Annotated in this window: 50 protein-coding genes (2 of these 50 running past the window's edge); 13 read left to right on the top strand and 37 right to left on the bottom strand. The window is 71.7% G+C overall.

Annotated elements, in window-relative coordinates:
* From trpS to CFN78_RS01975, 6 genes are all read right to left on the bottom strand, one after another.
* A protein-coding gene (gene trpS, locus CFN78_RS02000) for a tryptophan--tRNA ligase (RefSeq protein WP_205660415.1) crosses the window boundary here: on the bottom strand, positions 1-240 show its beginning. It extends 750 nt beyond the left edge of the window; the window shows 240 of its 990 coding nt (coding positions 1-240); it begins with the start codon at positions 238-240; its stop codon lies beyond the left edge, outside the window.
* Positions 241-377: 137 nt separating this feature from the next.
* Positions 378-791 carry a VOC family protein gene (locus CFN78_RS01995; RefSeq protein WP_094860768.1) on the bottom strand — a complete coding sequence of 138 codons (414 nt, stop codon included), beginning with the start codon at positions 789-791 and terminating at the stop codon, positions 378-380.
* Between the two features lie 119 nt (positions 792-910).
* Positions 911-1,675 carry an arginase family protein gene (locus CFN78_RS01990; RefSeq protein ID WP_094860767.1) on the bottom strand — a complete coding sequence of 255 codons (765 nt, stop codon included), beginning with the start codon at positions 1,673-1,675 and terminating at the stop codon, positions 911-913.
* A 62-nt stretch (positions 1,676-1,737) separates the two neighbouring features.
* Entirely contained in the window at positions 1,738-4,272 is a 2,535-nt protein-coding gene (locus CFN78_RS01985; protein ID WP_094860766.1) for a bifunctional FO biosynthesis protein CofGH, read from the bottom strand.
* A 135-nt stretch (positions 4,273-4,407) separates the two neighbouring features.
* A complete protein-coding gene (locus CFN78_RS01980) occupies positions 4,408-4,728 on the bottom strand; it encodes a hypothetical protein (RefSeq protein WP_094860765.1) in 321 nt (106 codons plus the stop codon).
* Positions 4,729-4,934: 206 nt separating this feature from the next.
* Complete coding sequence (locus tag CFN78_RS01975; protein WP_094860764.1) at positions 4,935-5,522, bottom strand: TetR/AcrR family transcriptional regulator; 588 nt, start codon at positions 5,520-5,522, stop codon at positions 4,935-4,937.
* A gap of 135 nt (positions 5,523-5,657) precedes the next feature.
* Here CFN78_RS01975 and CFN78_RS01970 point away from each other — a divergent pair, with 135 nt between their 5' ends.
* Positions 5,658-6,242 (top strand): dihydrofolate reductase family protein, encoded by a 585-nt coding sequence (locus tag CFN78_RS01970; protein WP_094860763.1) that lies wholly within the window; start codon positions 5,658-5,660, stop codon positions 6,240-6,242.
* Between the two features lie 42 nt (positions 6,243-6,284).
* On the opposite strand, the gene CFN78_RS01965 is transcribed toward CFN78_RS01970, so the two are convergent.
* The 4 genes from CFN78_RS01965 to CFN78_RS01950 all read right to left on the bottom strand — a co-directional run bounded on the left by CFN78_RS01965 (position 6,285) and on the right by CFN78_RS01950 (position 11,287).
* Positions 6,285-7,472, bottom strand: coding sequence for an NAD(P)/FAD-dependent oxidoreductase (locus CFN78_RS01965; protein WP_240519207.1), 1,188 nt, complete (start codon positions 7,470-7,472; stop codon positions 6,285-6,287).
* A gap of 71 nt (positions 7,473-7,543) precedes the next feature.
* Positions 7,544-8,890, bottom strand: a complete 1,347-nt coding sequence (locus CFN78_RS01960) for an NAD(P)/FAD-dependent oxidoreductase (RefSeq protein WP_205660396.1) — start codon at positions 8,888-8,890, stop codon at positions 7,544-7,546.
* Between the two features lie 97 nt (positions 8,891-8,987).
* Entirely contained in the window at positions 8,988-10,019 is a 1,032-nt protein-coding gene (locus tag CFN78_RS01955; RefSeq protein WP_094860761.1) for a PDR/VanB family oxidoreductase, read from the bottom strand.
* The gene (locus CFN78_RS01950) at positions 10,016-11,287 is read right to left on the bottom strand and encodes an aromatic ring-hydroxylating oxygenase subunit alpha (RefSeq protein ID WP_094860760.1); all 1,272 of its coding nucleotides are present in this window, start codon (positions 11,285-11,287) and stop codon (positions 10,016-10,018) included. Before CFN78_RS01950 ends, CFN78_RS01955 begins: the two co-directional genes overlap by 4 nt.
* Positions 11,288-11,506: 219 nt before the next feature.
* On the opposite strand from CFN78_RS01950, the gene CFN78_RS01945 reads away from it, so the two are divergent.
* Positions 11,507-12,403 (top strand): LysR substrate-binding domain-containing protein, encoded by an 897-nt coding sequence (locus CFN78_RS01945; protein ID WP_094860759.1) that lies wholly within the window; start codon positions 11,507-11,509, stop codon positions 12,401-12,403.
* Between the two features lie 31 nt (positions 12,404-12,434).
* Here the strand turns inward: CFN78_RS01945 and CFN78_RS01940 are convergent, their stop codons facing one another.
* The 5 genes from CFN78_RS01940 to CFN78_RS01920 form a co-directional block, all read right to left on the bottom strand.
* Entirely contained in the window at positions 12,435-13,244 is an 810-nt protein-coding gene (locus tag CFN78_RS01940) for an exodeoxyribonuclease III (protein ID WP_165777410.1), read from the bottom strand.
* A gap of 54 nt (positions 13,245-13,298) precedes the next feature.
* The gene (locus tag CFN78_RS01935) at positions 13,299-13,616 is read right to left on the bottom strand and encodes an SH3 domain-containing protein (RefSeq protein WP_240519206.1); all 318 of its coding nucleotides are present in this window, start codon (positions 13,614-13,616) and stop codon (positions 13,299-13,301) included.
* 185 nt (positions 13,617-13,801) lie between these two features.
* Positions 13,802-14,575: a hypothetical protein gene (locus CFN78_RS01930; RefSeq protein ID WP_094860758.1), complete on the bottom strand. Its 774-nt coding sequence runs from the start codon at positions 14,573-14,575 to the stop codon at positions 13,802-13,804.
* Positions 14,576-14,622: 47 nt separating this feature from the next.
* Positions 14,623-15,129: a hypothetical protein gene (locus tag CFN78_RS01925; protein ID WP_133116268.1), complete on the bottom strand. Its 507-nt coding sequence runs from the start codon at positions 15,127-15,129 to the stop codon at positions 14,623-14,625.
* A 76-nt stretch (positions 15,130-15,205) separates the two neighbouring features.
* Positions 15,206-16,429, bottom strand: coding sequence for an NADP-dependent isocitrate dehydrogenase (locus CFN78_RS01920; protein ID WP_094860756.1), 1,224 nt, complete (start codon positions 16,427-16,429; stop codon positions 15,206-15,208).
* Between the two features lie 280 nt (positions 16,430-16,709).
* On the opposite strand from CFN78_RS01920, the gene CFN78_RS01915 reads away from it, so the two are divergent.
* The gene (locus CFN78_RS01915; protein ID WP_094860755.1) at positions 16,710-17,291 is read left to right on the top strand and encodes an HhH-GPD-type base excision DNA repair protein; all 582 of its coding nucleotides are present in this window, start codon (positions 16,710-16,712) and stop codon (positions 17,289-17,291) included.
* A gap of 4 nt (positions 17,292-17,295) precedes the next feature.
* Here CFN78_RS01915 and CFN78_RS01910 read toward each other — a convergent pair whose 3' ends face one another.
* The 3 genes from CFN78_RS01910 to CFN78_RS01900 all read right to left on the bottom strand — a co-directional run bounded on the left by CFN78_RS01910 (position 17,296) and on the right by CFN78_RS01900 (position 21,701).
* Positions 17,296-18,765, bottom strand: coding sequence for a DHA2 family efflux MFS transporter permease subunit (locus tag CFN78_RS01910; protein ID WP_094860754.1), 1,470 nt, complete (start codon positions 18,763-18,765; stop codon positions 17,296-17,298).
* 125 nt (positions 18,766-18,890) lie between these two features.
* Positions 18,891-20,399: an asparagine synthase (glutamine-hydrolyzing) gene (gene asnB / locus CFN78_RS01905; RefSeq protein WP_094860753.1), complete on the bottom strand. Its 1,509-nt coding sequence runs from the start codon at positions 20,397-20,399 to the stop codon at positions 18,891-18,893.
* 78 nt (positions 20,400-20,477) lie between these two features.
* Complete coding sequence (locus tag CFN78_RS01900; RefSeq protein WP_094860752.1) at positions 20,478-21,701, bottom strand: MFS transporter; 1,224 nt, start codon at positions 21,699-21,701, stop codon at positions 20,478-20,480.
* Between the two features lie 128 nt (positions 21,702-21,829).
* On the opposite strand from CFN78_RS01900, the gene CFN78_RS01895 reads away from it, so the two are divergent.
* Positions 21,830-22,189, top strand: a complete 360-nt coding sequence (locus CFN78_RS01895; protein ID WP_094860751.1) for an ArsR/SmtB family transcription factor — start codon at positions 21,830-21,832, stop codon at positions 22,187-22,189.
* 228 nt (positions 22,190-22,417) lie between these two features.
* Positions 22,418-23,629 carry an MFS transporter gene (locus CFN78_RS01890; protein WP_094860750.1) on the top strand — a complete coding sequence of 404 codons (1,212 nt, stop codon included), beginning with the start codon at positions 22,418-22,420 and terminating at the stop codon, positions 23,627-23,629.
* 27 nt (positions 23,630-23,656) lie between these two features.
* Here CFN78_RS01890 and CFN78_RS01885 read toward each other — a convergent pair whose 3' ends face one another.
* From CFN78_RS01885 to CFN78_RS01875, 3 genes are all read right to left on the bottom strand, one after another.
* Positions 23,657-23,890, bottom strand: a complete 234-nt coding sequence (locus tag CFN78_RS01885) for a DUF3017 domain-containing protein (RefSeq protein ID WP_094861071.1) — start codon at positions 23,888-23,890, stop codon at positions 23,657-23,659.
* A gap of 64 nt (positions 23,891-23,954) precedes the next feature.
* Positions 23,955-24,803, bottom strand: coding sequence for a bifunctional methylenetetrahydrofolate dehydrogenase/methenyltetrahydrofolate cyclohydrolase (locus CFN78_RS01880; RefSeq protein ID WP_094861070.1), 849 nt, complete (start codon positions 24,801-24,803; stop codon positions 23,955-23,957).
* Complete coding sequence (locus tag CFN78_RS01875; RefSeq protein WP_094860749.1) at positions 24,800-25,822, bottom strand: DMT family transporter; 1,023 nt, start codon at positions 25,820-25,822, stop codon at positions 24,800-24,802. Before CFN78_RS01875 ends, CFN78_RS01880 begins: the two co-directional genes overlap by 4 nt.
* Before the next feature lie 157 nt (positions 25,823-25,979).
* Here CFN78_RS01875 and CFN78_RS01870 point away from each other — a divergent pair, with 157 nt between their 5' ends.
* On the top strand, positions 25,980-28,253 hold the full coding sequence (locus CFN78_RS01870) for a TNT domain-containing protein (RefSeq protein WP_094860748.1): 2,274 nt from the start codon (positions 25,980-25,982) through the stop codon (positions 28,251-28,253).
* Between the two features lie 46 nt (positions 28,254-28,299).
* Here the strand turns inward: CFN78_RS01870 and CFN78_RS01865 are convergent, their stop codons facing one another.
* The 7 genes from CFN78_RS01865 to CFN78_RS01840 form a co-directional block, all read right to left on the bottom strand.
* Positions 28,300-28,932 (bottom strand): pentapeptide repeat-containing protein, encoded by a 633-nt coding sequence (locus CFN78_RS01865; RefSeq protein WP_094860747.1) that lies wholly within the window; start codon positions 28,930-28,932, stop codon positions 28,300-28,302.
* Positions 28,925-30,787: a reverse transcriptase family protein gene (locus CFN78_RS01860; RefSeq protein WP_240519204.1), complete on the bottom strand. Its 1,863-nt coding sequence runs from the start codon at positions 30,785-30,787 to the stop codon at positions 28,925-28,927. The genes CFN78_RS01865 and CFN78_RS01860 overlap by 8 nt, the downstream gene beginning before the upstream one ends.
* Positions 30,788-31,071: 284 nt before the next feature.
* A complete protein-coding gene (locus tag CFN78_RS01855) occupies positions 31,072-34,419 on the bottom strand; it encodes an error-prone DNA polymerase (RefSeq protein ID WP_094860746.1) in 3,348 nt (1,115 codons plus the stop codon).
* Positions 34,420-34,422: 3 nt separating this feature from the next.
* Positions 34,423-34,599: an immunoglobulin domain-containing protein gene (locus tag CFN78_RS28980; protein WP_165777409.1), complete on the bottom strand. Its 177-nt coding sequence runs from the start codon at positions 34,597-34,599 to the stop codon at positions 34,423-34,425.
* 2 nt (positions 34,600-34,601) lie between these two features.
* A complete protein-coding gene (locus CFN78_RS01850; protein ID WP_476692348.1) occupies positions 34,602-36,254 on the bottom strand; it encodes a DNA polymerase Y family protein in 1,653 nt (550 codons plus the stop codon).
* A gap of 1 nt (position 36,255) precedes the next feature.
* Entirely contained in the window at positions 36,256-37,002 is a 747-nt protein-coding gene (locus tag CFN78_RS01845) for a hypothetical protein (RefSeq protein WP_420807843.1), read from the bottom strand.
* Positions 37,003-37,307: 305 nt separating this feature from the next.
* Positions 37,308-38,096 carry an SDR family NAD(P)-dependent oxidoreductase gene (locus CFN78_RS01840; protein ID WP_094861067.1) on the bottom strand — a complete coding sequence of 263 codons (789 nt, stop codon included), beginning with the start codon at positions 38,094-38,096 and terminating at the stop codon, positions 37,308-37,310.
* Here CFN78_RS01840 and CFN78_RS01835 point away from each other — a divergent pair.
* Positions 38,095-38,847, top strand: a complete 753-nt coding sequence (locus tag CFN78_RS01835) for a VOC family protein (RefSeq protein ID WP_240519202.1) — start codon at positions 38,095-38,097, stop codon at positions 38,845-38,847. The two genes, CFN78_RS01840 and CFN78_RS01835, sit on opposite strands and share 2 nt — an antisense overlap.
* A 40-nt stretch (positions 38,848-38,887) precedes the next feature.
* On the opposite strand, the gene purH is transcribed toward CFN78_RS01835, so the two are convergent.
* The 8 genes from purH to CFN78_RS01795 form a co-directional block, all read right to left on the bottom strand.
* Complete coding sequence (gene purH / locus CFN78_RS01830; RefSeq protein WP_240519201.1) at positions 38,888-40,459, bottom strand: bifunctional phosphoribosylaminoimidazolecarboxamide formyltransferase/IMP cyclohydrolase; 1,572 nt, start codon at positions 40,457-40,459, stop codon at positions 38,888-38,890.
* Positions 40,456-41,085, bottom strand: a complete 630-nt coding sequence (gene purN, locus CFN78_RS01825; RefSeq protein ID WP_420807837.1) for a phosphoribosylglycinamide formyltransferase — start codon at positions 41,083-41,085, stop codon at positions 40,456-40,458. Before purN ends, purH begins: the two co-directional genes overlap by 4 nt.
* Positions 41,086-41,208: 123 nt before the next feature.
* Positions 41,209-42,825, bottom strand: a complete 1,617-nt coding sequence (locus CFN78_RS01820; protein WP_205660395.1) for a cell division protein PerM — start codon at positions 42,823-42,825, stop codon at positions 41,209-41,211.
* Positions 42,826-42,956: 131 nt separating this feature from the next.
* Positions 42,957-43,724: a DUF5336 domain-containing protein gene (locus CFN78_RS01815; RefSeq protein ID WP_094860744.1), complete on the bottom strand. Its 768-nt coding sequence runs from the start codon at positions 43,722-43,724 to the stop codon at positions 42,957-42,959.
* Between the two features lie 183 nt (positions 43,725-43,907).
* Positions 43,908-44,537 carry a DUF5336 domain-containing protein gene (locus CFN78_RS01810; RefSeq protein ID WP_094860743.1) on the bottom strand — a complete coding sequence of 210 codons (630 nt, stop codon included), beginning with the start codon at positions 44,535-44,537 and terminating at the stop codon, positions 43,908-43,910.
* 163 nt (positions 44,538-44,700) lie between these two features.
* Positions 44,701-45,591 (bottom strand): succinate--CoA ligase subunit alpha, encoded by an 891-nt coding sequence (gene sucD / locus CFN78_RS01805; RefSeq protein ID WP_094860742.1) that lies wholly within the window; start codon positions 45,589-45,591, stop codon positions 44,701-44,703.
* 2 nt (positions 45,592-45,593) lie between these two features.
* The gene (gene sucC / locus CFN78_RS01800) at positions 45,594-46,763 is read right to left on the bottom strand and encodes an ADP-forming succinate--CoA ligase subunit beta (protein WP_094860741.1); all 1,170 of its coding nucleotides are present in this window, start codon (positions 46,761-46,763) and stop codon (positions 45,594-45,596) included.
* A gap of 255 nt (positions 46,764-47,018) precedes the next feature.
* Positions 47,019-48,728, bottom strand: coding sequence for a hypothetical protein (locus tag CFN78_RS01795; protein WP_094860740.1), 1,710 nt, complete (start codon positions 48,726-48,728; stop codon positions 47,019-47,021).
* A 717-nt stretch (positions 48,729-49,445) separates the two neighbouring features.
* Here CFN78_RS01795 and CFN78_RS01790 point away from each other — a divergent pair.
* Complete coding sequence (locus CFN78_RS01790) at positions 49,446-50,162, top strand: M23 family metallopeptidase (RefSeq protein ID WP_165777408.1); 717 nt, start codon at positions 49,446-49,448, stop codon at positions 50,160-50,162.
* A gap of 406 nt (positions 50,163-50,568) precedes the next feature.
* Here the strand turns inward: CFN78_RS01790 and pcrA are convergent, their stop codons facing one another.
* Positions 50,569-52,986, bottom strand: coding sequence for a DNA helicase PcrA (gene pcrA / locus CFN78_RS01780; protein WP_094860737.1), 2,418 nt, complete (start codon positions 52,984-52,986; stop codon positions 50,569-50,571).
* A 260-nt stretch (positions 52,987-53,246) separates the two neighbouring features.
* Here pcrA and CFN78_RS01775 point away from each other — a divergent pair, with 260 nt between their 5' ends.
* From CFN78_RS01775 to CFN78_RS01755, 5 genes are all read left to right on the top strand, one after another.
* Positions 53,247-53,543: a chorismate mutase gene (locus CFN78_RS01775; RefSeq protein ID WP_094860736.1), complete on the top strand. Its 297-nt coding sequence runs from the start codon at positions 53,247-53,249 to the stop codon at positions 53,541-53,543.
* Positions 53,544-53,614: 71 nt separating this feature from the next.
* Positions 53,615-53,932, top strand: coding sequence for a hypothetical protein (locus tag CFN78_RS01770; RefSeq protein WP_094860735.1), 318 nt, complete (start codon positions 53,615-53,617; stop codon positions 53,930-53,932).
* A gap of 271 nt (positions 53,933-54,203) precedes the next feature.
* Positions 54,204-55,619: a hypothetical protein gene (locus CFN78_RS28975; protein ID WP_165777407.1), complete on the top strand. Its 1,416-nt coding sequence runs from the start codon at positions 54,204-54,206 to the stop codon at positions 55,617-55,619.
* 266 nt (positions 55,620-55,885) lie between these two features.
* Positions 55,886-56,791, top strand: coding sequence for a hypothetical protein (locus CFN78_RS01760; RefSeq protein ID WP_094860733.1), 906 nt, complete (start codon positions 55,886-55,888; stop codon positions 56,789-56,791).
* A 199-nt stretch (positions 56,792-56,990) separates the two neighbouring features.
* A protein-coding gene (locus CFN78_RS01755) for a serine/threonine-protein kinase (protein ID WP_094860732.1) crosses the window boundary here: on the top strand, positions 56,991-57,671 show its start. Its footprint extends 882 nt past the window's final position; 681 of the gene's 1,563 nt are visible here — the first part of the coding sequence; it begins with the start codon at positions 56,991-56,993; its stop codon lies beyond the right edge, outside the window.

Here is a 57,671-nt window from a genome sequence, read left to right as displayed (position 1 = left end):
GTGGCTCTGCACGAACAGGGCGCTGTGCGCCGGGTCGACGCCGATGGCGAGCAACTGGGCGGCCGAGCGGCGGGTGCGCTCACGCAGCACCTTCGGGTCCTGCTCCACGGTGATCGCGTGCAGGTCGACGACGCAGTAGAACGTCTCGTGGGTTTCCTGCAGCCGCACCCACTGGCGGAGCGCGCCGAGGTAGTTGCCGAGATGGAAAGAGTCGGCGGTCGGCTGGATCCCGGACAGCACCCGCAGACGGGCGCCGGGGGCGGTTTCCGTACCGGCGGTTTCCTGGCTGGGCGCGGGGCTGGCTTCGGGGCTCTCGGACACGGGCGGATTGTTCCATGCCCGTGGCCGGGGCCCGCCGCAGGCGAGTCGGTAGCCGCTCAGTAACCGTTCTGCCGCATCCACTCCGGGTCCGGTTCGATCGTCTGCAGGATCTCGCAGACGATCCCGTCCGGGGCGCGGACGTGGAACCGCCGCTGCCCCCACGGCTCGTCCACCAGTGCCCCGACGATCTCCACCCCGGCCGCCCGCAGTTCCGCCTCGGCCGCCACCGCGTCGGCGACGAGCAGCCCGAGCATCAGCCCGGCGGGCGACTGCGTGCGCAGGCTCTCCGGCATCGCCTCATGGCCGCGCCGGACGAAGTCGACGATGTAGCCGGGGTGCTCGTCGTGGTGCAGGCTGACGTACCAGTCCAGGTCGATGGCGACCCGGAAGCCCAGGTGCTCGGTGAAGAACCGGGCGCTCGCGGCGGGATCCTCGCTCTGCAGGGCGATGCCCATCTTCTCGAATCGCATGTGACTCCGTTCCCGTTCCGGCCCGTTATTGCTACTGCCGGGCCGGGCGTCACGGCAAGCGGATTTCCGGGCACCCACCGGGCGAACGGAACGGGAGCCCGTTGCCGTGCGGGAGCGGGTCAGGCGCTGAGGGTGGTGAGGGTGGCCAGTAGCGCGGCGCGGCGGGCGGCGGCCTCCTCGCCCTCGGCCGGGTGCCAGGGGCAGGCGATGTCGAACGCGGCCACCCGGCCGGTGCCGAGCACCCGGCGCACGGCCGCCAGCACGGCCTCGCCGGAGGGGCCGCCGGTGACCGGGAACCGCAGCCCCGGCACCTCCGCCTCGTCGATGACGTCCACGTCGACGTGCAGCACCAGGGCGCCGTCCGGCACCGTGTCCGGGCCCAGCGCGGGCACTGAGCACCGCCGGATGCCGGCCGTGGCCAGGTAGGTCTCCTCAGCCGGGTCCAGATCGCGCGCGTCGACCAGCAGGACACGGTCCTCGGCGACGGGTGATGTGGCCAGTCGTGCGGCGACCGGGTCCGGCAGCGCGCCGAGCAGGAAACGCAGCGCCATTCCGCCCGGGTAGCCGGAGGTGGAGGAGTCGAGGGTGTGCACGTCGCCGTGCGCGTCGAGCCAGACGACGGCGGGGTCGGCGCCCGCGCGTCGCAGGCCGGTGACGGTGCCGAGCATGGTCAGGCAGTCGCCGGAGACGACGGTCGGCACGGCCCCGGTTCCGGCGATGCCGGCGACCGCGTCGGCGGTGGCGTCGTGCAGCTCCCCGAGACGTTCCCAGAGGTCTCCCTCCGGCAGTCCGGGATCCACGGTGACCCGCGGCGTGCCCGCGAGCGGGATGTCGCGCGGGGGCAGCCGCTCGTCCTGGTGATAGGGAACGTGAACGATCGGCACGCCGGCGATGGTACCCGGGGCCGGCGTGCCGGTCGGAGGTTTTCCCGGCGTCTCCCGATGGGTCAGCCCGCGGCGGCCAACGTCCGCCCGTAGGTGGTGCCGCGCTGCCGCGAGGGCCTGCCCGCGAGGGTGGCCAGGTGGTCGAGTTCGGCCGCGGTACGGGAGGAGCCGTGCTCGGAACCCGCCATCCGCGAGATCGTCTCCTCCATCAGCGTTCCGCCGATGTCGTTCGCGCCGCCGCGCAGCACTTGCGCGGTGCCCTCGTCGCCGAGCTTGACCCAGGAGCACTGGACGTTGTCGATCCGGCCGTTCAGCGCGAGCCGGGCGAACGCGTGCACGGCGCGGTTGTCCCGCATGGTCGGCCCCGGACGGGCCACCCCGGCCAGGTAGATCGGCGCGTTGTGGTGGACGAACGGCAGGCCGACGAACTCGGTGAACCCGCCGGTGTCGGCGGCGATCCTGGACAGCACCCGCAGATGGCCGACCCAGTGCGCGGGGTTGTCCACGTGGCCGTACATCATCGTGCTGCTCGACTGGATGCCGAGCTTGTGCGCGGTGGTGACCACGTCGATCCAGGTCTGTGCGGGCAGCTTGCCCTTGGTCAGTATCCAGCGGACGTCGTCGTCGAGGATCTCCGCGGCAGTGCCGGGGATCGAGCCGAGCCCGGCGTCGCGCAGTTCGGTCAGCCACTCGGCGACGCTCACGCCGGCCTTCGACGCCGCGGACACGATCTCCATCGGCGAGAACGCGTGGACGTGCATGCCCGGCACCGCGGCCTTGATCGCGCGGACGACGTCGGCGTAGTACGTCATCGGCAGCTTCGGGTCGATGCCGCCCTGCATGCAGACCTCGGTGGCACCGGCCTCGTGCGCCTCGACGGCACGGGCGGCGACCTCGTCCACCGACAGGCGGAAGGCGTCGGCGTCCCGCTCCCGCTGCGCGAACGCGCAGAACCGGCAGCCGACGTAGCAGACGTTGGAGAAGTTGATGTTGCGGTTGACGACGTAGGTGATGTCGTCGCCGACCACGTCGGCGCGCAGGTCGTCGGCCAGGCCGGCCATCGCCTCCAGCGCGGCGCCCTCCGAGGTGATCAGGGCCAGCGCGGCGGCGGCGTTCGCCTCGGCGAGCAGCGCGCCGGGATAGTTCTCGGCGAGGTGCAGGCCCTTGCGGACGTCACCGTCGAGACGTTCGGGCAGCGCGGCCGAGGGCACCTGCGTCTTCAGGATGTCCCAGTCGCCGTAGACGCTGTCGAAGTCGCCACGCCGGTCGGAGGTGCGGCCCTCGGTGTCGATGGAGGCGTTCAGGTCCGCGCGTCCGGTCGTCTCCAGCCCGCCGTCGGGTTCCTGCCACTGCCGTCCGGCGACCGTCGCGGACTCGTCCGCCAGTCCGTCCGATGTGGACAGAGCGTCGACGTGGGCGTGCAGGCGGATGTCGATCCACTTCTCCGCGGAGCGCACGTACTTCGGGTAGACGGTCAGCCGCTCGCGGAGTGCGAAACCGGCTTCGGCGGTCCAGCCGGCGAGCGCGTCGATCTCCGGCCACGGCAGCTCGGGATTGACATGGTCGGGGGTCACCGGGGAGACGCCGCCCCAGTCGTCGATCCCGGCCCGCAGCAGCAGCGCGTGCTCGGAGCCGACGAGGTTCGGCGGGGCCTGCACGCTGACGCCGGGCGGCATCAGCAGCCGGGCGACGGCGACGGTGGCGGCCAGGTCGGCCAGGTCGGCGTCCGGAGTGGAGCGCATCGCGGTGTCCGGCTTGGCCCGGAAGTTCTGGACGATGATCTCCTGGATGTTGCGGTACTGCCGGGCCCGGCGGCGGATCGCCAGCAGTGACTCGGCCCGTTCGGTCAGGTTCTCCCCGATGCCGACCAGGATTCCGGTGGTGAACGGGACGCCGACCCTGCCCGCGTCGTCGAGCACCCGCAGGCGCACGGCGGGTTCCTTGTCCGGGCTGCCGTAGTGCGGCCCGCCCTTCTCCGACCAGAGCCGCTCGGCGGTGGTCTCCAGCATCATGCCCATGCTCGGCGCGACCGGCTTGAGGCGCTGCAGTTCCTCCCAGCTCAGTACGCCCGGGTTGAGGTGCGGCAGCAGGCCGGTCTCCTCCAGCACGGCGATGGCGCAGGAACGTACGTAGTCGAGGGTGGAGTCGTAGCCGCGCTCGTCGAGCCAGCGTTTCGCTTCGGGCCAGCGGTCCTCCGGCCGGTCGCCGAGGGTGAAGAGGGCTTCCTTGCAGCCCGCGGCGGCACCTGCCCTGGCGATCTCCAGCACCTCCTCGCGTTCGAGGTAGAGGGAGTGCAGTTTGCCCGGCACCGTGACGAAGGTGCAGTAGTGGCAGCGGTCCCGGCAGAGACGGGTGAGCGGGATGAAGACCTTGCGGCTGTAGGTGACCACGCCGGTGCGGCCCTGGTCGGCGAGGTGGGCGTCGCGGACCCTGCCCGCGGCGGCGAGCAGCGTGTCGAGGTCGCTCTCGCGCGCCTGCAGCAGGATCGCGGCCTCGCCCGCGTCGAGGGCGACGCCGTCGGTCGCTCGGCGCAGGGCGCGGCGCATGGCGCTGTCGCTGGGTTTCGGGTCGGGCGGGGTGATCGACACGTCAACCATTCCGCCGAGCCTACGGGCGCCGGGAAGGCCGGGGGTAGCGCTGGGGATGTGAGGGATTACTCGGCGGTCTCGCGGGCCCCGTGGGAATAAACAGCGGGGTCCGCGGGAACAAGGCACCGGGTCCGCGGCCACGGATCAGGCGGCCGGGCTCCGGCGCACCGGGGTCAGTACCGGGCGGGTGGCGTCGTCCGGGTACTCGGCGCGGGGCTGCGCGGCGAGTCGCTCGGCGGCGGCCTGCGCGGCGAGGCGCTCGGCGGCGGCCTTCTTGCGGCTGCGGGCGACGCCGACGGCCATGCCGAGCACGCCGACGGCGACGGCGACCATGCCGACCGGTCCGAGGATGCCGAAGGGCACGCCGCTGGCGCGGACGTACTCGCCGTCCGCCGCGAGCGCGGGAGCGGATCCCGCGAGCATGCCGAGCAGCGCGACGCCGAACGTCGCGGCGGCTCGCGTCATGAGGACGCGAGCAGGTGATGCGGGGTTACGCACCGGGGTGCCTCCCATACGAATGTTCACCCTTTGGAGGGATGGATTTCGCACTGGCCGCTTGAAAGCTACCGAGTGTGTCAAGACCCGGCCTCTCAGCCCCAGTCGCCGGAAGACACTAGCGACCGGAGGGGTGCATGCTGCGACCGGGGCGTGACGCGCTGTCGCGTCACTGGTCAGCGGTGGTGCGGTCCGATGCCGAGCGCGCTGTCGACCAGGATGCCCACCAGGTCGTCGAGCTCGTGCTCGTCGAGCACGCCGGGAGCGGTGAGGTACTCGACGAGCAGCCCGGTGATCGAGAAGTACAGCCGCAGGACCGTGTCGCCGTCGTCCGGCAGGCCGGCCTCGCGATGGAAATCGACGTTCCGCTTCAGGTTCTCCCGCAGTGTTCGGGTGAGCGCCGCGCGCAGGGCGGGCCGCCGGGTGGCCTCCAGTCGCAGTTCCAGCAGCGCCAGATAGCCCGCACGGTCGCCGAGCATCCGGGCCACCAGATCCCGCATCAGCCGGTACACGAGTTCCCGCGAGCGGGGGGCGTCCATCAGCTCCGCGAGCGCCGACTCCTCGGGAGCCAGCCGTACGTGGATGTGCCTGCCCGCCTGGTTCAGCAGGTCGTCCCGGTCGGCGAAGTAGTTGGACGCGGTTCCGGCGGGCACCGCGGCTTGGGCATCGACGGCGCGGAAGGTGAGCCCCCGGGCGCCCTCGTGCGCCAGTACCTCGATGGCGGCGTCGACGAGCGCGGCGCGCCGCGCGGGGTTCCGGGCCACGAGTCGGCCACCTCCGGGAAGTACGTTGCCGGATATCGCTTGTAACCACTACGTTCATAGTACTACAAATGAAGTGGACGTCCGGACCCGTGCCGGTGACCCACCTTGCGAGCACCACACCGAGGAGACATCCGGATGCGAAAGCTCACCTACTTCGTCGCGTCGAGCATCGACGGCTTCATCGCGGGCCCCGACGGGACCGACCCGTCCGGGCCCGACGGACTGTTCGTGTTCGAGGGCGGCCACATCGCGAACATCATCGACGAATGGTCCGACATCCTCCCCGGGCCCGCCCGCGAGGCGCTCGGCATCGACCCGCCCAACCAGCGCTTCGACACCGTCCTGGAGGGCAGGGCCTCCTACGAGGTCGGCCTCGCCGCGGGGGTGGACGACGCGTATCCGCACCTGGAGCACTACGTCTTCTCCCGCACCCTCACCGAATGCCCCGGCCCGAAGGTCAGGCTGGTGTCCGGCGACCCCGTCGAGAAGGCACGCGAGCTGAAGCGGCAGGACGGCCTGGGCATCTGGCTCGTCGGCGGCGGCACCCTGGCGAACGCGCTGCGCCCGGAGATCGACGAACTCGTCGTCAAGCTCCACCCCGTAGTCCTGGGCGCCGGCATACCGCTGTTTCGGGGCGGCTTCGACCACCAGCGGTTCGACCTCACCGGCACCACGGTGTTCGACAGCGGCGTCACGCACCTGACGTACACGAAGCGCTGAGCCGGCCAGCGCACCCGGGAGGAACCCGTCGACGGGTCCCCGTCAGCGCATCTGGCCCGCGCCCGCGTAGGGGTTGCGGCTGACCAGCGGGGCCCCCTCGGCGAAGCGGGCCAGCCGGAAGTCCTCCGCCGGGATGGCCGGATCGCCGCTCACCCCGTCGACGATCAGATCGGTGACCAGCCTGCCCACCGCCGGGGCGAGCTTGAAACCGTGACCGCTGAAGCCCACCGCCAGGAACAGGCCCGGCACCTCGGCCGGGCCGATCACCGGGTTGTAGTCGGGGGTGACGTCGTAGCAACCGGCGTACGAGGTGATCATCCGCGGCTCCGCCCACGAGGGGAACCGGTGCGCGAGCTTCTCCCCCGCCATCTCGACGAAGGAGTCGTCGGCGCGGTTGCGGTAGGTGTCCGGATCGGCGTACTCGGGCGTGCTGTGGTCGCTGTTGCCGAACAGCAGCTCCCCCGAGGGCTCGGTCCGCACGTACTGCAGGCTGACCAGGTCGGAGAACACCGGCACCTCGCCCAGCGGCTCGCCCGGGTCCACCATGACGATCTGCGCCCGCTGCGCCCACACCGGCAGGTCGACGCCGAGCGGTTCGGCCAGCGCCACCGACCAGGGACCGTTCGCCAGCACGACGGTGCCCGCCGAGATCCGCTCACCGCCCGCCGTCTCGACGCCGCTGACCCTGCCGTCGTCGCCGGTGAGCAGCCGGGTCACCGGCGTCTGCTGCCGGACGCGGACGCCCAGTTCCCGCGCTCGGGAACCGAACGCCATGCCAAGCAGGTAGGCGTCCCCGCGCCCGCCGTCCGGCTCGTAGGCGAAGGTGGCGAAATCGTCGACGTACATTCCCTGCCACAGCTCCCGCATGTCCGCCGCGGACATCTCGCGCACGCCCACGCCGACGGACTGCTGGAGGGCGACGTTGGCGCGCAGGGCGTCCGCGTTCTCCGGGCCGACGCCGACGGCGTACCCGGTCCGGCGGTAACCGACATCGGACCCCAGGATCTCCTCGGCGTCGGCGAACAACTCGACCCCGCGCTGCGACATGGCCGCCAGCGAGGCGACCCCGTAGTGGCAGCGCACGATGCTGCTGGACTTGGCCGTACCGCCCGAGCACAGCCCCTCCCGCTCGAGTACCAGCACGTCGCGTACCCCGCGATCGGCCAGCGCCCACGCGATCGCCAGTCCCTCGAGTCCGCCACCCACGACGACGACTTCCGCATTGCTCACGATCGTTCCTTCCGTTCGTCACCGGAGTCCGGTACCGGGAGTCCGGCACCAGAGTCGCGCACCGGAGTGGTTCAGCTCCAGGGGAATGGCGAGTTGCTGACCGGATGGACCTCGCCGCGGGCGAACCGGGAGTGGCGGAACGGCTCCAGCAGTCGCTGCGGGCTGCCCGTCACCTCCTTGGCGACGAGGGCACCGACGCCGATCATCTTGTAGCCGTGGTTGGAGTCGGCGATCACGGTGACGTTCTCCCGGAACCGGTCGAACACCGGGAAACTGTCGGGCGTGAAGCAGCCGATCCCACCGGACGGCTCCCGCGACATCAGGTGCCGCAGACCGTCGAAGCGTTCCAGGCAGTGCGCCAGCGCCGAGGTCCACAGGCGCTCGAAATCCGCGCCCACGACGAAGTCCGGACTGTCCGGGCCGTAAGGATCGACGGCGACGTCCTCCGGCCGACGCCGCACGACCAGCGGCATCGCGCCACCCTGCACCCCGCCGAAGTTGGTGTCGGGCTTGAAGTAGATGCCCCAGACCTCGTCGGTCACCAGATCGCCGGCGGCGTCGTACAGCGGGGCGTCACTGTCCACATGCACCACCGGTGGCATCGCGCCCCCCGCGTCGGTGAGGAAGCCGGGGTCCACCGCGAGGGTGCCCTCCTGCAGCGCCCAGTACGTCCACATCGGACGGTCGACGGTGCCGCCGTCCGAACCGCGCACCGCCACGGTCTCCGGCAGGTCCAGCATCCGCCAGAAGTCCCGTACCCAGGGGCCCGCGGCCACCACGACCTGCTCGCACCGGATCGTCCCGTGGTCGGTCTCCACCGCGGTGACGGAACCGCCGTCCAGCACCAGATCCCGCACCGTCACCCCGCCGAGGATGCGCACGCCCTCGGCTCTGGCCTTGTCCGCCAGTCCACGCACCGAGGGCCCGTTGTGCGCGTACCCGCCGCGCTTCTCGTGCAGCACGCTGGTGATGCCGCGCGCCCGCCAGTCCGGGAAGATCGCCTCGAGGTAGCGGCGGGAGTCGCCCTCCCCCTCGACGAGGGTCGACTCGTAGCCGATCGCCTGCTGCTGGGCGTAGATGTCGCCGACGTCGGCGCGCATCCGCTCCGGTGAGATCTGCAGGTAGCCGACCGGGTGGTACGACAAGGCCTCCGCGTTCTCCTCCCACAGCCCGACCGAATGCGCCATGAGTTCCCGCATCGCGGGCTGGAAGTAGTTGTTGCGCACCACGCCGCAGGCGATTCCCGAGGCACCGGCGCCGACCCCGGTCTTGTCGAGCACGACGACGTCGGCACCGTCACCGTCGCCGCTTCTCCTGAGTTCGGCCGCGAGGTGCCAGGCCGTGGACAGGCCGTGCACCCCGGCGCCGATGATCACGAAACGGGCGGAGTCCGGTATGGCGGGCTCGGATACGGACACGGTTTCACTCCGATGCTCGGAACTGCGGGAAAACGGGAAGCGGGAACGGGAATCGTGGGCTGCGCGGGGCGATGTCGGAGGTTCGGCAAAGGGCCCGTCAGAGGTCCAGGGACAGGTTCGGGGTACGGGCCCGGCTCACGCAGATCATCATGCAGTCGCCGGCGGCGCGTTCGTCCTCGGAGAGCACGGCGTCCCGGTGGTCGGGCACGCCGTCGAGCACGGTCGCCTCGCAGGTGCCGCAGTAACCCTCGGCGCAGGACCAGGGTGCCGCGGGGAGCACCTCGCGCACGGCCCGCAGGATGCTGGTGCCCGGTGGCACCGTCACCGTCGTGCCGGAGCGCCGCAACTCGACCTCCACCGCCCGATCGGTGTCCTCGTCCGCTGCCGGGGCGGCGTCCGGCGCGGCGGCGAACCGTTCCACGTGCGGGGCCGGTGCGGCGGCGCGGGCGGCGCAGCACCGCTCGACGGCCTCGATGAGACCGGACGGACCGCAGCAGTAGACGGCGTCGGCCGGGGTCGCCGGGGCGAGAAACGCGTCCAGGTCGGGGAATCCCCGTTCGTCCTGGGGTACGAGCACCACCTCGCCCCCGGGGATTCCGGCCAGCTCGCCGAGGAACGCCATCGAGTGCCGGGAGCGGCCGCCGTAGAGCAGCGACCACTGCGCGCCGGTGCGCGCCACCTCCGTGATCATCGGCAGGATCGGGGTGATCCCGATACCGCCCGCGACGAACAGGTAGCGCCGGGCGGGCACCAGTTCGAAGTGGTTACGCGGTTCCTCCACGGTGACGGTGACGCCCTCGGCCACGGTGCGGTGCACTTCCGCCGAACCGCCCCGCCCGTTCGGTTCGTCGAGTACCGCGATCCGGTAGGTGGACCGGTCGTCCGGGTCACCGCACAGCGAGTACTGCCGGACCAGTCCGGAGGTGAGGTGCAGGCTCAGGTGCGCGCCGGGCCGCCACGCGGGCAGCGTGCCACCGCCGGCCGCGCCGAGCCGCAGGGAGACCACCCCCTCCGCCTCCGTCCGTACACTGTGGACGGTCAGCTCCCTGGTCACGGAACGTCGCGCGGGGATCGCCTGTCCGGTCTCCACCGGGGCCGTCTCCCCGGTCCGGGTGAGGTAGCTCGTCATCGCGGTTCTCCCGTCCCGTTCGCGGCGGCGGCGCCGGCCCGGGGCCCGGCCGGGGTGCCGAGGTGGCGCAGCCACCACTCGTGAAAGCTGACGATGGAGGTCTCGGTGACCGGGGAGAGCGGACCGGGTTCGTAGCCGCGCGAACGGATCCCGGCATAGTTGCGCTCGCAGAGTTCCCAGTCCTGCTCGGAGGTCTCCTTCCACACCGTCGTCAGCTCCGCCAGGTCGTAGTCGGTGCCCGCCACCGCCCCCTCGCGGACGAGGAAGGTGAGGTCGATGTCGGTCAGGCCGACGTCCACCGGGGTCAGCCGGGTGGTCACGACGTAGTCGGCGTTCACGTGCGTCCACGAGTTCGGCAGGGTGACCACCCGGACGCTGCCGGCGTGCGGCCGGGTCAGGTCACCGAGCAGCGGGGCGAGCAGCTTGCCGGACATGCTCTCGGTCTCGAAGTCGTCGCGCAGCGGAAGCCTTGCCACGCGGTGGAAACCACCGTCGGGGAAACTCACCTGCCGGTCGGACAGGCCCTGTTCCAGCCAGCGCGGGCGTTGCGCGGCGAGCGCGTTCTCGTACTCGGCGTTGGTGCGGCTGTCCCCGTTGACGCCGAGCTCGAAGTTCGACAGGCAGAACTCGGGATGGTTGGGGCTGCAGTGGTAGCACTCCCGGTTGTTCTCCACCAGCGTCTTCCAGTTCGCCGCGACGCGGTAGTGGAAGCGGGCGGCGACGTCCGTGCGCTCGGGCTGGTGCGGGCGCAACTGGTCCTCGATCGCCTCGTGCGCGGCGTCGAACGGCGGCGCCTGCTCGGCGAAACAGACGAAGATCAGGCCGCCGGTCTCCCGCACGTGCACGGGGCGCAGGGACAGCTCGGTCCCGCAGCGCTGCGAGAAGGACTCGCCCATGTCACTCGCCGCGCGGAAGGACCCGTCGGTGCCGTAGGTCCAGGAGTGGTAGCCGCAGACGATCGTGCGACCGGTGCTCGCGCCGTCCGGCAGCAGGCGGGAACCACGGTGCCTGCACACGTTGTGGTGTGCGTGCAGCACGCCGTCCCTGGTGCGGGCCAGCACCACGGACTCGTCACCGATCGTCCAGGTGAGCCGTCCACCCGTCGGCACCTCACGGGACGCGGCGACGAACAACCAGTTGGCGTAGAACACTTTCTCCAGTTCGGCGCGGAACACCGAATCGGCGGTGTACGCGGCCTGCGGAAGGGAGTAACCAGACCGGTAGGTATAGTTCAGATGGTCGAGCGGATCCGCGGTCGAGATCGTCATGAGCCATTCCCTACGTCGTGGCGGCAGCGGGGCGGGACGCGCTCGGCATGCTCAGCAACGCCGGTGCGTGCGGCGCAGGCGCCGCCGGGCGCGGTCCCCGGCGGGGGATCCGGTCCGCCTCAGTTCGCGACGTGGCATGCGTTTCAGTGTGCCGGTTCCGGCGCCGTTCGTATCCATCGCGGGCTTGCGTAGATCTACACGTTCTAGAAGGTTGACCTTATGAGTGTGGAACTGCGGCAGTTGCGAGCGTTCCTGACCGTCGCCGCGGAACTGCACTTCAGCCGTGCGGCGCAACGACTGCACGTGAGCCAGTCCGCACTGAGCCAGCAGATCCGGTCACTGGAGAACAATCTGGGCGCCCCGCTGTTCTCCCGCACCAGCAGACTGGTCGAGCTGACCACGGCGGGCGAGGCACTGCTGGAGGCCGCGCCGCGGGTGCTGTTCGAGGCCGACCGCGCGGTACAGCGGGTGCGCCAGGCCGCCGAGGGCACGGCCGGGGTGCTGGTGATCGGCTCGGTCAGCACAGCACTGGCCAGCGTGGCCCCGCAGATCATGCGCTCGATGCGCGGCGAGTTCCCGGACCTGCGGCTGGAGCTGACCCAGATGGACACCTCGGCCCAGCTCGTCGCGCTGGCCGAGCACCGGCTCGACGTCGCACTGGTCCGGGAGGCCAGCCCCCGCGAGGCGCTGTGCGTGGAGCAGCTCGTCTCCGAGCCGCTGCTGACCGCGCTGCCCGCCGACCACCCGCTCGCCGAGCAGGAGAGCGTCCGCCCGGAGGACCTGGCCGAGGAGCCGTTCGTGCTGTGGCCGCGCGCGCTCGGCGCCGACTTCTTCGACGTCATCATCAGCTACTGCCGGGACCACGGTTTCAGCCCGCGGATCGTGGCCGAGGGCAACGATGTGGAGACCCAGCTCGGCCTGGTGGCCAGCGGCGTCGGCGTCTCGCTGCAGCCGCCGTTCTACTCGAACCTGCGCATGGTGGGCGTGGCGTTCCGCCCGCTCGTCGGTTCCGCGCCGCGGATCGCGTTGCAGGTCGCCTGGCGCCGCGACGACACCTCGGCCTCGGTACGGCATTTCGTCACGGCGGCCCGCACGGTCGCCGGCCCCCGCTCCTGACCTCCGGCCGGTTGCCCGGTGCCTGCCCGGCTCAGGCGGGGAAGTCCCAGTCGAAGGTCGCGGTGACCGGCGCGTGGTCCGACCAGCGCTCGTCGTGCGTGGCCGCCCGCTCCACCACCACCGAGGTCACCGTGGACGCCAGCCCGGGGGTGGCGTTGACGTAGTCGATCCGCCAGCCCGAGTCGTTGTCGAACGCCCTGCCCCGATAGGACCACCAGGTGTACGGGCCGGGTCCCTCCGGATCGAGGCGGCGCTGCGTGTCCACATAACCGGCCTCGTCGAACACCCGGCTCAGCCAGGCGCGCTCCTCCGGCAGGAAACCGGAGTTCTTCCGGTTGGTGCGCCAGTTCTTCAGGTCGATCTCGGCGTGCGCGATGTTCCAGTCGCCCACCACGACGACCTCGTCGCCGGAGGCGGCGGCCTTCTCCCGCAGTTCACCGAGATAGGGCAGGAACGCCGTCATGAAGCGTTCCTTCTCATCCTGCCTCGGCGTGCCGACATCACCGCTGGGCAGGTACAGGCTCGCCACCACCACGCCGGGCAGGTGCATCTCGGCGTACCGCCCGCTGTCCTCGAACTCCGCCTCGCCGAAGCCGATCCGCACCGACGCCGGCTCGTGCCTGCTGTACAGCGAGACGCCGCTGCGGCCCTTGGTCGCGCACGGCGCGTGCAGCACGTGCCAGCCCTCGGGACTGCGCACCTCGCCGGGAAGCTGGTCCGGTTCGGCCCGCACCTCCTGACAGGCCACGACGTCGGCCTCGGTGGCGGCCAGCCACTCGGTGAAGCCCTTCTTGGCGGCGGCACGCAGGCCGTTGACGTTCACGGTCGAGACGATCAGCACGTCCGGCAGGCTACCGGCGGCCTCCGACAACGGCGGTACGCACCGCCGGTCGGGTCAGCAGCGGGCCTGCGCCACCGGGACCAGGAACTCCTCGGCCGCCCACCGGTTCTCGGCGAGCTTGCGGAAGCCGTTCTCCACCAGCGGCTCGGCGTTGGTCTCGGCGTCCTGCTTCAGCTTGCCGACGATCTCCGCGCCGGCGTTCGAGGCACTGCGCACGTTGAGCACGTCGGCGTCGACGGTCATCCGGCAGGCGGACGGCGGGCCACCCTCGGCGGCACCGGACTCCTGCCTGCCACCCTGCAGATACATCCAGCCCGCGGCCACCACGATCGCCGCCACCACAAGCACCTTCTTGGGGACTCCGAGAATCACCGCTGCTCCTCGACGCCGGAAACGGGCACCCACCAGGGTATGCACACTCCACGCTCACAGGCCAGCACTCTGGGTCGCATCCATCCGGCTGTGCCAACGCCAGGGCCTTCCGTGCGATCCGGCGTCACCGACCGTGGCCGCCCGCGCCGCGCATCGCCCGCGTCCGGTCCCCGCGTGCGTGCGTGTCAGCCGCCGCGCTGACCGCGCAGGTGCGGTGCCTGCTCGGCGAGCACGGCCAGCTCGGCACGGATCCGGTCGAAGTCCGTCTCGGCGGAGAGGTCCACGGCGATCCGGCCCGCCCTGGCGACCGTCGCCTCGAAGGCCTGGTCGGCCTCGGCCAGCCGCTGCGCGATCTCCCGCGCGGTCGGCTCCGGGATCTCCGCACCCGAGGGGTCGGCGGGAGCGAGGACGTAACCGTAGCGGGCGAGGCGCAAAGCCTCCTCCAGTTCGGCGGACAGGTCGAGAGCGATGCCGTGCAACCAGTCCCGGCCCGCACCGGGGCCGGTGGCCTCGACGATCGCGTGGAACCGGCGTACCGAGGTACGGCAGCGCTGGTAGCAGCGGGCCCACTCGCCGTTGCCGAGGCCGGGCGGGTGGATCGGCGGCAACGGGGGCAGGCCGTCCCGCCGGGGCGCGGCGAACTGCGGCTGCGGCGCGGGTGCGTACGGCGGAAGCGGTTGCGGCCACGGCCCTGGATGGGGGTACGGCGGATACGGCGCGGGCAGTTCGGGGCCGCGGATACTGCGCGCGATCCCCTGCGCCGCCGCGCCCGCCACCAGGCCGATCACCAGGCCCACCGGCACCAGGACGATCGAGTAGGCGACGATGCCGACCAGCGGGCTGTTGTCGGTGGCGCCGAACACGAAGGCCAGGACCAGGAACAGCAGGATCCCGGACCCCATGCCGAGCATCAGGCCGGAACGGGCGATGACGCCGGAAGCCCGGCCGTTGTGCGCCACGGGGCGACCTCCTTCGCTGGTCCTGTTCCGACGCCGCGGAGTCCCGCTCAGTTCCGCCCGGCGATGGCGCTGCGCAGCACGGACGCCAGCCGTTCGGCGTCCGGGTCCCCCACCACGTATACACGTCCGCCGCGCATCCAGACCCGCACCGCGGGGCCGCGGTCGTAGAGGAAGCCGACCTCGCCGTTGCCGGCGAGCCGGTAGCCGAGACCGTGGTAGTCGCGCCACGGGTCGGCCGTCGCCACCGTCACCGAGTCGACGCCGTCGAGCGGGACCGTCTTGCGGAAGATCGGAAACGCGGTCAGGCGCATCGTCTCCGGCGTGACGGTGACGACGCCACGGCTGACGGCCAGCATCCCCGGCACCCCGATCAGCACCACGGTCGCCACCGCGCAGGCCACCGGCTGCTCCGGCCGGAACGTCCAGAGCAGCGCGCTGAGCACCACCCCGAGCGCCACGATCGACCGCGTCAGCAGCCGGAACCGGCGAGAGGTCACCAGTACCGCGCGATAGCCGCGCCCGTCCCCGTCCGACACCGCTTCCCCCTCCGTCAACGACAGCGCACCGCGGCCCGGAGACGGGTCCGCGGTGCGCCGGCGGCGATCACAGGTCAGTCCTGGTCAGTCCTGGTCAGCCCTGGGCGACCTTCTTGGCCAGGTTCTCGTCCAGCGTGGAGAGGAACTCCTCGGTGGTCTGGAACGCCTGCTCCTTGCTGATGAGCAGCGCCAGGTCCTTGGTCATCCGGCCGCTCTCGACCGTCTCGACGACGACCTGCTCCAGCTTGTTCGCGAAGCCGACCAGCTCCGGGTTCGAGTCCAGCTTGCCGCGGTGCTCGAGGCCCCGGGTCCAGGCGTAGATCGAGGCGATCGGGTTGGTCGAGGTCGGCTTGCCCTGCTGGTGCTGGCGGTAGTGCCGGGTGACGGTGCCGTGCGCGGCCTCGGCCTCGACGGTGCGGCCGTCCGGGGTGCGCAGCACCGAGGTCATCAGGCCGAGCGAGCCGAAGCCCTGGGCCACGGTGTCGGACTGCACGTCGCCGTCGTAGTTCTTGCAGGCCCAGACGTAGCCGCCCTCCCACTTCATCGCCGCGGCGACCATGTCGTCGATCAGGCGGTGCTCGTAGGTGATGCCCTTGGCGTCGAAGTCGGCCTTGAACTCGGCCTCGAACACGTCCTGGAACACGTCCTTGAACATGCCGTCGTAGGCCTTGAGGATCGTGTTCTTGGTGGACATGTAGACCGGCATCTCACGGTCGAGCCCGTACTGCAGCGAGGCGCGGGCGAAGTCCTCGATGGAGGCGCGGTAGTTGTACATACCCATGGCGACGCCGCCGCCCTCCGGGTACTGGGCGACGTCGAACTCCATCGGCGCGGAACCGTCGGCCGGGGTGTAGGTCATGGTGACCGTGCCGGGACCGGGGACCTTGAAGTCGGTGGCCTTGTACTGGTCGCCGTGGGCGTGGCGGCCGATGATGATCGGCTTCGTCCAGCCCGGGACCAGGCGCGGGATGTTCTCGATGATGATCGGCTCGCGGAAGACGACGCCGCCGAGGATGTTGCGGATGGTGCCGTTCGGGCTCCGCCACATCTTCTTCAAGCCGAACTCCTCGACGCGGGCCTCGTCGGGGGTGATGGTGGCGCACTTGACGCCGACACCGTGCTTCTTGATGGCGTTCGCGGAGTCCACGGTGATCTGGTCATCGGTGCGGTCACGCTCCTCGATGCCCAGGTCGTAGTACTCCAGGTTCAGGTCCAGGTACGGGTGGACCAGCTTGTCCTTGATGAACTGCCAGATGATGCGGGTCATCTCGTCGCCGTCGAGTTCAACGACGGTTCCCTGGACCTTGATCTTGCCCATGAGCAGCGGTGCTCCTCTCGCGGATCTCTCGCGTAATTTCTCACGTCACTGCTAGCGGTACAAGCGTACTGGTAACTCGGGACGAGCGGTCCACAGCCTGGTTACCCAGCAGTAATGTCGGGGGCGGGACGGGTGACGCGCCCCCGACGCCGGTCACCTCGCAGGGTACCGCCGCGCCCGGTCCGCTCCGTCCGCGAGTCCGCGCTCGTACGTCCGCGCGTCCCGCGGGAGCGCACGAGCGCGGAAGCCGGGACCAGCGCGTTTGTGGGATCCTGGGGGCATGACGACCACGCTGCGCATCGCGCAGGACCCGGAGGCGGACGCGCTGCTGGAGCGCGAACCGCTCGCGCTGCTGCTGGGAATGCTGCTGGACCAGCAGATTCAGATGGAGATCGCGTTCAAGGGCCCGAAGAAGCTCCACGACCGGCTCGGCCGTCTCGACGTGCGCGAGATCGCCGGCTACGACCCGGACGCCTTCGCCACGCTCGCCTGCACCCCGCCCGCGATCCACCGTTACGGCGGTTCGATGGCGCGCCGCGTCCAGGCACTGTGCCAGTACCTCGTCGAGGAGTACGACGGCGACGTCGAGGCGATCTGGACCCGGGACAAGCCCACCGGCGCCGAGGTACTCAAGCGGCTCAAGGCGCTGCCCGGCTACGGGGAGCAGAAAGCCAAGATCTTCCTCGCCCTGCTCGGCAAGCAACGCGGCGTCGCCCCGTACGGCTGGCGCAAGGCCGCGGGCGACTACGGCAAGGCGGGCGCGAAGCGCTCCGTCGCCGACGTCACCGGACCGGACACCCTGCAGCAGGTCCGCGACTTCAAGAAGGCCAGCAAGGCAGCGGCGAAGGCGGCGAAGACCTGACGTCCTAGCGGTTCCGAGCGGACGTGGCGCCCGCCGGGATCTTCGCCCGGGGTGCGGCGGGAGCGCGCAGCACGACCGCGGCCAGCACGGCCGCGACCACGATCAGCCCGGCACCCACGCCGAAGGCCAGCCGGAAGCCGCCGGTCAGCGCGGAAGCGGAGTCCGCCCCGGCCTCGGTCAGCGTGCCCGTCCGGCCGGTGGCCAGGGTGGAGAGCACGGCGACGCCCAGCGCGCCGCCGACATGGCGGGTGGTGTTGAACAGCCCGGAGGCCACGCCCGCGTCGTCCGGCCTGGCGTCGGACATACCGAGCCCGGACAGCGAGGGGATCGCCAGGCCGAACCCGCAGGCGAGCACCATCGACGGCAGCAGGTCGACGGCGTAGTCGGCGTCCGCGGGCAGACGGGTCAGCAGGCCGAGCGCGCCGACCAGCAGCACCAGGCCCGCCAGCAGCACCGCACGATCACCGAAGCGGGCGATCAGCCGCGCGGACACGCCGAGCGAAACCAGGCCGATCAACGTCGCCGCGGGCAGCATCGCCATCCCCGCCGCCGCGGCGCCGTAGCCCAGCACGTTCTGCAGGTACAGCACGATCAGCACCTGGAATCCGAACAGCGCCGACTCCAGCAGGATCTGCACGGCGTTCGCCCCGGACACGTTGCGCGAGCGGAACATCCGCAACGGCAACAGCGGATCGGCCGCGGTGTGCTGCCGGAGCAGGAAACCGGCCAGTAGTGCCAGCGAGAGCGCGCCGAACCCGAGCGTGTGCGGCGAACCCCAGCCGAACCGTTCCGTCTCGACGATCGTGTAGACGCCCAGCATCAGGCCGCTGGTCGCCAGGACCGCGCCGGCGAGGTCCACCCGCCCGGTCGCCCGGTCGCGGTCCGGGTCGAGCACCCGTACCGCGACGACGGCGGCGGCGAACCCGATCGGCAGGTTGACCACGAAGATCCAGTGCCAGCTCATCGCCTCGGTCAGCAGCCCACCCGCGACCTGGCCGATCGACGCCCCGGCGGCGCCGACGAAACCCACGGCCCCCATCGCCCGGCCACGCTCCCGGCGTCGCGGGTAGAGGGTGGCGACCATGCCGAGGCTGACCGCCGCCGTCATCGCGCCACCCGCCCCCTGCGCGAACCGGGCGGCGACCAGCATCGCCTGGCTGCCCGCGAGGGCACACGCCAGCGAGGCGACGGTGAACACGATCAGCCCGGCGACGAACATCCGTTTGCGGCCGATCAGGTCGCCGAGCCGTCCGGCCAGCAACAGCAGCCCGCCGAAGGCGATCAGGTAGGCGTTGACCGTCCAGGTCAGGCCCGCGTCGGAGAACCCCAGTTCGGCCTGGATCGAGGGCAGGGCGACCGAGACGATGCTGCCGTCGAGGACGACCATCAGCATTCCCGCGCAGATCGTCACCAGCGCCGGGGTACGGGAGCGGCCGGTCTCCGGGGCGGGGCTGCCCGGGGTGTCGGCCGTCATCGGCGTCCTCTCCGGTCGTCGGCGGGGACGGACCGGAGTGGACGGAAAAGGGGCATCCCCCGGCCCGGCTCCCGCCCGCGTGGGGCAGGCGGCAGCCGGTCCAGCCTACAAGCGGGGCACCGGGGTCAGGTGGTGGCGAACAGGCCCAGCGTGCGATCGGGGCGGATGCCGTCGAGCTCGTCGCGCCAGATCGCGTAGAACGCGGCCTCCTCGGCGTTGCGCAGCTCCACCCCCTCGGCGGCGGCGATCTCCGGCACCTCGCGGACGGCCTGCTCCAGCACGTCCTTGGCGCCCGACCCGTCGCCGAACTGCTCCTTGCCGCGACGCAGGATGCTCTCCGGTACCCAGCCGGCGAACGCGTCGCGCAGCAGCTTCTTCTCCTCGATGCCCGGCCCGGTCATCTTGTGCTCCGGCGGGATCGACAGGGCGACCTCGATGACGTCGCGGTCGAGGAAGGGCACCCGCGCCTCCATGCCGTACGCCATGGTGGTGCGGTCGCAGCGTTGCAGGTTGAGGTGGTGCAACTCGCCGACCGTGCGGACCAGCTCGGCCTGCAGCGCGTCCGGGTCGCCGAACTCGCCATCGTGGTAGTAGGAGTACCCGGCGAACAGTTCGTCGGCGCCCTCTCCGGTCAGCACGGCGTGCACCCGCTTCGAGGCGTACTCGGCCAGCAGCAGGTTCGGCACGGCACTGCGGACCAGCGACGGGTCGTAGTGCTCGATCGCCCGGACGGCCTTCGGCAGCGCGGCGGCCGCGTCCGCGGAGGTCATCACGATCTCGTGGTGCTCGGTGCCGAGGAACTCGGCGACGACGCGGGCGGCGGCCAGATCGGAGCTGCCCCGCGCACCGACGGCGAAGGTCGGCAACGGCTGGTCGTGCCGCTTGGCGTACTCGGCGGCGATCGCGGCGACGATGGCGGAGTCGAGCCCGCCGGAGAGGAAGACGCCGATCCCGACGTCGCTCATCATCCGGTTCTCCACCGCGGCGACGATGCTGTCGCGGACGGACTTGAGCAGCTTCTCGTCCCACACCCCGGGCTGTTCCGCGCGCCGGGCGGGGCGGATACGCGCCGGGATGGCGTCGGTGAACCGCACCAGTCCGCCGCTGCGGCTCCAGCAGTGCCCGGGCGGGAAGCTCTCCACCAGCGGACGGTCGGCCGGGTCGAAGGCGCGCAGTTCGCTGGCGAACAGCGTCACGTTCTCCCGCCGCGCCCAGTACAACGGCTTCACGCCGAGCGAGTCGCGGGCGACCAGGAAGTCACCGTTCGCGTCGACGAAGGCCAGGGCGAACATGCCGCGCAACCGGGCGAGGCCCACCGGGCCGTCGACGGTGAGGGCGTGTAGCGCCGCCTCGCTGTCCGAACCGGTCTCGAAGAGCCGGTGGCCGAGGTCCTCGCGGATGTGCCGGTGGTTGTAGATCTCGCCGTTCGCGACGAGGTAGGTGCTGCCGTCGGCTCCGGTCATCGGCTGGGAGCCCTTGTCGACGTCCATGATGGACAGTCGCTGGTGGCCGAGCCAGACGTCGCCCCGCCGGATCTCGCCGGTGTCGTCGGGGCCGCGGTGCTCGATCCGGCCCAGCATCTCGCGGCACAGTTCTTCGTTCACATCGCCAACGGCGGCAACGATTCCACACATTCTCGCGATGCACCTCCTCGCCTCGGCGTTCCCGATGATAGTTGCGAATTCAGCGAATCGGCGCGATGAGGACGACTGTCACACCCCGTCCGGCCGTGGTCGCGGGGCGGGCACGCGCCAGCAGCGGACGACGAACACCAGCGCCAGCGCGGTGAACGCGGACGCGACGAGCGGCAGCAGCGCCGGTCCGCCGTGCGGCAGGATCAGGCCGCCCGCGACACCCGCCAGCCCCACGCCGAGGTAGATCGCCGAGGCGTTGAGCGAGAGCAACAGGCCGGCCCCCTGGGGTGAGAGCTCGATCAGCCGGTGCTGCACCGGTGGGTTGAACGACCAGGTGGCCATGCCCCAGACGAACAGCGCCACCGCCGCCCCGGCCACGGTCGTCGCCGCCACCGGGAGGACGGCCAGCACGACGACGAGCAGCCCCACCACGGCGATCAACGGGCGCCGCGATCCCCAGCGGTCGACGATCCGGCCGCCGGCGATGTTGCCGAGCACGCCGCCGAGGCCGTAGACGAGCAGCAGGACGTTGAGGGTGGAGCCGCCGATGCCGGCGGTGGCGGCGAGCAGCGGGGCGACGAACGTGTACACCGAGAAGGCCGCGAGACAGCCCAGCACGGTCGCCGCGAGCAGCGAGCGCACCCGCGGATCGCGAGCCACGGCGAAACGTTCGGCGAACCGCACGGCGGGCGGCGGTGGCACCCGGGGCAGCAGCAGGCGCACGGCGATCGCGCCGAGCAGCGCGGCGGCCGCGACGACGGCGAACACCGCGCGATAGCCGAGCCGATCGGAGAGCGCGCCGCCGAAGGGCACGCCGAGTACCAGCGACACGGTGAGCCCGCCGAACACCAGCGCGACCGCCCGGCCCCGCCGTTGTGGTGTGGTCAGCTCGGCGGCGACGGCGCTGGCGGCGGGGGTGAAGACAGCGGCCCCGATCGCGGTGACCACCCTGGCCGCGAACAGCGAGGGGTAGCCGGGGGCGAGGGCGGCCAGCCCGTTGCCGAGCGCGGTGACCAGCAGGGCGGCGACCAGCAGGGTGCGGCGTTCCCAGCGTGCCGTCGCCGCGGCGCACAGCGGGGAACCGAGCGCGTAGGCGAGGGCGAAGGCGGTGACGAGCTGCGCGGCGGCGGACGGGGAGACGCCCAGTTCGGCGGTCAGCGCGGGCAGCAGCCCGGCGACGACGTAGCCGCTGGTGCCGACCGCGAACGCGCCGAACGCCAGCACGGCGCCCCGGGGGGATCGGGTGCCGGTGCGCTCGCCTCCCGTGCCGACGGGTGCCGTGGCGCGGGTAGTGGCCGACATGGTTCTCCCGGTGGACGGTGCTGCGGCGGACAACGTTCGTTCGATCCTCGTCGAACTACGACCGTCACCGTACTACGAGGGTCGCGTGCCGCGACACGGAAGTACGAGGAACGTCGTACGATGTGGGAATGGCGGACGAGCGGAGCGGCCCCGGCACCGACGGGGATGACGGCCCGGCCGTGTCCGGCGGGTACAGCTACCCGCGCCGCGCGGACATCGCCATCGAGGGCGTGCTGCAGGCCCTCGCCGACCCGGTACGGCTGGACATGGTCCGCCAGCTCGCCGATCGGATCGAGATCGCCTGCGGGGCGTTCGAGGTGCCGGTGAGCAAGTCCACACTGACCCACCACCTGCGCACGCTGCGCGAGGCCGGCCTCATCCACGGCCGCCAGCAGGGCACCGCGCGGTACAACTCCTTGCGGCGCAAGGATCTTGACGCTTTGTTCCCCGGCCTGCTGGACGGCGTGCTGGCCGCGCCGCGCCGCTGACCTGCCCTCCCCGCCGGGTGGGTGGGCAGGCTCACCCTGGATCACCGATGACATCGCGGCGCCGATCCGTTGGACTGTGTTCGGGACAGACACGCACGATGCCGTGCGGCTGTCCCTGTTTACCGATCTTCGCTTTATCGATACAGAACCGCCGTCACGCACACGGGCGGATCACCGTCCGCCGATCGCGCCCGTCCCAGCCACACCTCGTCCCCGCAGAGGAGAACCGTGCCCATCGCGCTGCTCGCGCTCGCCATCGGAGCGTTCGGCATCGGCACCACCGAATTCGTCATGATGGGAGTGCTGCCGGAGGCCGCGGCCGACTTCGGGGTGTCGATCCCCGACGCGGGCCAGCTCATCTCCGGCTACGCGCTCGGCGTCGTCGTCGGTGCGCCGCTGCTCACCGCCGTCGCCGTGCGGCTCCCGCGCAAGACCATGCTGCTGGCCATGATGGTCCTGTTCACGGCGGGCAACCTGCTGTTCGCCATGTCGCCCAACCACCAGGTCGGGGTCGCCTTCCGCTTCCTCGCCGGGCTGCCGCACGGCGCGTTCTTCGGCGCGGGCGCGGTGATCGCGTCCAGCCTGGTCGCCAGGGGCAACCGGGCCAAGGCCGTGTCGATGATGTTCATGGGGCTGACCCTGGCAAACGTCGTCGGCGTACCGCTCGGCACGCTGCTCGGCCAGCAGGTGGGCTGGCGCGCCACCTTCCTGCTGGTCGCCGCGATCGGCGTGGTCGCCTTCGCCGCCATCCACCGGCTCGTCCCGCACCAGGGCAGGCCCGCGCAAACCTCGCTGCGCGGCGAGCTGGGCGCGTTCCGCCGTCCGCAGGTGTGGCTGGCGCTGGCGATCGTCACCTTCGGCCTCGGTGGCGTCTTCGCCTGCCTGTCCTACATCACGCCGATGCTGACCGACGTGGCCGGCTACGAACCGTCCTCGGTGACGCTGCTGCTCTCCCTCGCCGGCCTCGGCATGACGCTGGGCAACTTCATCGGCGGCAGGCTCGCCGACCGCGCCCTGATGCCCAGCCTCTACGGCGCGCTGCTCGCCCTCGCCGCCGTGCTCGGCGTCTTCACCGTCACCGCACAGGGCAAGGTCGGCGCGGCGATCACCATCTTCCTGATCGGTGTCGCCGGCTTCATGATCGGACCGATGATCCAGGCGCGGATCATGGAGAAGGCGGGCGGCACGCCCTCGCTCGTCTCGGCGGCCGTGCAGTCCGCGTTCAACATCGCCAACTCGATCGGCGCCTACCTCGGCGGACTGGTGATCGCCGGCGGACTCGGCCTGGTCGCCCCCAACTGGGTCGGTGCGCTGCTCGCCGTCATCGGCCTCGGCCTGGCCCTCGTCTCCGGGCTGATGGACCGCGGCCGGGAGGACGGGGAAGCCGACGACCCCGCCGCCCCCGCGGCACGCCCCGCGCTGGCCACCGCCGACTGCTGAGACGGCCGCTGACCTCACCCGGAGTCCTCAGCCCTGGGGGCCCCGGGTGATCGTCAGGGCGACGAACAGGATCAGCAGGCCCAGTGCGGCGTAGATGAGCACGTCCACCGCCTTGCCGCGAATGGCGAGCAGCCCGGCCTGCTCGGATCCGAGCGCGCCCCGCAGCACCGAGGCGACCAGCAGCGCGCCGCCGATCAGCGCGGCACCCTGCCGCCAGTGGTACATGCCGATGCGAATGGCCGCGACGCCGACGAGCGCCATGACCACGAGGAACGGGAGCTGGGCCAGCAGCGGGTGACGAGCACGGCGGGACGCGGACACCGGCTCAGCTCGCCCGCTCGGCTGCCTGCACCACGTTCGACACGAGCATCGCCCGCGTCATCGGGCCGACGCCGCCGGGGTTGGGCGAGACGAAACCCGCCACCTCCTCGACGCCAGGGGCCACATCGCCGGCGATCGCGCCGTCGACGCGGGACACCCCGACGTCGAGCACCGCGGCACCGGGACGCACCATCTCCGGCGTGATCAGACCGGGCACACCGGCGGCGGCGATCACGATGTCGGCCCGGGCGACCTCGGCCGCCAGGTCCCTTGTGCCCGTGTGGCACAGGGTCACGGTGGCGTTCTCGCTGCGGCGGGTCAGCAGCAGGCCGAGCGTGCGGCCCACGGTCACCCCGCGGCCGACCACGGTCACCCGCGCACCCGCGATCGGCACCTCGTGGCGGCGCAGCAGCTCGACGATGCCCCACGGTGTGCAGGGCAGCGGGCCCGTCTCACCCAGCACCAACCGGCCGAGGCTGACCGGCGCGAGACCGTCGGCGTCCTTGTCCGGGTCGATGCGGTCGAGGATGCGGCCGGTGTTCAGATGCCCCGGCAGCGGGAGCTGGACGATGTAACCGTGGCAGGCCGGGTCGGCGTTCAGTTCCTCGACGACCGCCTCCAGCTTCTCCTGGCTGACATCGGCCGGGAGATCGCGGCGGATCGAGTTGATGCCGACCTTGGCGCTGTCGGAGTGCTTCGCCTTGACGTACCAGTGGGATCCGGGGTCGTCGCCGACGAGCACCGTGCCCAGCCCGGGCACGATCCCGCGCGCAGCCAGCGCCGCCACCCGGGGGGTGAGCTCGTCGAAGATCGCGTTCTTGGTGGCCTTGCCGTCCAGGACTGTCGCCGTCACGGCCGCCATTGTTCCAGGGTCGCCGCGCCTTGTCGCCGACCGCCCGCCGCCGCGATCGGAATGGCCATCAGCGCCACGGCCGTACCGATGAGCGTGGAGGTGCTCAGCCCCGTCCCGCCCGCCGGGAACAGCAGGTCCAGCAGTACCGAACCGATGAGCTGGCCCGCGATCGCGGACAGCCCGAGCAGCAGCACGCCCGTCCAGCTCACCACCACCGAGGCGAGCGCGATGAACACGATGCCGACCAGGCCGCCGACGTAGAGCAGCGGGTTGGCCGGCACCGCGGTCGGCCCGCCCCGGACGGCCAGCGAGACCAGCCAGGCCAGCACCAGCGCCGTGGTGCCGACGGCGAAGTTCACCAGGGTGGCCGTCAGCGCACTGCCCGCGGCGGCACCCACCCGGCCGTTGACCGCCTGCTGCAGGGCCATGCACACGCCGGCGGCCAGCGGCAACGACAGCAGCCACAGGTTGCCCGCGTGCCCCAGCTCGCCGGAGACGGCACCCGCCACCGCGAGCAGGGTCAGCACGGCACCCGCCACGCGCTGCCAGGTCAGGCCCTGCGGACCGGCCGGACCGAGGCCGACCCGGTCGACGAACAGCCCGCTCATCGTCTGGCCAGCCACCACGCCCACGGTGAACATCGCGATCCCCAGCACCGCCGCGGCCACCGACTGGCCCGCGACCAGCAGCGCACCGCCGAGCCCGCCCGCGCAGTGCCACGGCCGCAGCGTCCCGGTGCGCAGTTCGGCCCGCACCCGGCCGAGACCGGCGCGCATCCGCCTGCTCAGCGGTATCGCGAGCACGAGCAGCAGCAGTCCGCCGCCGAAGGAGATGACGGCGGCGAGCATCGAGTCGTGCAGCTCGGCGCCGAGCTGGCCGTTGATGCGTCCCTGCGCGGCGATCGCGACCCCGGACACCACGGCGAGCCCGACACCCAGCGCCTTGCGGGAACCGGACACGACGGCAGGTTCCGGACCGCGCTCCCGTTCCGCCGCCGAACCTCTACGGGCAGTAGTCATCGCGCTCCATTGTCGCCCATTCGACGGCATGCGCACGGTCCCTCGACGGTGATGTTCGACGCGCTGGTACCACCCAGGGATGCCCACCGTGCGGCCGGGCCGTACGGATTGACCACTGTTTCGTGCATAAGCGCTCCGGAAGAGTCAAGATGTTCACGTGGCTCAACCGACCCAGCTAAACGCGACCGAACAGGACACCCTGGTCAAGCAGATCGGGCTGTCCCTCCTGCGCGCCGCGCCACGTGATTGGCAGCGGGTGAGCGCGGAGTACCGGGCTGTGGGCAAGTACCACGAGCTCACCGGCGAGATCACCACCTCGGACGGTTCCACGGTGGACTGGGTAGCCACCCACGACATCGCCACGCTGTTCGGCAGGCTGCGGGCCGGGATGTACCGCGAGGGCAGGGGCACCTGGTTCAACGCGCGCTACACCCTCGACCACCCGTCCAGCTACAACCTGGAGTACGACCGGGACGAGCCGCCGTGGAATCTGACTCCCCCGCCGCAGGCCTACGCGGATGAATTGCGAATGTTCCCCCGTTCGGAGGACAACATCCCCGAGTGGCTGATGCGCCGTATGTCCGGTCTGGGCCCGGAGCGGCCCGGCCCCCGGTTCCGCATCGCCCGCGTCTTCGACGGCGTGGGCGCCGCGGGGCGGCCGGTGATCAACCGGCAGGAACTCGACCGAGCCGAACAGGACCGGTTGCTCGACTACCTCGACGGCGCCCCCGTCGTACTACCCGGACGCGGCCACGACATCGACCGGCTCGCGAGCGAGCCGGAAGGCACCGTGCCGGTCGCCTTCCACAGCGACGGGCAGTGGATCTGGCCCGCCGCCGTCAACTTCTATCTGCGTGAGTACGGCGTCTCCCCGGAGCCCGATCTCGTCGGCCACATCCGCTCCACCGGGTTCCGCATCCCCGAGGTGCCGGACCAGCTTCGGCAGGCCGCTGCGGGGTACGTCACCCGTGGCGGACCAGGCCCGGATGGCGACCCCGGCCGCGGTGGTGAGCGCGGCGGCGAACGCAACGGCTCCGCGCAGCCGTTCGCCGCGGACGGGCACCGTCCGAACGACCACCCCGCCGACGAGCCGGACGGCGACGACGAGCCCACCGGCAAGCACGAGCCGAGCCAGGTCGACCCGGCCACCACGTTCACCCCCGCCGCCTTCGCGGGCGGTGCGTTCGCGGGTGGCGCGGCAACAGCCGTCGCGTCCCGCCACGCGGCACCCGACCACCCCGGCATCGACGACGCCGCACCGGACCGTTCGTTCGCCGAACACGAGGCACCCGGCTACGCCGCTTTCGGCCACTCCGTGGCGTCGGAACATCCCGGCAACGAGCACGACGGCAACGGTCACGCCGCGGATCACGAACGGCCGGACGACGACGGGGGCCCGCCCACCCAGTTCGGGCAGACGCCCGTTCCGGCCCACGGCGAGCCCGTCCTGGCGGAGCTGCAGGACCGGCTGGAGGACCTCGACGTCCCGCCCGCGGCGTACAGCATCGGTGAGCCCACCGACCACGGCTGGAGCGTGGAGGAGGTGTCCGGGGGCTGGCGCGTCGGCTGGTACGACGGCGACCTCACCAACCCCGCGGTCTTCGGCGATGTCGAGGACGCGGCCGCGTTCATGCTCGGCAAACTGATGCTCGACCCGGACGGTGCGGCGGCCGGCGCCCGCGCACCGGCGCCCGCGACGGCACCGGCGCCCGCGCCTTCGCCCGCACCGTCGCCGGGCCGCGAGCAAGGTCGCGAGCCGGGGCAGGACGGCAGGCGTCCGGCACCGCAGCGGGTGGACGTCACCGCGATGCTCTCCCCCGAGATATCCACCGGCCGCCAGGTCCCGCTGGACGTCACCCAGGCGATGCCCGCGGCGAACGGGGCGTCCGCCCTGCGCGCCGAACCCCGGCCGGAGCCCAGGCCCGAACCCCGCCCCGAACCGCGGCGCCCGGAATCACAGCGCCCGGAATCACAGCGTTCCGCGCCGGAGAACCAGCGCGGCGGACAGAGCGGTGGACAAGGCGGCTCGCAGGGTGCCGGACAAGGCGGCGGGCAGGGTGGCGGCAGCGGCCAGCAGCAGTGGCCGATCCAGCCGCTCAACGGCGAACCGCCGCTGACCCTGTTCCGTGGCAAGGAACTCCGCGAGCTGCCCGCGGGCAGCGAGCTCGACCGGTTCGGCGGGCCGAACGGCAACCTGACGTACGCGGCGGGCACCCCGTTCGAGGAGCGGTCCCTGGTGCCGGAATGGGTGAGCAGGCCGTACCACGTGTACCGCGTGCAGCGGCCGCTCGAAGCGCTCGCCGGGGTCGCGATTCCATGGTTCAACCAGCCCGGTGGTGGTTCGGCGTACCTGCTGCCCGCGTCGATCGAGGAACTCGTCGCCGAGGGTGACCTGCTCGAGCTCGATCCGGGCGAGCCGCCCGTCGACTGACGCCTGACGGGGTGCCCGGTGCGCTTTCGCTCCGGTGCGCCTTCCCTCAGTGCACGATGAGCCCGCACGCCGCCGCGTAGGCCACGGCGGTGTCCACGTCCACGTGCGCACCGGCCAGGTCCGCCTGGCGCAGACCGTTGGCGTCCAGCACGGCCTCCCGGAGGTCCGCGTCGGCCAGGATCGTGCCGATCAGCCGGGCCCCGGTCAGGTCGGCACCGCGCAGGTTCGTCTTCGACAGGTTCGCGTCGGTGAGGTTGGCCTCGCGCAACCGCAGCCCGGACAGATCGCTGCCCTTGAGCATCGCGTTGCCGAACGAGACGAGGGACAGATCGCAGTCGCGCAGGGAGATCGGCCGCAGCCGGCAGTCCGAAAAGGACGATCCGAGCAGTGAACAGCCGTTCCATGTGGTGTCGGTGAGGACCGTCCGGTCGAAGCGGCAGGACCGGAACGCGGACGCGGTGTGCCGGGACTCGCCGAGGTCCGTGCGGGTGAAGTCGCAGTCGTCGAAGACGCAGCCCTGCGTGACCAGTCCGCGCAGATCGGCCTCGGCGAAGTCGCAACGGACGAACCGGCGACGTTCCCACCGGGCCCCGGGCAGCACCGCGTCCTGGTAGTCCTCGTCGATCTCGTCGGGGGTTCCGGTGTCCTCGCCCACCGGCAGCACCTCGCGCTCATCCATGCCGGGAGCCTGTCACATCCGTTTCGTGCCAAGAGATCCGGTCGAACACGGTACGCAATCGTCCGGCGCGCCCGGGATGCGTGGCACCGACCCAGGAGATACGGCCGAGCACGTGGGCGCGGAAATCGTGGTGCCCGTGGACGTTCTGCGCGGCGGGACCGGTACGCAGGCAGTTGTGCAGCAGGGCGCGGAGCGCGTCGTACTCCTCCCTGGGCACGGCGGGCGCCGAGTTCACCACCAGCCCGGCCACCCGCTGGCGCTGGTGGGCGAACGTGACCGAGGTCTTTCCCTTGCGCAGCAGGAAACCCTCGTCCATGACGATCCGGCGCACCCCGGGCAGCAGCCGGTGCAGCGGCAGAGTGGAGTCGCCGGAGAACGCGAGGTCGTCGGCGTAACGGGTGTACCGGGCATCCAGCGCGCGGGCGAGGGCTTCGAGCCGTACGTCGAGTCCCGCGGTGACGGCGTTCGCCACGGCCGGCGAGGAGGGCGCCCCCTGCGGCAGGTGCGCAGCGGCGAGTCCGCGTAACAAGCGGTGCCGGACCGCGTCGTCGCTCGCGCGCGGCGCGGCGGAGAGCACGTCCACCGGTGCGGCCGTGGTCAGCACTCCGGCGAGCGCACCGGCCACGGCACGCGGGTAACCGGCGCGGCCCAGCAGCGACCGGATCCGGCCGGGCGCGACGGCGGCGAAGAAGCCTTCCAGGTCGAACCGGACGAGGCGGGCCGAGCCGGCGTGCGGCGCGGCGCAGGTGAACGCGGACCGGCCGGGCCGGAACCCGTGTGCCGCCTCGTGCACGGGCAGCCGGGACAGCACGTGCCGGGTGATCCGGCGCTGCAGTTCGGCCAGTCGCGGTTTCGGCTGTTCCAGCAGCCGGACACCGCCACTCGAGGTGGGAATCCAGCGGTACCGGTAGTGGCGCAGCGGGCAGGCCGCACGCCGGTTCCAGGTGCCGCGGTCGGCGAACCAGTCCAGTTCACCGACGGTCAGGTCCAGTGCCTCGGCACACTCGCCGACCGTGTTCCAGCGCGGAACGTCCCAGCGCCACTCCCGCGCCGCGACGGACAGTCCCGCCTGGGGCTCGGCGGTGCCACCGGTGATCCGGAAGGGGGCGACCGGGGCCGGAGCCGGCAACGGCGGGAGGTCCGCGATCAACCGGGCGAGGTGGCGTTCCCCGCCGAAGGGTGGACTCGGGTTCAGCTCGACCAGCCGGTTCGCCAGTTCCGCGGCGGCATCGGCGGAATGGCCGGCTTCCTCGGTGAGCCGGTCGGCCAGCGCGTCCCGTTGCCACGGCCCGGCGAGCGCGGCCGCGACGGACCTGCCCGCGTTCGAACGCCACCGGGTACGGGCGCGGTCCCGGGACCGCTGGATGAGCGCGGGCCAGTCGCCGCGCTCGATCAGTTCGGCCGGCTCGACGGGTTCGGCCGGTTCCGGTGCACCGCCCGGGTGCTCGGCGTGGGCCGGGCCCGGGGCCAGCTCGTCCATGTCGTGGCCGGGCTCGTCGTCGGCAGCGACGTCGGCGTCGGCAGCAGCAGCGGTGGCGGCGTCGGCATCGGTGGCGGCAGCAGCGGTGGCGGCGGCGGCGGCATCGGTGGCGGCAGCAGCGGTGGCGGCGGCGGCATCGGTGGCGGCGTCGGCGTCGGCGTCGGCGTCGGCGTCGGCGGCGGCGGCGTCGGCAGCAGCGGTGGCGGCGTCGGGAGCAGCATCGGTGGCGGCGGGCAGAGTCCCGGACGCGGCACCGCCGGATGCCTCGCCACCGGACACCTCCCCACCGGATACCTCGTCGCGGGGCGCACAGTCGCGGGACACGAAGTCGCGAGGAACGTCGTCTCGGGCGCCGTCCGGACCGGAGCCGTTCATCCCGGTCCCATGGGCAGCGCAGCGGCGGTGAAGCCGCCCCGAAAGTGTGGCGACGCGGGGTGACCTTTTCTCCGTGTCTCCGCGCGCATCAGGTACGCGGAGCATGCTCGCGCGCGTGGGGCGCGATGCCTACCTCTGGTCGATCTCCCCGGGGTTGCCCCGGAGCGGGCGGGAACTCCCACCTGCTCACCTCCGCGTCGTCACCCTCCGACCATAGGGACTCCCTCCGACGATGTCAGGTATGGCGCGGTCAGGCGTGGCGCGGTGAGGTGTGGCGCGATTGGTCACCGGAAGTCGCGCGAGGTGGACCGGATCCGCATCGGCAGGTGCTGCAACCGATCGGCGAGCAGGCTGACCACACCGTCCGCCCGCTCCACGGTTCCCCGCACCAGCAGTGCCGGGCTGGCGCGTGCGATGCGGTGATAGCGCTGCCACAACCCTTTCGTGCAGATGACGTTGATCATCCCCGTCTCGTCCTCGATGTTGAGGAAGGTGATGCCGCCCGCCGTCGCGGGACGCTGGCGATGCGTCACGGCCCCGCCGATGAGCACGCGGCTGCCGTTCTCCGCGTTCGCCAGCCGCTCGGCGGTGACCACGCCCAGCGCGTCGAGCCGGTCCCGGATGAACTGGGTGGGAAACGAATCGGGGGACAACCCGGTCGCCCACACGTCGGCGACCGCCACGTCGATGTCGTCCATCCCCGGCAGCACCGGCGCGGCGGCACCGGTCGAGCCGCCGGGCAGTTTCTCCGGGCGTTCCGCCGCCACGGCTCCCGCCGTCCACAGCGCACGACGCCGGTCGACGTCGAAGCAGCCGAAGGCACCGGCCGTGGCGAGCGCCTCGACCTGCGGGGTGGTGAGCCGCACGCGCCGGGCGACATCCGCCATGTCCCGGAACTCGCCGGCCTGTTCCCGTTCCACCACCAGGGTTTCCGCGAGTTTCGGGCCGATCGTGCGAACGGTGGCGAGACCGGTGCGGACGGCGTGTGGATGCTCGCCACCGTCCGCCGGTTCGAGCGTGGCATGCGGCAGGCTGGCGTTGATGTCCGGTCCGAGGACGAGAACACCGTGTCTGCGCGCATCGGCGACGAGGGACTGCGGCGAGTAGAACCCCATCGGCTGGGCGCGCAGCAGCGCGGCGCAGAACGCCGCGGGGTGGTAGCGCTTGACGTACGCGCTGGCGAACACCAGATAGGCGAAGCTGAGCGCGTGGCTCTCCGGAAAACCGAAGTTGGAGAACGCCTGCAGCTTGCCGAAGATGTGCTCGGCCATCGTCTCGTCGATCTCGTTGACGGCGGCACCCTCGTAGAACCGTTGCCGCAGCCGCTCCATCTTCTTCGCGGATCGCTTGGACCCCATGGCGTGCCGCAGTTCGTCCGCCTCAGCGGCGCTGAATCCGGCGACATCGAGTGCGATCTGCATCAACTGTTCCTGGAACAACGGCACGCCCATGGTCTTCTTCAACGCCTTCTCCAGCAGCGGATGGTCGTAGTCCCATTCCTCCTTCCCGGTGTAGCGGCGGATGTAGGGGTGCACCGAACCTCCCTGGATGGGCCCGGGCCGGATGAGCGCGACCTCGATCGCCAGGTCGTAGAACTTCTTGGGTGCCAGTCTCGGCAGCGTGGCGAGCTGGGCCCGGCTCTCCACCTGGAACACGCCGATGGCGTCGGCCCGGCGGAGCATCGCGTAGACCTCGTCGTCGGCGAGGTCCAGGTTCCGCAGGTCGATCTCGATGCCCTCGTGCTCACGCACCAGATCGACCATGTAGTGCAGCGCGGAAAGCATGCCGAGGCCCAGCAGATCGAACTTGACCAGGCCGACCGTGGCGCAGTCGTCCTTCTCCCACTGCAGCACGCTCCGGTTCTCCATCCGCGCCCACTCGATCGGCACGACCTCGCTGACCGGACGGTCGCAGATCACCATGCCACCGGAGTGGATCCCGAGGTGCCGGGGGAAGTCCTCGATGGCGCGGGAGAGTTCGAGCACCCGGTCCGGGATGTCGTGATCGTGATCGTCGATGGTCTCGGAGAGCGGGCCCCAGCGATCGATCTGCTTGCTCCACGCGTCCTGCTGTCCCGGCGAGTAGCCGAGCGCCCGCGCACTGTCCCGTACCGCGGATCGGGAGCGATAGGTGATCACGTTCGCCACCTGCGCGGTACGGAGCCTGCCGTACTTGCCGTAGACGTACTGGATGACCTCTTCCCTGCGGTCGGACTCGATGTCCAGGTCGATGTCGGGGTAACCGTCCCGGTCCGGGGCGAGGAACCGTTCGAACAGCATTTCCCAGCGCACCGAGTCGACCCTGGTGATGCCGAGCGCGAAACAGACCGCCGAGTTCGCCGCCGAACCCCTGCCCTGGCAGAGGATGTCGCTGTCCTGGCAGAACCGGACGATGTCCCAGACGATCAGGAAGTAGCCCGGGAAGCCGAGCCGTTCGATGATCTCCAGTTCGTGCTCGATCTGCCGGTAGGCCTCCGGACAGGACTCCGGTGTGCCGTAATACTTCCTGGCGCCCGCGACGGTCTTCTCCCTGAGGAAACTCGTCTCGTCGTGCCCTTCCCCCACCTCGAACGGCGGCAGCTTCGGAACGACGAGTTCCAGGCCGAACTGGCATTCCATACCGAGCAGCGCGGCCCGCTGCACCGCACCCGGGTACCGGGCGAACCGCTCCGCCATCTCCGCGCCGGAACGCAGGTGCGCGGTGTCCACGGCGGGCAGCCAGCCCTCCATCTCGTCGAGTCCCCTGCGTGCCCGGATCGCGGCGAGCCCCGCCGCCACCCGGCCGCGTTCAGGAGTGGCGTAGTGCGCACCGGTGGTGGCCACGGTCGGCAGGCCGACATGTTCGGCCAGCTCGGCCAGCGCGTCGTTGTACAGGCTGTCACCCGGAAACCCGTTATCGGTGAGCTCGACGTGGACGTTGTCCGCACCGAACAACTCCACGAGCTGGCGCAGCCGCGCGGCGGCGGCCATCGGCCCGCGTTCCACCAATGCACGCCGGACGGATCCCTTGCGGCAGCCGGTGAGCACGGCACAGCCGCCACGCACCTCCGCGGCCACGGCCTCCAGGTCGTACACCGGACGGCCCTTCTCCGCCCGTTCGCCGGGCGGCAGGTCCCGGTCGTGCCCGGCGAGCTGACCGGCCGTGATGGCCCGGCAGAGCCTCCTGTACCCCTCGACACCGCGGGCGAGTAGCAGCAGGTGCTCCCCCTCCGGGTCGGCGAAGCCGTTCTGCGGCATCGACAGGCCCAGGCTCAGCTCGGTGCCGAACACGGTCCGCACGCCCAGATCCTTGGCCGCCTGGGCGAACCGCACCACGCCGTACATACCGTCGTGATCAGTGATCGCGATGGCGTCCAGTTCCAGCCGGGCCGCCTCCTCCACCAGTTCCTCCGGATGGCTGGCACCGTCGAGGAAGCTGAAGTTGGAGTGACAGTGCAGCTCGGCGTAGGGCACGCGCAGGCCCGCCCCGGCCCGGTCGTCCCCGCGGATGGAGCGCAGGTCGGCCGGGCAGACGTAGCCGTCACGTTTGCGGGTCCAGGCGGGACTGTCCCCACCGTCGCCCACCTGCTCCGGCCGCCCGGAGAGCGTGCGCTCGAGACGCCGCCAGGACACCGGCGGGTTGTTCCAGCCCATCGTCTACTCGGAGCCGTTCTCGGGGGAGCACCGGGGCCGTGGCACGGACACCGGCAGTTCCTGCTGTTCACCGTCGCCGCGCAACCGCCACCACTTGGTCCTCGGCACACGATGCGGCAACGGAACGGACAGCTCCGGACGGAGCCGCCACTGGATACCGCGAAGCTGGTCGTCGTCCATGATCAGTCGTACTTCCCTTCTACTGTCCACAATGGATTTTCCTGGCCGGTGCCGAGCAGCAGGACGGCCACCTCCGGACGGCCGGTCCCGTCACCGCCCAGCAACGCCTGCAGCCGAACCCGGGGACCCGGATCGTCCGGTGACCACCACCTGCCCGCCGCGACCCAGGGACCTGCCCAGTCGAGGACCGGGCGTGCGCCACCCCCGTCGAGCCGGACCTCGGACGGGCTCCCGGTGAGCCCGAACCTGCGGGTGACCCCGACCGGCCTGCCCGCGGAGTCGGCGATCCGGGCGGAGATCCCGCGGGTGAACACCGTCGCCGGGGCCGGGGCGGGCAGCCTGCCGGGCCAGGGGGCGTCGTGCCCGGGCAGTGGTGCCGGCCGCTCGCCCCACGGCACCAGCCGGACCCGCTCGGCGGGGCCCCTGCCACCGCCGAGTTCCGCGGTGAACACCGCGTCCGGCCCGAGCAGTCCCTGCACCCGTACCAGCGCCCGGCCGGCCTTCTCGGTGGCCAGGACCTGTTCCTCGCTCACGACGGCACCGAGCGCGGAACCGCCGCCCCGCCACAACCCGAGTTGCAGCGAGGTTCCGGCGACAGTCTCCTCCGGTTCGAGGCGCAGCGTGGTGACGCCAGAAGCGGGCCGGATGCCCTCCCCCGTGCGGAGCCAGCCCTCGAACTGCCAGCGGACCCGGTCGGCGATGCCCTGGGGGGTGAGAGGCTCGGCGCACCGCCAGACCCGGGTGAGCTCCTCGCCAGATTCGGTGGTGGCGTGGATACCGAGCCGGGTGCAGGCGTAGCCACGGCCTGCGAGTCCCGCGTGCAGGCGGGAGGCGAGTGTCCTCGCCATGAACGCCGCGGCGTCGATCCGTTCCAGCGGAGGGTCGAAGTTCTCGGTGACGCTCAGCTCCGGCGGTGGCCTCCTGCGGTGAGGCGGCCGTTCGGACCGGCCGCGTGCCAGCCGGTGGGCGAGCAGGCCCTCGGCGCCGAAGCGGGAGGTGACGTCCCGCTCGGCCAGTGCCGCGAACGCACCCAGCGTGCGCAACCCCAGCCTGCGCAGCAGATCGACCAGCTCGCCCCGCTCCGCTCCCGGCCGGTTCAGTTCCCCGATGTCCAGCCCGGCGAGGAAACCCGCCGCGGAACCGCGTTCGACCAGCACCGACCGGTGTGCGGCGAGGGTGCCCGCGAAGAGCCCGTCGGCGACACCGACCTGGCACTCCACCCCCGCGCTCGCGGACACGTGGTCCACCAGCAGTTCGACGAGCTCGGCCTCACCGCCGAAGTAACCGGCCGCGCCGTCGGCCGGGACGGCCACCAGCCCGGGACGCACCACCTCCACCCCGACGACCAGTTCCTCCACCGCGGCGGCGACCGGTTCGAACAGCCGCGCGTCCCGGGAGGCGTCCGCGCCGAGTACGGCGATCTCCGGGCATTTCGCCTGCGCCTCCCTGCGTCGCATTCCCCGGCGGACGCCCCGCGCGGCGGCCACCGCCGAACAGGCGATCACCCGGTTTCCGGTGAACACCGCAGCGGGGAGGTTCGCCGGGATCCCGGCCGCCGCCCCGGCGGCGACGACGGGCCAGTCCGGACACCACAACACCAGCATTCGCAACGGAACCGTGTTGTCCACAGTGGACTCTGCTTGCCGGTTCGTCATGTCAGAGCGCCCCCGCGACTGCCCACGGGCCGTCTGCCGCGGACGACGGCGCCCGCTCCAGTACGGCGGTTCTGCCGCCGATGGCAGGGAGCAGCAGCTCCGTGCGTGCGGGCCGGGCGGCGGAGCCCCTGCCGGACACGAGCACCCGGACCGCGCGTTCGCGCAGCCGGCCGGAGCCGCCTTCCAGCCCGGACCAGCGCCCCGGCTCGCCCCGCAGTTCGACGTCCGCACCCGGCCAGGCGCCGAGGGAGAGCAGTACGGCGCCCCGGTGCCGTGCCCTCGCCGAGAGCCGTCTGGCCGTCTGCGAACCGGCGAGCCCGGCGGGAGGACCGACCGCCACCAGGTCCATCCCGTCGAGCAACGCCGCCGTGACCGCGGCGAGCTCCGCGCCAGGCCGGGGGACGAGCGCGAGCCTGTCCACCTCGACCCCGAACTCACCCGCGGCCACGACACCGAGATCCGGCACGCCCACCACCGCCGCCCACGAACCGGCCGAGGTCGCCTCGGCCAGCAACGCGAACAGCAGGGATGTGACCCCGCGTACCGCGATCGTGCTGCCCCGGCGCAACCCGCCGCCCGGCAGCATTCCCGCCAACTCGGGGAGTACCGGCAGAACCCGCCCCGTGGTCTGCCCGTACTCGGCAGCGGCGGCCACCCCGGTGGCCGTGCTCACCCCTGGCAACGCGGCCAGTCGCGCCACCGCCTGCGTCGTTCCCGACGGCACCGGACCCGCATCCGGTGACGGCATCGACGACGCGGACGGCACAGACGCCACATCGGCCACCAGTCCGCCAGGCACCGAACACCACCTCCCCACTCGACACGGCAACTTGCCCGCCCGAAACGACCACGAGCGGTACCTGTCTCACCGTGGGGAAGTCGGTGATTGTTCGAACACCTGTTCGATAAGTCAAGCTAACACCACCCGCCGAGCACCTGTCAAGCGAGGCGGCAGTGTTCGCCCTCGCGGGTGACGAGCAGGCCGGGCCGCTCCCGGGAACCAGGCGCCCCGGTAGTGCCGGAGAGGACTTTTCCCTTGCACGGCAAGGGAAGTCAGACCGCTCCGGTGATACCGCCGTCCACCCGGAGCTCGGTGCCGTTGACGTAGCCCGCCCGCGGATCGACGAGGAAGGCCACGGCGTGCGCGATGTCCTCGGGCCTGCCGAGACGGCCCGAGGGATTCGGTGCGTAGTCCGCCGTCACCGCGCCCTCGATGGCTGGCCATTCCGCGTGCGGATCCCCGGTCCGGTCCAGGAACATCCGCCGCAGCGACGGGGTCAGGATCACGCCGGGGCTCACGCAGTTCGCGGTGACCCCCGACCCGGCGAGATGCCCGGCGAGCCCCACCGTCAGGTTCACCACCGCCGCCTTCGCCGCCGAGTACGTGACCATGTTCGCCAGTGGTGTCGTCACCGCACGGCTGGCGACGGTGACCACCCGCCCCCAGCCGCGTTCCCGCATCGACGGGGTCAGCGCCTGGATCAGCCGGACCGCCGAGAGCACGTTGCCGTCGTAGGACTCCCCCCAGTCCGCCGACTCGGCGGTGTCCCAGGTGTTCTCCCGGAACGGGCCGGCGTTGGCCACCAGCACGTCGACGCCGTGCCCGAGCGCGGCCGCGGCGACCTCCCCGGCCTGCTCCGCCACCGCGAGATCGCCCAGCACCACCGTCGCCCGCCCGCCTGCCCGGCGGATCCGCCCGGCCACCGGTTCGGCCGAGGCCGGATCCCGCCCGTGCACGAGCACCGCGCACCCCCCGGCCGCGAGACGTTCGGCGATCGCGCTGCCGATCCCGCCGCTGCTGCCCGTGACCAGAGCCGTGTGTCCCGCCAGAACCGCGTGCATGCCGGCGACCGTATCGACGAGTACCGACCGGAAACTGTCGGTGCGCCCCGGCACGATGTGCGCCATGGACGAATCGGTGAGCCGCAGGGAGATCTCCGCGACCGTCAGCGACCTGGGCTGGCGCTACGTACTGGGCAGCCTGAGTGCCTCGGTACGCGCGGAGTCCTCGGCCGGAGCGGTGCAGATCGCCGCACGACTGGCCGAGGAGGCAGGCGACGCCGCGGAGGAGAGCCTCCGGATGGACATCCGGCGCGACCGGCTGATCGTCAGCCTGCAGTCGTTCGCCCAGGGCAGGGTCACGCGCGGCGAGCTCGACCTGGCCCGACGGATCGCCGTCACGCTCGGCGAACTCGGCGCGCGCCTGGATCCCGGCCCGGAAGCCGGAATCCGATCGGTGCAGGTCATCGAGATCGCGGTGGACGCGCTCGACATCGCCGGCATCCGGCCGTTCTGGCGGGCGGTGCTCGGCTACCAGGACGAGCCGGTCACCACCGGCACCCCGGACGCACTGGTCGACCCGCTCGGGCAGGGGCCCTCGGTCTGGTTCCAGCAGATGACCGAGCCACGGCCGCAGCGCAACCGCATCCATCTCGACGTTTCCGTACCGCACGACGAGACCCGGCGGCGTATCGACGCGGCACTGGCCGCGGGTGGAACGCTCCTCGGCGAGGAGGCGGCACCGGCGTTCTGGGTGCTGGCCGACGCGGAGAGCAACGAGGTGTGCGTGACGACCTGGCAGGGACGGGACTGACCCGCCGGGCCCACCGAGACGGCGGCCCGGCGGGCGGGGATCAGTGGGCGAAGTGCCGGGTCCCGGTCAGGTAGACGGTGACGCCGGCGGACTCGGCCGCCGCGATCACCTCGGGGTCGCGGACCGAACCGCCGGGCTGCACGATCGCCCGCACCTCGGCACCCACCAGCACCTCGAGACCGTCCGGGAACGGGAAGAACGCGTCCGAGGCGGCAACCGCGCCCTTCGCCCGGTCACCGGCCCGCTGCACGGCCAGCCGTGCCGAGTCGACCCGGTTCACCTGGCCCATGCCCACGCCCACCGTGGCGCCGTCCTGGGCGAGCAGGATCGCGTTCGACTTCACACCGCGGATCGCCCGCCAGGCGAACGCCAGATCGGCCAGCGTCGCCTCGTCGGCCGGGGCACCGGTGGCGAGCGTCCAGTTGGCCGGGTCGTCGCCCTCGGCGTCGATCCGGTCGGCCGTCTGCGCCAGCATGCCCCCGGAGATGGGACGGAACTCGACCTCGTCCGCGGCCACCTCCGGCAGCCGCAGCAGACGGATGTTCTTCTTGCGCCGCAACACTTCCAGCGCGTCACCGTCGAACTCGGGCGCGATCACGACCTCGGTGAAGATCTCCGCGATCTGCTCGGCCGCGGCGAGATCCACCGGCCGGTTCGTGGCGATCACGCCACCGTAGGCCGAGGTCGGGTCGCAGGCGTGCGCCTTGCGGTGCGCCTCGGCGACATCCACACCGACCGCGATACCGCACGGATTGGCGTGCTTGATGATCGCGACGCAGGGGTCGGCGAAGTCGTACGCGGCCCGGCGGGCGGCGTCGGTGTCGACGTAGTTGTTGTACGACATCGCCTTGCCGTGCAACTGCTCGGCGTGTGCGAGCCCGCCACGCCCGTACCGGTACACGGCCGCGCTCTGATGCGGGTTCTCGCCGTAACGCAGCACCTCGCCGCGTTCCCAGCTCGCACCGGCGAAGCCGGGGAAACCGGAGTCGTCGGCGGGGGCGTAGGACTCGGCGAACCAGGACGCGACGGCCGTGTCGTAGGCAGCGGTGTGCGCGAACGCCCGCGCCGCGAGGAGTTTCCGGTCTGCCGGCGTGAAACCACCGGCACGCACCTGCTCCAGCACCCAGTCGTACCGGGCCGGATCGACCACGACGGCCACGCTTCCGTGGTTCTTCGCCGACGCCCGCACCATCGCCGGTCCGCCGATGTCGATGTTCTCGACGCAGTCCTCCGCACTCGCGCCCGAGGCGACCGTCCGCGCGAACGGGTACAGGTTCACCACCAGCAGATCGAAGGCCGCGATGCCGAGCGTCCGCAACTGCTCCACGTGCTCAGGACGGTTCGTGTCGGCGAGCAGGCCGGCGTGCACCCGCGGGTGCAGCGTCTTCACCCGCCCGTCGAGCGACTCGGGGAACCCGGTGACCTCCTCGACCGGTGTCACCGGCACGCCGGCGTCGGCGATCGTCCGTGCCGTCCCCCCGGTGGAGACGATCTCGACGCCCGCGGCGTGCAGCCCGGTCGCCAGCTCCAGCAGGCCGGCCTTGTCCGACACCCCGATCAGCGCGCGCGTGACGGGCCGCTGCCCGTCGATTCCAGACGCACCAGTGCTCACCTGAAACTCACCTTTCGTCCGTCCACCGTGCAGCCCGTGCGGGCCAGCTTCTCGATCACTTCGACGAGCAGCCTGCGCTCGACCGCTTTGATCCGTTCGTGCAGGGAGGACTCGTCGTCCTCGGCATTCACCTCGACCGCTTCCTGCGCGATCACCGGGCCGGTGTCCATCCCGGCGTCCACGAAGTGCACGGTGGAACCGGTGACCTTCACACCCGCCTCGATCGCGTCACGCACCGCGTGCATCCCGGGGAACGCGGGCAGCAGCGCGGGATGGGTGTTCACCACTCTGGCCGGGAAACGGGCGAGGAAGGCGGGGCCCAGCAACTTCATGAAGCCCGCGGAGATCACCACGTCCGGCCGGTAGGCGGCGACGGCCTCGGTGAGCGCGGCGTCCCACGCGGCACGGTCGGGATGATCACCGACGCGCGCCACGAAATGCGGCAATCCGGCACGTTCCGCGCGGGCCAGCGCCTCGACACCGGTACGGTCCGCGCCGACGGCGAGGATCCGCGCCGGGAACCCGCCGGCCTCGCTGGCCTCCAGTACCGCCTGCAGGAGCGTCCCGGAGCCGGAGGCCAGGACGACGACGCCGAGCGGAACGGCCGGTTCCAGCCGGTCAACCACGAAGAGCCCTCCTCGGTGCGGATGTCGCGGACACCCACGTGTGCTCCTTGGCGGGGCCGTTCGGGTGATTCACCTTGGTGACAACAGCCTAGACAGAGCGTTGTGGATCTCGGCAGGCGGCCGTCACCGCTCCGGCGGCTCGTCCGCGGGGTCCCGGGGATCCGGGCCGGTGCCCGCGTCCGGGTCGTCTCCGGTGTCCGGCTCGAGCTCGTCCGGTCCGCCGGCGGCACCGTCGACGCCACCGTCCGCGGAGTCCTGGTCGGGAAGCTCGCAGCCGGTCGCCTCGTCCTCGGCGTACTCCTCGTCCTCGGCGCGATCGGTGTGCTCATCGGCGGTCTCGGAGTCCTCGGTATCGGAGTCCTCGGTGTCGAAGTCTTCTGCGGTATCGAAGTCTTCTGCGGTATCGAAGTCGCCGGTGTCGGTGTCCGAGCCCTCGTCCGAGTCCTCGATGGTGCCGGTGCCGCTGTCGGTGTCCTCGGAGTCCGGGTGGTCCGCGGTCTCGTCCGCCGTCTCCCGCGTGGGGGTGGCGAGGTGCCGGGCGGGACGTTCCGGCCGGGCGTGCGGCCCGCCGAACCAGGCGACCAGGCCACCGGGCACGGCGATCCAGCCGAACGCGGCCAGCGACACCAGCCCGACGGGAATCGCCACCGGATCGGCCATTCCCCCGGCCAGCGCGCCGCCGGCCAAGGTACCCAGGACGACACAGCCGAACCCGATCAGCGCGCCCGCGATGACCACCGTGCGCAGCCGTGCCCGGGGATCGGCGTCGATGTGCCGCACCGACCAGCCGACCAGCACCCCCGCGGCCGCCGGCAGCAGCATCAGCACCGGCCACCACAGCGCGTGCTGCTCGGGCATTCCGGCCAGCAGTGGAAGGCCGGGAACCGGGCCGCCCTCGAAGTGCGTCGTCCCCACCGACACCTGGCCGATGGTGAAGCCGGGGCCGGTGGCGAACGCCAGTCCGCCGGTCACGGCGTTGGGCAGGTAGGCGAGGCAGAGCAGCAGCATCCCGAGTCCGCTGCCGGGGCCGGGAGCGTTGCCGGTGAACAGGTCCACCATCGTCGGCGCGGACAGCAGGGTGGCGAAGGCGAACACCGTCGCCCCCGCTACGAACAGTGCGAACAGGCCCAGCGCTCCCGCGCGCAGGCCGTGCAGGGCCAGCGGATCGAGGTGGGAACGGGCTGCCGCGGCGATTCCGCACGGGCCCGCGAGGCCGGCCGCGGCGGCCAGTCCGGACAGCAGGGCGGGCATCAGCACGGCGGTGGCCACCTCGGCGCCGAGACGCTGCCCATCGGTGAGCACCGAGACGGCCAGGCCGGACATGCCGTGCGCGACGGCGACCGCCGCGATCACCGGCACCGCGTCCCGCGGCGTCCGGCAGCCGATCCGGCCCGCCGCGGCGGTCGCGGTACGGGCGACGAGCACGCACACGCCCACGGTTGCCAGCATCGGCAGCACGCCGATCTGCTGCCCGGCGATGGTCAGCGGCACCTGATAGGCGGCGAGCCAGCCGGGACCGGCCGCGACCAGCACGCCGAGTGTGGAGAACTGCGACTGCCCCGCGGTCGCGGTGATCAGAGCGAACAACGCGGCGACGATGGCGTATCCGGTGACCAGCGGGGTGAGGGCCGCGCCAGCCAGCGCCCGGGCCCGTGCCCCGCCGGAGGGCGTCGCCGGGCGCCCCGGCTCGTCCGCCCGGAGCACGCGGGACGCGCGAGAAGGCGAGGTGAGCGACCGCATGATCAGCACCATCGCACCCGGATTGGGCCATCCGGGCGAGCCACGCCGGCCCGGACATGATGGCGCCGCGCACACCTACCCGGTCGGGTCACGGTGTGCGCGGCGCGTAATCGATCAGTGTGGCCGTTGCCCTACTTGGGCTGGCCGAACCCACTCGGCGGAGTTCCGGGCGGGTTCTGCTGGCCCGTTTCCGAGCCGGGCTGCTGGTAGAACTGCCCCTGCTGCGGGGCGTAGGTGGTCGGCTGCTGGCTCGGCTGCCCGGGCGGCGGCGCCTGCGGGTTCACCGGCTGGGCGAACTGCGTGGGCTGGGCGAATCCGCCGGACGCCGGGCCCTGCGGGTTCCGATTCGCGTCCTGGCCGTACTGGCCGGGCTGGCCGTAGGGCTGCTGCTGGCCGTAGGGCGCGGGGGCCTTGGGGGCGGGGGCCTTGATGATGCCGTGGTCGGCCAGCAACGCACCGATCGCGATCAGCATCTGCACGAACGCCAGGATCAGCAGCACCACGATGACGCCGGGAACGTCCGCGCCCTCCGGTGCCCGGACGACGAGCTGCAGGCCCCACAACGCGCTCAGCACACTGAACAGCGCTGCGAACGGCAGCACGCGCGGGCCCTTGGGCAGGGTTCGCAGTGCCGCGAGCAGTCCGCCGACGAGGGCGAACTGGATCGAGGCGTCGAAGTACGAGGCGTCCTCCGCGAAGCCGATGAAGTAGCTCACCAGGCCGAACAGGGTGGCCGCGAGGGCCAGCATCACCGGCACGCTCATCGTGATGCCGGCCGAGCCCTGCCGTGGCGCCTGCTGCGGCGCGTGCTGGCCGAACTGACCGCCTTCGGGTCCCGGCGTGTTCGGACCGTGGGGACCCTGCTGCGGGTATCCCGGTCCACTGCTCGGGAAGGTCATCCCTGCTCTCCTGTCGTCGCACCGGCGCCCGGAACGGACCGCGAACCGGGAAATCGTGAATGGTCTGGGGTATGGAAACGCTAGCGCACCTGGTGGGACTCGTGTGCCAGGTGAGCGATCCGGGTCGTAGGACGCGCGGCCGGGTGGACGGGTTGCCCGGCCCGGCCGGACGCGCCGGGCCGGTCAGCCGCGGTACGGGCCCTGCGGCGGGTACCCACCCGAGGGCGGGAACGCGCCGCCAGGCTGGCCGTACTGCTGCGGAGCCGGGGCCGACTGCTTCATGATCCCCGTCTCGAAGAGGAACGCGACCACGGCCACGGCCGCCTGCGCGAGCAGCGTGATGATCAGGATGATCCCGCCCGCGCCGAGGCTGCCCACGAAGAAGATCGTGAACAGGAACGGCAGGAACGCGGCCAGCGCGAACGCCGGGGGCCAGATTCCCGCCTTCTGCCCGCCGGGCAGCAGGGCCGGGACGACGCCGAAGCCGGCGAGCAGCGACAGCGCCGGGATCCAGCCGAAGCCTTCGAAGAAGTTCGTCTCGCCACCGATCGGAGCGAAACCGAGGAACAGGTTCGCCAGGCCGAGACCGGCGACCACGAACAGCAGGATCTTGGTGAACGAGGGCGAGGAACCCGACGGGGCCGGCGGCTGCGGCTGCCCGTACGGGGTGCCGTACTGCGCCGAGGGGCCCTGCTGCGGGAAACCCCCGGAGTGCGGTGCGAAGCCCTGGCCGGGCTGGCCCGGTCCATGCCCACCACCGGGCTGGCCCGGCCCCTGCCCACCGCCGGGCTGGCCACTGCCTGGGAACGTCATCGAGCTCTCCTGTCTACCTGCACCGCAACCTGGGGAAACGCTAGCCCAGCCGCCGGTGCGGCCGGACTCGCGGGTCCGACTCGCGAAAGGCGCGCACCGTTCCACCGAATGCGCGGGGCCGGGCACCGCACGCGGTACCCGGCCCCGGATGTCACGCCCGCACTCAGTGCAGGTTGTTGTACAGCTCCCGCGCGAGGTCGGCGGTCTCGGTCGGCGTCTTGCCGACCTTCACGCCCGCGGCCTCGAGAGCTTCCTTCTTCGCCTGCGCCGTACCGGAGGAGCCGGAGACGATCGCGCCGGCGTGGCCCATCGTCTTGCCCTCTGGCGCGGTGAAACCGGCGACGTAACCGACGACCGGCTTGGTGACGTTGGCCTTGACGTACTCGGCGGCACGCTCCTCGGCGTCGCCGCCGATCTCGCCGATCATCACGATGACCTCGGTCTCGGGGTCGTTCTGGAACGCCTCGAGCGCATCGATGTGCGTGGTGCCGATGACCGGGTCGCCACCGATGCCGACGGCGGTGGTGAAACCGATGTCGCGCAGCTCGAACATCATCTGGTAGGTCAGCGTGCCCGACTTCGACACCAGGCCGATCTTGCCGGCCTCGGTGATGTCGGCCGGGATGATGCCCGCGTTGGACTTGCCCGGGCTGATCACGCCGGGGCAGTTCGGTCCGATGATCCGGGTCTTGTTGCCGGTGGCCACGGCGTGCGCCCAGAAGTAGGCCGAGTCGTGCACCGGGATGCCCTCGGTGATGACGACGGCGAGGCCGATGCCCGCGTCGATCGCCTCGATGACGGCGTCCTTGGCGAACTTCGGCGGTACGAAGATGACCGAGGTGTCCGCGCCGGACTCCTTCATCGCCTCCTCGACCGTGCCGTAGACGGTGAGGTCCTTGCCCTCGATGGTGACCGTCTGGCCTGCCTTGCGGGCGTTGACGCCACCCACGATGTTGGTGCCGGACTTGATCATCTTCGTGGCGTGCTTCATGCCCTCGGAGCCGGTGAGCCCCTGCACGATGATCTTGCTGTTCTCGTTCAGGAAGATAGCCATTGTTACGCCCCCGCCGCTGCGAGCTCGGCGGCCTTGTCTGCCGCGTTGTCCATCGTGTCGACCAGCGTCACCAGCGGGTGGTTGGCGTCGGCCAGGATCTTGCGCCCTTCGACGACGTTGTTGCCGTCGAGGCGGACGACGAGCGGCTTGGTCGCGTCGTCGCCGAGGATCTTCAGCGCCTCGACGATGCCGGTGGCCACCGCGTCGCAGGCGGTGATGCCGCCGAAGACGTTGACGAAGACGCTCTTCACGTCGTCGTCGCCGAGGATGACGTCCAGCCCGGCCGCCATCACCTCCGCGGAGGCGCCACCGCCGATGTCGAGGAAGTTGGCGGGCTTCATGCCGCCGTGCTTCTCGCCCGCGTAGGCCACCACGTCGAGGGTGGACATGACCAGGCCCGCGCCGTTGCCGATGATGCCGACCTGGCCCTCGAGCTTGACGTAGTTGAGGTCCTTCGCCTTGGCCTTGGCCTCCAGCGGGTCCTCGGCCTGCTTGTCGACGAGCTCGGCGTGGCCGGGCTGCCGGAAGCCGGCGTTCTCGTCCAGGGTGACCTTGCCGTCGAGGGCGATGATCTTGTCCTGCGGGTCGCGGACCAGCGGGTTGACCTCAACCAGCGTCGCGTCCTCGGAGACGAAGGCCTCCCACAGCTTCACGACGACGTCGGCCGCCTCGTCGACGACCTCGGCGGGGAATTTGCCCTGCGTGAGGATCTCGGTGGCCTTCGCCTTGTCGACACCGGCGATCGGGTCGACGGCGACGCGGGCCAGCGCCTCGGGGCGCTCGACGGCGAGCTGCTCGATCTCCACGCCGCCCTCGGCCGAGGCCATGGCGAGGAACGTGCGGTTGGCGCGGTCCAGCAGGAAGGAGAAGTAGTACTCCTCCGCGATGTCGGAGGCCTCGGCCACCAGCACGCGGTGCACGATGTGGCCCTTGATGTCCAGGCCGAGGATGGCTTCGGCCTTCTCCTTGGCCTCGTCGGCGTTCTGCGCGAGCTTCACGCCACCGGCCTTGCCGCGTCCGCCGGTCTTCACCTGGGCCTTGACGACGACCTGGCCACCGATCTTCTCGGCCGTGGCACGGGCTTCATCCGGGTTGTTCGCCACGGCGCCGGGCAGAACCGGCACATCGTGGGCGGCGAAGAGATCCCTCGCCTGGTACTCGTAGAGGTCCACTACTCCAGTCTCCTGACGACACGCCACTGTGTAAGACCCACGCGCGGTTCCGGGCGGCGTTCACGCACTGCCCAGCCACACGTGCGTTGAGCGGTGACTTGATCGAATCGCGATGGGCTGCCCACCGCGGACTTGTCGGTCGCCGATGACCCTAGCGAGCAGCGTGGACGCCCGGCACTCGGCGTCCGGTGAAGTGAGTCACCGCACGCTCACGACCTGGGATTCCGCCATGTGAAACCGCCCACCCGTGGCCGTTCAGCCGTCCTGGCCCGCCGATTCGCCGTTCCGCCCGACGGCCACGACCACCGCGGCCACGGCGAACGCCGCCGCCCCGGCGAGCGCCAGCCAGGTGCCGGGTGCCGCCGTCGCTCCGGGGATCCCCCCGTCCGTCCCGGCGGCGCCAAGCGGGAGTTCCGCCGCCCGCAGGCCGAGTACGGCGGCCGCTCCGCCGAGCAACGCCACGGCCCTTGCCGGGCGCGAGCGCGGGGCCAGCACCGCGGCGCCGAGGACCGTCACCAGCACGATCGCCAGACCCCACGAGGGGGTGCCGAATCCGGACCAGAGGCCGGGCGCCAGGTAGTCCGGTGCGGCGATCGCGGGCAGCGTCAGCCCGGCCACGGCCAGGATCCCGGCGGCAACCAGCGGGGAGAGCAGGCTCCCGGCGCCGGCCGGGACGGCTTCGGCCTTCGAGTCGGAGTCGTCGCGTTCGACCATGCCGGCGACCACGGCGCAGGCAGCGGTGGCGATCGCGGCGATCATCGCGAGCACCGTCCACAGCACACCCTCGCCCGCTGTCGGACCCGCGGGCAGGGCCCCGGCCGTCAGCGCGGTGTCGATCACCGAGGTGCCCGCGAGGAAGACGCCGGACCAGGCGACCGCCAGCGCCGGACGTACCAGCGCCGCGCAGCGGGGGACCAGCACCGCGATCCCCAGCAGGCCGACGAGGACTCCGGCCACCAGCAGCCAGGGCCGGGAAGGGCTGTCCGAGACGGCCGTGCCGGAGGCCGACTCGACGGTGGCGCCGAGCGCTCCGCCGAGAGCGGCCAGTGCCGTCAGCACGGCGAGCACCCCGGTGGCCGTCAGCAGCCTGCCGCCGCCGGGCAGTCGCGCCTCCCCGGCGAGGTCGCCGTCGCGGGTCGCGTCCCGGGTGGCCTGCCGGTCGGCCGCCGCCCTTCCGCCGGGGGCGAGCGCGAGCAGGACCAGTCCGGCCGCGGCCGCCAGCGCGGCGACGGGGCCGCCCGCGACACCGGCGACCGGCACGGCGAGGCCGGACACCACGGGCGGCAACGCGATCGCCACGAGAGCGGCGGCGAGGCCGAGCAGTCCGCCGCGGGCCGCCTCGCGCAGGCCGGAGCCGGTCGCCAGCACCACCGCCAGCGGCAGCGCGCAGGCGAGGAGAAGGTGCCCGGCAAGCACCAGCATCGGCCCCTCGAAAGCGCTCTGCGCGAGCAGGTACGCATCGGACGAGGTGATCGGCGCCGTCAGCAAGCCGATCGCGGCGACCAGGCCCACCGTCACCGCCAGCACGGGACGGCGCCGTTCGTCGGCGTCCGCGGCGGCCTCGGCGTACCGGGACAGCGCCCGGAACGCGAGGACGCCCGCCACCATCGCCGCGATGTGCCCGGCGAGCAGCAGCCACAGGCCAGGGCCCGGTGCGGGAACGTCGAGCGTGGCTGGCAGGTACAGCTCGGGGCGGGAGGTGGTGGAGGGATCGATGGCGAACTGCAGGTCGGCCAGTGCCCGGCCGGGAGCCAGCGCGGCCGCGCCCGCGACGACCGCGGCGGCGGTGACGCGGGAGCCACGCAGGGCGAAGCCCGCCGCCAGCGCCGCCGGCAGCACGGCGAGCGCGATCAGCAGCGCGGCGCTGGAGAAGCCGGGGCCCGCCCCGCCGGTGACGGGCAGAACGACACCCACGGCCAGCAGGAGCGCGGACGCGACCGCGGCCCCGAGCCCTCCGGACAGCACTGACGGAGTCTCGTCGCCGGGCAACGTGCCGGGCCGGAACCCGGGCGCGGGGCTGTCGTGGGCTGTGGCCTCGTGCTCGCCGGCCCGGGGGCGCCGCCCCTCGGGGGCGGAACCTGCCGATCCCTGGCGAGCCGGGCGAGGGCTCGAAGTCATCGCGATCGACGCTAGCAAGGGTCCCGGCGTCCGGCTCGGCGCTGCCCGCCCGGTCGCGGCGGTGGCACGGGGTGACCACGAAGATCACGCCGGGACCACCGGATCACGGCGTAGCGACGCGTGAAACCCGCCAATAAGCAAGAGGTTCCGTTGATGTAACGCAAGTCACACCGAATGGCCTAACAGGCCGTCTACCTTGCGTCATGACCACCTGAGCGAGGCGGACCCGCCCACTCGATCGGCCGACATCGACCGTAGATCTTGCTCGGAGCGGCACCCCTTCGTTACTGTCCCCCAGTCCCCATTACGGTCAGGTCACGAAACGGACAGGTCTGCGAAGGCCAAGCGAACGGTTACCCCCGATAACCGTTCACCGGGATCCCCCGCCCGGCGTCCGGAGACCTGGCTCCCCGAGTATGGAAGGCCCCTGTCTTGGCTCGACACCGCTCCCCCGGCGGCCAAGCTCCTTCCCCGGCACTCGACGACGCACCGAACGGTGATGTCAAGCGTGTCCGGGGTTCCCATCGGCTCCCCGCTCCCTCCTCCGCCCTGCGCGGACGGGTTGTGGTGGCAGCCGTCGCGGCCGGCGCTTTCGCCGCTGCCGCCGCCGGTCAGACACTTCAGGCAACCTCCGGTGACTCGAACACCGATGTGACGCCGCTGGCGAGCGCTCGTGACGCCAGTGCCGCGTTCGGTGTCGGTGGCAACGCCCCGGTCGCCGCTCCCGAACTGCTTCCCGTCGCCCGCAACAGCGACGCTTCGGCCGAAGTCCAGAAGCTGACCGACAGCGCCGAGGTGACCCAGGCCCGCCAGCAGCGCGAGGCCGACGCCGCCGCCGCGGCCGCCGAAGCCGACCGCCTTGCCGCCGAGAAGGCCGCCGAAGAAGCCGCTCGCCCCGACGTCGTGGTGCCGGCCGAGGGCCGCTTCACCTCCGGATACGGCAGCCGCTGGGGCACCAACCACAACGGCATGGACATCGCCAACTCGATCGGCACCCCGATCGTCGCCGCGATGGAGGGCACAGTCATCGAGGCCGGTCCGGCCAGCGGCTTCGGCCTCTGGGTCCGGATCCAGCACGACGACGGCACCATCACCGTCTACGGCCACATGAACAGCTTCTCGGTGAGCGAGGGTGACCGCGTCAAGGCGGGCGACCAGATCGCCGAGATCGGCAACCGCGGCCAGTCCACCGGACCGCACCTGCACTTCGAGGTCTGGACCGGCGGCGGCAAGAAGATCGACCCGCGTCCGTGGCTCATCGAGCGCGGCGCGGACATCTGATCCGGCGAGGAAACTAGTCCTCCCCGGGTAGCCGGCGAAGGAAGTACGCCACCGCGACCTGCCAGACCGTGCAGAGTTCCGTGGTGTGCCCTTTTCGACCACGCTTACACAACGGACAACGGCCGCTCGGCCGGTGATCGTGCAGGCGCAACAGCGTGCGCCACGCGGCCACCAGCCGGGCGGCCTCCGCGTTCTCCGCGCCCCGAAGGGCGCCTGCCGTCCCCACGGCTCCCTGCAGGAACTGAAATACCCCGTCGGCGACGAGGCCAAACAACCGCTGCTCCACACCGCGACCCCCAGAGGCGTCCGACCGGACTCTCCGGCCGTCGAACATGTGTTCGAACGTGAGGTTAGCGGCGAGCTCCGACAGTTTCGGGAACGGGCCGGTCGAGCGGGGCGGACCGGCTCAGAGCTTCACCATCGGGACGCTGCCGATCAGCATCAGCCGGACGGTGCCCGCCGCGCCGAAATCGATCGTCGCCGTCGCCCGGGGGCCGGCGCCGTCGGCGGCGACGACCGTGCCGAGTCCGTACTTGTCGTGGCTGACGCGGTCGCCGACGTCGAGCTTCAGCGCCACGGTGTCCTTCCAGCCCTTGAACGAGGTCGTACGCGTGCCGCCCGCCGACGACCCTGCCTGAGCGGAGTCCGAGCCGAACGACGATCTGCGGCCCCAGGTGGTGGCCGCGCGCGGTGAGCCCCCCGAGCCGCGACCGAAGCCGCTGCTGGGCTCCTCCCGCCGCCAGTCGAGGAGCTCGGCGGGGATCTCGTCGAAGAAGCGGGATGCCGGATTGGTCATCGGCTGGCCCCACGCCGAACGGACGAGCGCCCGGGAGAGGTACAGCCGTTGCCGCGCCCGGGTGATGGCCACGTACGCCAGCCTGCGCTCCTCGGCCAGTTCCACCGGATCGCCGAGCGCACGCATGTGCGGGAAGATGCCGTCCTCCCAGCCGGTACCGAACACGACCGGGTACTCCAGGCCCTTCGCCGTGTGCACCGTCATGAGGGTGACGACGCCCGCGTCCTGTTCGCCGTCCTCACCGTCCGGGCTCGGGATGGAGTCCGCGTCGGCAACCAGTGAGACGCGTTCCAGGAACGCGGGCAGCGAACCCGGCGCGGGCGAACCCGCTTCCACGTCCTCGTCGCGGGCCTCCGGCGCGGCGGCGGCCATCTCCTCGGTGAACTCGGTGAACTCCCGGGCCACGGTGACCAGTTCGGTCAGGTTCTCCAGCCGGGTCGCGTCCTGCGGGTCCTCGGACTCCTCCAGCGCCGCGCGGTACCCGGTGCGGGCCAGGATGGCCTCGGTCAGTTCCGCGACCTCGTCCCCCCGCTCGACGAGTTCGTTCAGGCCGTCGAGGATCTCGACGAACCCGGTGATCGCGTTGCGCGAGCGGGGATTGAGCATCGGCACCTTGTCTGCCACCGCCGCGCGCAGCGCCTGGGCGAAGGAGATGCGTTCCCGTTCGGCGTACGTGGCGATCACGGCCTCGGCCCGGTCGCCGATCCCCCGCTTCGGCACGTTCAGGATGCGGCGGAGGCTGACCGTGTCCTCCGGATTGGCGAGCACGCGCAGGTAGGCGAGGGTGTCGCGGACCTCGCGCCGCTCGTAGAACCGCACCCCGCCGACGACCTTGTACGGCAGTCCGAGTCGGATGAAGATCTCCTCGAACACCCGGGACTGGTTGTTGGTGCGGTAGAAGACGGCCACGTCCGAGTACTGCGCCTCGCCGCGGTCGGCCAGCGCGTCGATCTCGCCCGCGACGAAGGCCGCCTCGTCGTGCTCGTTGTCCGCGACGTAGCCGACGATCCGCTCGCCCTCGCCGGAGTCGGTCCACAGCCGCTTGTCCCGGCGATTGGGGTTGCGCGCAATGACGGCGTTCGCCGCGGAGAGGATCGTCTGCGTGGAGCGGTAGTTCTGTTCGAGCAGGATCGTCCGGGTACGCGGGAAGTCCCGCTCGAACTCCTCGATGTTGCGGATCGTCGCGCCACGGAAGGCGTAGATGGACTGGTCGGCGTCGCCCACCACGCACAGTTCCGCCGGATGCACACCCGAATCGGTGACCTCGGTGCCCACCAGTTCCCGGACCAGCGTGTACTGCGCGTGGTTGGTGTCCTGGTACTCGTCGACGAGTACGTGGCGGAAGCGGCGGCGGTAGTGCTCGGCGACGTCCGGGAACGCCTGGAGCAGTTCGACCGACCGCATGATCAGGTCGTCGAAGTCCATGGCGTTGCCCTGACGGAGCCTGCGCTGGTACTCGGCGTAGACCTCGGCGACCATGCGCTCCAGGTCGTTGCCCGCCTTCGCCGCGGCGGCGTCCGGGTCGAGCAGCTCGTTCTTCAGATTGGAGATGTGGATCGCCAGCGTGCGGGCCGGGTAGCGCTTCGGGTCCACGTCCAGGTCCCTGGCGACCAGGGTGACCAGGCGCTTGGTGTCATCGGAGTCGTAGATGGAGAAACTGGACGTCATCTCCAGCGTCTTGGCCTCACGGCGCAGCAGGCGCACGCACATCGAGTGGAACGTCGAGACCCACATCGCGTTGGCCCGGCGGCCGACGAGTTCGCCGACCCGCTCCCGCATCTCGGCGGCGGCCTTGTTGGTGAAGGTGATCGCCATGACCTGACCGGGCTGCACCCTGCGCTCGGCGAGCAGGTAGGCGATCCGTCTGGTCAGCACCCGCGTCTTGCCGGAACCGGCACCCGCGATGACCAGCAGCGGACCGCCCGCGTGCTCGACGGCGGCGCGCTGCGCGGGGTTGAGATCGCCCAGCAACTCGGCGTGGCGACCCGAATGGGCGTTGTCCGGCGGCAGATCGAAAAGGGTGCTCATCTCGGGGGTCACGCTACCCGTCCGCACCGACGGTCCCGGCGCTGGAGGAGTCGCCGCGCGGCGTCCCGGGGACGTCGGCGTTCTGTGCAATACTTCGGACGTGCACGACAACGCGATTCGATTTTTCTACGGGAACCGGACTCCGGCTCCCGTGATCGCATAGTGCCAGCCGCCATCACACCAAGCCCCGGAGTCTGCGGACCCGGGGCTTTCGTCGGCTCGGGGAACCGCAGGAACCGGCCCCACCCGGAGGTCCCGACATGAACACCCAGCAGCACGGCGAGCCCGCGGCCGAGCCCGCGACGGACTCCCCGCCCGAGGACATCGACTCCCTGCGCCAGGAGATCGACTGGCTCGACGCCGAGATCCTGCGACTGGTCAAGCGGCGCGTCCACGTGTCACAGACGATCGGTGCGGCGAGAATGGCCGCGGGCGGAACGCGGATCGTCTACAACCGCGAGATGGACGTGCTCGCCCGCTACCGGGACCTCGGCCCCGAGGGCAGGCAGCTCGCCATGGCCCTGCTCAACCTCGGACGCGGCCGGCTCGGCCGCTGACGCGCGACCTCAGGGTTTTCCGGGGGTGTACCCCCGAGCCACCGACGACCAGGAACGGGCAGACTGGACACATGGACTTCATCGTCAACCTGATCGCCGTCGTGGTGGCGATCGCGAGCGTGCTGGCCGCGGTCGGGCACGCCGGTTACCTGGCCATGCTGAACAGTGCGGCCACCAAGCGCGCGGGCGGCAGCCCGATCGCCCAGTACGTGCGCGGCCGGTGGGCCGTGGCGGGTGGCACCACCGCCGTCTCGCTGCTCGCCTGGCTGATCACGTCGGCGGACTCGATCCCGATGGACATCGTGGCCGTCATGCTGGCCGCGGGCAGTGGTGCCGTGGCGGTGAAGTCGCTGCAGTCGACGCAGTCGAAGTACCGCAGCGGCGGCTGACCGCGCCGATCACGCGAGGACGTCCCGACCGGCGATGATTACCACGCGTCGTCACGCTCGCCACTCGTTCGGCTCCCGCCCGTAAGGGTGAGCTGGAAAAAAGCTGTGCCCCCAAGGGGCGTGGCCTTCTTCGGCGACCTACGCTGGAGACGGTGTTCCCACTCGCAAGCGTGCTGTGTCGCGGTGCAATCGCACGTGCAGCAGAACATGCGAATGCAGGGAAACCGACGAAAGTCTTGCCGGCCGCGATGTGGGGAGGAATCCACCGAGCATGAGCGGCGGCAACCTGTTCTCGGAGTTCCCGGACCGGAACGTCCCGGGCCCGCCCCGGCGCACTCCCCAGCCGGCCTCCCGGCCCGTGCCCGGCGGCCTGCCCGGCAACCTCGCCAGGACCGGTGCGCGCGTCCCGGCGCGGCGGCACCGGCACGCGCCGGGTACGGGAACGTGGACGCCGTCGGTCCCCGCCCAGCACACGCGCCCAAGCAGGCATCACGCCGAGCCTGCTCCCCGGCCACCGGCCGCGATGCCCCCTCCCCGTGCGCCCCGGTACGTCCCGCCGCAGCCGCCGCCAGGGCGCGCGCGTCCGAGCGTCGAGACGCCCCGGGTCGGCGCGCGGGACTCCGCCTTCGCCACCACCCACGGTGAGCTCCCGGTACAGCGGCAGGCGCCCCTCTGGCCCGCGGATCCGCCCCCCGCCGATCCGCCGAGGACCCCGCCCCAGCGGGTGGGCGCCCAGCCGTCCGACCTGGCGTACCGCAGGCGAAAGGTGACGCTGCGCCCCGCCGACGACGGGCCCGCTCCCGACGAGGACGAGGCCAGGGTCTACTTCCTGCCGCCCGCGGACGGCCTCGGCAAGTTCGACCTCGGTACCGTGCCCGCCTCGGTCACCCCGCCGCGGAGCTGGCGCAGGGCCGCCTGGTTCGCGGCGGCGTCGTCCGGCGGGGTCGTGGTGGCGATGCTGTTCGCCGGTTCCCTGTTCGTCGGCTCGCCGGACCAGAACTCCGCCATCAACGGCTGGACCGACCGGCGCGGCGGTCACCCGCTGCTCGATCAGGAACAGTTCTCCGGTGAGCCGCCGACGCAGGCTCCCGCGATCCCGGCTCCTGGCAGTTCGACGTCCGGACCGGGCACCGTCGAGGGCACCACCGACTCGGTGGCGGACGGCCTGACCTCGGACTCCGCCCTCGCCACGGCCGGCCCCGGTGGCACCGGTCCGGCTCCCGGCACGACCGGCGGCACCACGGGCGCCCCGGGCAGTACCGGCGGCACCACCGATCCGACCGGCACGGGCAGCACCGGCGCGCCGACGACCAGCAGGCCGCCGGAGAAGCCCGGCCCGAGCAGCCCGCAGATCGTGTACCGCGACGAGGACTCGATGAAGACGATGTTCGCGCCGAGGGCGAAGACGATGGCCGAACGCACCCAGACCTACCTCGACACCGTCACCGAGGACCCGGCCGCCGCCCGCGAGATCACCACCGGTGACCTGCAGGCACAGGGAACCGACGGGCTGGCCCGCAAGTACGAGGGCATCGCCTACTTCGAGGTGGAGCGGGTCGAGGTGGACCGCGAGCAGGCAGTCACGATCAACACCGTGAAGGTCGTCCGGGACGACGGCAGCGTCTCCCGGGAAACGCGCACTCTGGCGTTCACTCCGGACGAGAAGATCTCCAGCGAGGGCGGCTGATCGGCCGCACGTGCGGCTGATCCGTTCGGTTGCACGGCACTGATGCACATGCAGTGCGTTGAGCGGTGAAAAGTTGGGCCACGTGGGTTACCCGTGTTGCCGTTCGTCGTGCCACAAACGCAATCCGGCGACCAAGAGTGGTGAACCCGCGAGCAAGGCGGTTTGCTCGAAGGCAGAGTCCGCCGCTGTTCACCAAGCAGCAGGGGCACCAACGCCCTCGGCCCATCAGGCCGCGGCACAGTACTGGAAATCGAGGCGATCGAGCCGTGCGCGACCGGCGACACAGTCAGCGGGACACCGACTCCGCAGGCGACATCATGCAGCTCGAGAACACACGGCTCGAGGACGTGATCGACAGCGAGCTCGCCGAGGACGACATGGTGGACGACGAGTACCTCCGCGAGGTGTTCGCCGAGCCGCGCAAGTACCTCCCGCCACCACGGTCCCGCTCCGCGCGGGAGCCCGAGGGACCGCCCCGGGAACCGGAGAGCCCCCTGGCCCGCCGGTCGAAGCTGGTGGGACTGGTGCTCGCGGCGGCTCTGCTCTCCGGTTCCATCGTCGGCGCCGCGCTGATCGCCGACCAGCGCTCGGAGGGCTCCGTCCAGGCCGCCGACCCCGACGAGATCGTGGGTGCCGCCGCGCTCGGTGTCTTCGCCGCCCCGGACGGCCCGGACGCGCCGCCGCCCGTACCGCCCGCCGCCCCGGACCCCGCGCCGCCGACCACGACGGTGCCCGTCTCCGCCGACACCCCACAGGTCCCGCAACCCGCCGATCCCGGCCCCGGCGCGCCGGCCGAGGGCAACGGCCCGGCCGCGCCGGTTCCCTCCGGCCAGTCCGGTCGCGCGGACCTCGACCGTCCCTCCTCCGGCGATCACCTCTCCCTGGTCCGTGAGTTCTACCGGCTGGTGTCGGCGAATCCGCAGGAGGCACTGGCCCTGCTGGCACCGGACCTGCGCGCCGACCAGCCCGGTGAGCTGGTGCGCGCCTGGTCGTCGATGGCCTCGGTGACCCTGTCCGAGGCGCGGCTCCGCGGCGATGGATCGGTGCTGGCCGTGGTGATGATGGTGCAGCCGGACGGTGAGAAGCTCCGGGTGACTCAGCTACTGAGCTTCGACGACGGGCCGCAGCACCTCATCTCGCAGGCCCGGCTGCTCTCCGCCCAGAACGTGTAGCAGGCGGTCCGCAGGGGCAGCGATCCGTGCCGGGTGCGTGCGCACAGAGTGAGGGCCTAGCCTAGTAACGGGCCGGTCTCGGGGAATCCGGACCACTGACCACCAACATGTGCATACGCTCCTGGCACCTGGCGCACCGATCCGCGCCCGGCCACGTGGCCGAGACACTGCCCATTGACGGAGCCCAGAAGGAGGTCGCGTGAGCGACGAAGGTCGCTTGGTCGCCGGGCGATACCGCATCGTCGGACGGGTGGGCACAGGCGCGATGGGCGCCGTGTGGCAGGCCCAGGACGAGGTGCTGCATCGCACGGTCGCGATCAAGCAACTCCTCCTGCAGCCCGGTCTCGATCACACGGAGGCGGAGGAGGCCCGTCAGCGCACCATGCGCGAGGGCCGGATCGCCGCCCGCCTGCACCACCCGAACGCGATCTCCGTCTTCGACGTCGTCACCGACGACAACGGTCAGCCCTGCCTGATCATGGAATACCTGAAGTCGATGAGCCTCGCCGAGCTGCTGCGTGAGAACAAGACGCTGCCGCCGCTCGACGTCGCGCGCATCGGTGCCCAGGTGGCCGCCGCGCTGAAGGACGCGCACTCGGTCGGGATCGTGCACCGGGACATCAAGCCCGGCAACATCCTGCTGGCCGGCAACGGCCTGGTGAAGATCACCGACTTCGGCATCTCCCGGGCCAAGGACGACGTCACGGTCACCAAGACCGGAATGATCGCCGGCACCCCGGCCTACCTGGCGCCCGAAGTGGCCATCGGTGGCGACCCGGGGCCGGAGTCCGATGTGTTCTCCCTCGGTTCCACGCTCTACGCGGCGTGCGAGGGCCAGCCCCCGTTCGGCCTCAGCGAGAACACCCTCGGGCTGCTGCAC

The sequence above is a fragment of the Amycolatopsis antarctica genome (assembly GCF_002262875.1).
Lineage (GTDB): Bacteria > Actinomycetota > Actinomycetes > Mycobacteriales > Pseudonocardiaceae > Amycolatopsis > Amycolatopsis antarctica.
Note: the sequence above shows the minus strand (reverse complement) of the source record. Positions and strands in the feature narration are given on the sequence as shown.

Bases quoted from the DNA above. Each gene is read 5' to 3' on its own strand.
- CFN78_RS01945 (WP_094860759.1), top strand. From the start codon at position 11,507: ATGAGTGTGGAACTGCGGCAGTTGCGAGCGTTCCTGACCGTCGCCGCG.
- CFN78_RS01815 (WP_094860744.1), bottom strand. From the start codon at position 43,724: ATGACCTTCCCGAGCAGTGGACCGGGATACCCGCAGCAGGGTCCCCAC.
- CFN78_RS01810 (WP_094860743.1), bottom strand. From the start codon at position 44,537: ATGACGTTCCCAGGCAGTGGCCAGCCCGGCGGTGGGCAGGGGCCGGGC.
- CFN78_RS01820 (WP_205660395.1), bottom strand. From the start codon at position 42,825: ATGCGGTCGCTCACCTCGCCTTCTCGCGCGTCCCGCGTGCTCCGGGCG.
- CFN78_RS01900 (WP_094860752.1), bottom strand. From the start codon at position 21,701: ATGTCGGCCACTACCCGCGCCACGGCACCCGTCGGCACGGGAGGCGAG.
- asnB (WP_094860753.1), bottom strand. From the start codon at position 20,399: ATGTGTGGAATCGTTGCCGCCGTTGGCGATGTGAACGAAGAACTGTGC.
- CFN78_RS01955 (WP_094860761.1), bottom strand. From the start codon at position 10,019: ATGACGAGCTACCTCACCCGGACCGGGGAGACGGCCCCGGTGGAGACC.
- CFN78_RS01950 (WP_094860760.1), bottom strand. From the start codon at position 11,287: ATGACGATCTCGACCGCGGATCCGCTCGACCATCTGAACTATACCTAC.
- CFN78_RS01850 (WP_476692348.1), bottom strand. From the start codon at position 36,254: ATGACGAACCGGCAAGCAGAGTCCACTGTGGACAACACGGTTCCGTTG.
- CFN78_RS01770 (WP_094860735.1), top strand. From the start codon at position 53,615: ATGGACTTCATCGTCAACCTGATCGCCGTCGTGGTGGCGATCGCGAGC.
- sucD (WP_094860742.1), bottom strand. From the start codon at position 45,591: ATGGCTATCTTCCTGAACGAGAACAGCAAGATCATCGTGCAGGGGCTC.
- CFN78_RS01875 (WP_094860749.1), bottom strand. From the start codon at position 25,822: ATGACTACTGCCCGTAGAGGTTCGGCGGCGGAACGGGAGCGCGGTCCG.
- CFN78_RS01855 (WP_094860746.1), bottom strand. From the start codon at position 34,419: ATGGGCTGGAACAACCCGCCGGTGTCCTGGCGGCGTCTCGAGCGCACG.
- CFN78_RS01915 (WP_094860755.1), top strand. From the start codon at position 16,710: ATGACGACCACGCTGCGCATCGCGCAGGACCCGGAGGCGGACGCGCTG.
- CFN78_RS28975 (WP_165777407.1), top strand. From the start codon at position 54,204: ATGAGCGGCGGCAACCTGTTCTCGGAGTTCCCGGACCGGAACGTCCCG.
- CFN78_RS01910 (WP_094860754.1), bottom strand. From the start codon at position 18,765: ATGACGGCCGACACCCCGGGCAGCCCCGCCCCGGAGACCGGCCGCTCC.
- CFN78_RS01980 (WP_094860765.1), bottom strand. From the start codon at position 4,728: ATGACGCGAGCCGCCGCGACGTTCGGCGTCGCGCTGCTCGGCATGCTC.
- CFN78_RS01845 (WP_420807843.1), bottom strand. From the start codon at position 37,002: ATGCCGTCACCGGATGCGGGTCCGGTGCCGTCGGGAACGACGCAGGCG.
- CFN78_RS01895 (WP_094860751.1), top strand. From the start codon at position 21,830: ATGGCGGACGAGCGGAGCGGCCCCGGCACCGACGGGGATGACGGCCCG.
- CFN78_RS01985 (WP_094860766.1), bottom strand. From the start codon at position 4,272: ATGGTTGACGTGTCGATCACCCCGCCCGACCCGAAACCCAGCGACAGC.
- CFN78_RS01865 (WP_094860747.1), bottom strand. From the start codon at position 28,932: ATGGATGAGCGCGAGGTGCTGCCGGTGGGCGAGGACACCGGAACCCCC.
- CFN78_RS01920 (WP_094860756.1), bottom strand. From the start codon at position 16,429: ATGGGCAAGATCAAGGTCCAGGGAACCGTCGTTGAACTCGACGGCGAC.
- CFN78_RS01860 (WP_240519204.1), bottom strand. From the start codon at position 30,787: ATGAACGGCTCCGGTCCGGACGGCGCCCGAGACGACGTTCCTCGCGAC.
- CFN78_RS01775 (WP_094860736.1), top strand. From the start codon at position 53,247: ATGAACACCCAGCAGCACGGCGAGCCCGCGGCCGAGCCCGCGACGGAC.
- CFN78_RS28980 (WP_165777409.1), bottom strand. From the start codon at position 34,599: ATGGACGACGACCAGCTTCGCGGTATCCAGTGGCGGCTCCGTCCGGAG.
- CFN78_RS01885 (WP_094861071.1), bottom strand. From the start codon at position 23,890: ATGGCGCTCGTCGGCGTCGCGGCCATTCGCATCGGCATGTACCACTGG.
- CFN78_RS01840 (WP_094861067.1), bottom strand. From the start codon at position 38,096: ATGCACGCGGTTCTGGCGGGACACACGGCTCTGGTCACGGGCAGCAGC.
- CFN78_RS01970 (WP_094860763.1), top strand. From the start codon at position 5,658: ATGCGAAAGCTCACCTACTTCGTCGCGTCGAGCATCGACGGCTTCATC.
- pcrA (WP_094860737.1), bottom strand. From the start codon at position 52,986: ATGAGCACCCTTTTCGATCTGCCGCCGGACAACGCCCATTCGGGTCGC.
- CFN78_RS01995 (WP_094860768.1), bottom strand. From the start codon at position 791: ATGCGATTCGAGAAGATGGGCATCGCCCTGCAGAGCGAGGATCCCGCC.
- CFN78_RS01835 (WP_240519202.1), top strand. From the start codon at position 38,095: ATGCCGGCGACCGTATCGACGAGTACCGACCGGAAACTGTCGGTGCGC.